Origin of the sequence: Nocardia sp. NPDC057455 (genome assembly GCF_042802775.1) — a bacterium.
GTDB lineage: Bacteria > Actinomycetota > Actinomycetes > Mycobacteriales > Mycobacteriaceae > Nocardia.
This window is the reverse complement of sequence record NZ_JBHVDM010000044.1, coordinates 1-47,247: the sequence shown is the minus strand read 5'-3', so window position 1 is coordinate 47,247 and position 47,247 is coordinate 1. Positions and strand designations below refer to the sequence as shown.

Here is a 47,247-nt window from a genome sequence, read left to right as displayed (position 1 = left end):
GTACCAGCGATCGGCGTGCGCCGACGCATCCACGCGCTTCAAGCAATCGGGTGGACGCACATCCGAATCGGTGCGGAACTTGGTGTCAGCGCAAGCGCCGTGTCGGCCTACAGCCGCTACGGGAAAGTTCACTACGAGGTGTGGGAAGCAGTCGCCGCCGTGTACGAGCGACTGTCAGGCACACAGGGGGACTCCGCACTGACTATTCACCGGGCGAAAGAGCGGGGCTTCGCCCCGCCGCTCGCATGGGAAGGGCTGGATATCGACCACCCCGACCATCAACCGGACATGGGGGAGGAGATCGGCGCCAAAGCGGTCGACGACGTCCTGTTAGCCCGGATCCTGCGCTGCGAACACAAAGGCGACATCCCGAAAGCCGAACGAACCGCCGCTCTCGATCACGCCGTCGCGAACAACTGGAACCGAACCCAAGTCGCCAAAGCACTCAACCTCAGCATCGACGCCGCAGACCAAGCCCTCGTCCGCCACCGGCGCAAGCTCCGCAAGGAAGCAGCATGACCCGCACGCCCAAAGCGAAGAAGCTCTACGACCTTCGAGTAGGTCGAGGACAAGCAACCACCGTCCCTATCGACCGCGTTCGCAAACGACTCGACGAACTCCACGCACTCGGACTCACCAACCATATGATCGCCCGAGCCGCAGGCGTCACCCCCACATGCCTCAATTTCATCGAACAGCGCAACACTGTCCATACCCGATTCGATGTAGCCGCGCGCATCTTCACCGTCGACCACCGCCCACACCCCAACCAAGGGACCGTGCTCACAATCGGCGCACGTCGCAGAGTGAGAGCGCTCAACGCCATCGGCTGGCCGACCAACGATCTGGCTCACCGCCTCGGGCAACGGGACCGCTGCGTGCTCAACCTTGCCATCGGCAAACCGACAATGACCTACGGGCTGTGGGCGCGGATCCAGGACCTTTACAACGAGCTGTCCGGCACGCCAGGACCCAGCTCCCGCAGCATCCTCGTCGCCAAAAGAAGCGGCCACGTCCCACCCCTCGCCTGGGACGGAATCGACATCGACGACCCCCGCGCACAACCGGACTGGGCCGCAGCAGGCATCAAACTCACCGAGCGACCCGTCTGCGTCAACAACCACCCGTACACGCCGGCGAACACCTTCCGCGACAACCGCGGCAACAGGCAATGCCGCACCTGCCATCGCGCAGCAACCGAGCGGCAGCGGGTCAAACGCGGCAGCCGGAGCAAGAGCGCCGCATGATGTAGCGTTAAGTAGACGCGATAGCGTAAAGTGAACGCTACAGCGATCTTGACCTAGAACGCAGTTCGGGCACCCGCTGCCAGAGGGTGCCCGAACAAAGTCTCACGCATTGCAGTGCGTGACGCCGACAAGCAAAGCGCTTGCGGCATACGGCCCGTTGGAGGGGCCATACACCATGAGTCTATCACGACGACTGCGGTTCGAGATACTTCGCCGAGACGGGAATACGTGCCGCTACTGCGGTGCCAGCGCCCCGGACGTCGAAATCACCGTCGACCACGTTGTGCCCGTCGCACTCGGCGGGAGCGACGAACCATCGAACCTCGTTGCGGCGTGTGCCGATTGTAATGGCGGCAAGAGTTCCATCGCGCCCGATAGCGCACTCGTTGCCGAGGTATCGACAGATGCGCTGCGCTGGAAAGACGCAATGCGACAGGCCGCAGAGGAACGCGAAGCGGAGTACATCAGCCAGAAGGCCACGCTGAACCAGTTCCGAAAGCTCTGGGAATCCCACGACTTCGGCGGTCGCCCCCTCGGCCTCCCTGCTGGCTTCGGCAACTCGGTGAACAACTTCCTTGCGGCTGGGTTGACCTTTTCCGACTTTGACGAACTCATCGATGTCGCTATGGGGATGCAAGTTGTCCGCGGTGCCGAAGCGAAGTGGAAGTACTTCTGCAAGTGCTGCTGGAATCGGATCCGGCAAGCGCAGGAGCGGGCTCGCGAGCTTGCGGGAGAAGCCGAGCAGGCATGCCGCGAAGTTCGGATCGAGGTTCACCAGGATTCCACTGCTTGGAACCGCGGCGACATCCTCGAAGTGCTTGGCGTGGCAGCCCAGTATGGGGTTATCGAGGTCAACGAAGGCGCCATCTCCGAATGGCTCACAGCGGCGCACGAAGGACAGTGGGTGAGGCAGGACGGAGTGCCCGCAGTGAAACTGGTGCGCAGCTTAGTCGAAGCTCGCTGCGTCGACACGAGCGGTACTCGCGCCCCCCTGTCCTCGGAAGCAATCACGGAAACCTTCAACAGGGTGCGTGCACAGGCACGCCTCAGGCGAGAGTTCGCCCAACATCTATCGGCGAACTCCCCGGTTTCTGAAGAGTCGGTGATCCTCGTCCTTCAGATCGTTAGTTTTGGTGATCTCGGCGGCGATATGTACTTCGGCGACGGATCTGATGACGACTTCGTCGCCAACATGACCCGAGCGATACAGACATCGGGCCTCGACTTCAGGGCGTCATTCCATTTCATCTACAGCTGGCTCCACGAGCAGATGCCCGAGATTGTCACAGTCAGCTCTCTCCCAAAGTTCGCGCGTGAGTACCTCGAATGCGCCGAACAGATCGAGGCAGGCCAATAATGCGCATCCGCAGTATCAAACCCGAGTTTTGGCGGTCCGATGACATCGACGCGCTGGACTGGCATCACAGGCTTGTGTTCATCGGGCTGTGGTCCTACGTCGATGACAACGGTGTCGGGCTCGACAAGCTCGCCGCAATCTGCGCAGACCTGTTCGCCGCAGACCTGGAGCGGGACCCTCGCGAGACATTCGCGAGGGTTTCCGAAGCCATCCAGACGTTCTCCGAAACCGGCCTGATTCAGCGCTACACGGTGGACGGCAAGGCGTACTTTTACGTCACCGGCTGGCCGAAGCATCAGCGCGTTGACAAGCCGAACAAGGCCAGATACCCGCTGCCTACCAGTGAAAATGCAGTCATTCGCGAGTCTGTCGCGACACCCTCGCGAGACTCTTACGTGACCCCCGCGCCTGGAACAGGGGAACAGGGGAACAGGGGAACAGAAGGAGAGAGCGAGACGCGCGCGCGCGACGCCGCCGTCCGCGACGACCACCCGATCCCTGAAGACTGGCATCCCAACGACGTCCACCGGGCGAAGGCAATCAGAGGAACCCTCGACCTCGACTTCGAAGCCGACCAGTTCCGCAACCACGCCCTCTCCCACGGGCGCACCGCAGTCAACTGGGATGCCGCGTTCCACACCTGGCTGGGTAAAGCGAAGCCGCGCAACGTCACCGCCATCACCAGCAGTCAGCCCGCCCCTCGTGAAGCCGCGTCCGACCGCAAACGGCGTGAACAGCACGCCGTCTTCGAACAGCTCCGCGCCGAGGCGGCCGCCAAGCAACGCGCCACCCTCCAGCCGCCCCTGGTGCAAATCATCGACGCCGACCCCGAATGGAGCGCCACGGCATGACCACCCCGACCACCTACTACCTCGAAGCCGCCGGCGCCGTCCTCGACAACCTCCAAGCCCACGACTTGTGGTTCCCGAAGGCAGGTCCGGCTGCCGCAGCAGCATGGGCTGCCCACTTCGAGGCGTCCGGCCTGTCCGCGGAAGACCTCGTCGCCGGCGTGAATCACGCCCGCGCCCACCACATCAAGGTCGCTCAGGCGCGTGCCGAAGCGCGGTCCGAACCGGTTGAGCAGTTCCGGCCGACCCCGGACGCGATCGTCAGCCACGCTCACGCCGCGCGCCGCGACGTGCTGGCGAGCCTGCCGAAAGAGCGTGTCACGGAGATGGAGATGGCGAACCACATTCTCCAGGAGATGGGTTTCACGCCGCAGAAAGCGCACCGCCTGTCGCGCGACATCGCGCTGGCGGTCGCGTTGAAGCGACCCGCCCAGCACGACTTGACAGCTGCGGAGTTGGAGGAGTTCAAGGGTCGGGTTGCCGCAGCGAAGCAGGCTGCGATCAGTCACGTCGACCGGCGCCGCGAGATTGCCGCAACCATCAAGCTCTCCAACCTGTTCGGGATCGAGTCGAAGCGAGCCGCATCGTGAACCGCGCCGACACCACCCAGGTCCTCGAACTCGTCGCCGGATACGACTGCCGGGAAATCACCGCCGACCTCATCAGCGAATGGCACACCGTGATCGGACATCTCGATCGCGCCGTCGCCGAGGAAGCCGTCCACATCCACCACAAGACCGCTGGGTTCCGCGTCACGCCCGCAGCTGTCCTCGATGTCGCCGCGCAGATCCACGAGCGCAAGCCCGGTCGTCAGCAGCCGATGCGGCGGGCACGGATGGGCGCCTACAACGCGACAGGCGCACTGAACTACGCGTGCGAACGCTGCGGTGCGCAGGCGGGTGAGACGTGCACGAACAAGGACGGGCAAGAGACCGCGGCGCCGTGCATCACGCGGTTGCTCGGTCGGTCTGTGCGTGAAGTCAGTGCACGCGACAGGCGGGCGGCGGCATGAAACGCAAAGGTGTGGGCGGTCCACCACCCAACGACGCCAAGACCATCACCGGTGTCGTCGAAGCGTATGCGCGGCACTGGCCGCACCTGAAACCGCCGATGTTTCGTGCCGCGGACGTGTTGCCGATGTTGCAGGGCGATGACCGAGCGTATGCGGCGGCTTGCGTGCTTCTCGACGCTGGTCGGGTGCATTACGAGGAAGGGGAGGGGCCGTGAGCGATGTGGTTCTAAAACAAAACTGCGTACACCGGACGCAGTTTCCGCCGACCGTCCCTGTAAGCCTAACCCCTTTGCGTTCACCCCCGGATGCTCGTTCCTGCCGTCTAGATCGAACGCAGAGCTGCGAACACCGGAACTTGGACACAACGTACGAGCCCCGCCCAAAAATGGGCGTGGAGAAGGAAATCGAGTTGAGCATGTACCCCTGCCCGGATGGTTGCGGCAAGACGATTACCAAGTGGACTCAAGCGTGCCATCCGGTGGCGCCGTGGGACACCCGCGGGCTTCCTCCGCGAACGATGGTCGAACGTTGCTCGAACACGCGACACAGGCATCTGTGTGCCTATCGCGACGACGATCCGAATCGGTGCCCGACTTGCCACACCGGTCGCCGCTGCGACTGCGCGGCTGCGGACGTGCGTCGCTGGATGCGCTCGGGGGTGGACTGGTGACTTTGACCGTGACGGATTTGTTCGCCGGCGGTGGCGGCTCCTCGGAGGGGTTGCGGCAGGCCGGTTTCGACATCCGAATCAGCACGAACCATTGGCCGGTTTCGGTGGCGACCCATCAGCTCAACCATCCCGAGACGGAGCATCGGACCGCGGATTTGACGAATACGAACTTCGGCAGTTATCCGCGGACGGACATTCTGTGGGCGTCGCCGTCGTGCGTGAAGCATTCCTCGGCGTCGAAGTCGAAGCAGGGCAGTGCCGAAGATGAGCTGAAGCGTGACACACCGGACAAGGTTGATCGTGCGACGGCGTTCGCTGTCCTTGCTGCTACGGAAATCCACGCCTACGAAGCCGTGATCATGGAAAACGTGCCGCAGTTTCTGCGGTGGGTGCTGTTCCCGGTGCTGTTGCAGGGCATGCGGCTGCTCGGGTTGAAGGAACAGATCGTCGTCCTCGATGCCGCGGATGTGGGTCCGGTCCCGGTTGCGCAGGAGCGGAAGCGGGTGTTCATCGTGTTCACCCGCGGTGGTGACGTGGATTTGTCGTTGCCGCCTGTGTCGCGGACGCCGGCGAGCGCGATTTTGGATCCCGGTGAGGGGTTGGGGGAGTTGGTGTCGCGGCGCTTGTATGTGTCCCCGCAGATCGACACCATCCGTGACCTGAACATTCCGCATTTGGTGACGTACCGGAAGAACGCTAAAGCTCGTCGAGCTGACCGGTCGCAGTTGCAGACGATCACCGCGGGCGGCCGGCATCACGCGGTTGCGACGGTGACTGGGGAGGGTGTTCGGCATCGCTGGTTGACGACACGTGAATTGGCGCGGGCGCAGGGCTTTCCGGACGGCTACGGGTTCATCGGATCCGATGCGGATGTTCGTCGGCAGATCGGGAACGCCGTCCCGGTGAATGCGGCCCGGTTCCTGGGGGAGCGGGTCGCGCAGGCGTTGGGCGAGTCGGCGCCGGATTTGGCGGTGGCGGCGTGACTCCCGTGCAGAGCGCTTTGTTGTGTTTGTTGCTGCCTGCGGCGTTCGTCGTGTTGGCGTGCGTGGTTCGGCATCCGGACGTGAAGTTCGTACTGCTGGTGATGTCGGCGGGTGCGCTGGTGGCGTGCCTCTTGAACTTGATCGAGGTGGCGGTGTGAGTCGGGTTTGGGAGCGGTGGGTGCGCATGCTGCGTGCCGGAGTCGTGGCACTCATAGCGGTGACGTTGCCGATCATGACGTTCGTGGCTGTGCCTTGGGCGGTGGTGCGAGTCGTTGCCGATGTAGGCCCGTGGTCGCTGGTGGTGACCGTGCCGCTGGTTCTGTTGCTGTGGACCGTCGCGGTTGAGGCGGTCCGTTCATGTCTCTGACTGTTGTGCAGGTATCCGACTATGCGCATCCGGTGATGGATGCGAGAAGGGGTGAACGGTGAACGCAGAAGAGATCCGCACCGAGGCGATCGGGCGGATAGCGGCTGCAATTCGCGCCGAGCATTGGTGCACCGACTTGGCCGATGCGTTCGGAGGCTATGAGTGCTGTTGCGGCGAATCCTGGGGCTATCCCACGTTCGATGGTTGCCAGACTCGCCATAACGCGGCACGAACGGCTGAGCGCTATGTCGACGCGCTCGGCGACATGTTACCGACCGAGGAACGCTGGAAGGCGTTCGGTGCGTTCGGTGATGCGCCGGGCTGGTGGCCGGATCGGGACTCGGCGTCGGCGTCGTGGGATCGGCTGCAAGTGAGGGCCGCCGACAGGTGTGGTGCCAGTGGAGAGCCGTGGGTTTACGAGAAGCCCGTATTGAAGCGGCAGTACGTGACCGATTGGAAGGAACCCAAGAAATGACCGTGCAGACGGTGTCGACGTTCGACGAATGGGCGAACTATGCGGCACAAACAGACGAGCCGCGGGCGCAAGCGGTCGGGGAACTAGCCGACCAGATCCGGGGCAGGTTCGGCGCGAACAAGCATGTGCCTGTGTGGCTGTCGGAAGAGGTCGAATCGTATTCGCGTGGCTGCGACTGCTGTAGCGACGAGATCGACGCGTACACGGTGATCGAGTGCGGTGAAGATGAGGCGCGCATCCGATGTGGTTGGGATGACGGAGAACAGAACTTCGTGGACTGGCTGGAGGAACCGCGTCGCCAAGCCGAGCGGGAAGCCGCGAAGCGCGCGAAAGCCGAGCAGCAGAAGGTGAACGCTGCCGCGTTCCAAACGCATGTGGTGCAGCCGATCACCGACGCCATGCAGCAGGCCGAAGCCGACGGCTACGCGAGCGCCGGTGAATGGCACGACAACGTGATGGACCGGCTCGGGATAGGAGGCGTCAGGTATGGGCGGGAATGAAGCGGTGAACACCAAACAGTTCCACATCGGCGACATCCTGAGCGTCACTACTGGCGTCCTGGTGTCCCCGCGTCACATCGGCGGCGTGTACGACATTCTCCAGTGGATGACCGGCGACGTGCTGTGGACCCACCAGTTGCCGCGCGCCTGCGAGGAGTGCGCACCCGCACTGGGGGAGCAGTTCCCCGAGCTGGCCGCCGTCGAGGTGCCCGAGGGCTTGAACTCCGAGGATGAGGTGCTGGACTGGCTGGCTGGGCTCGCGCAGCAGCACGGCGAGACGCGGCAGGTCGCGCCGCTGCCGAAGGAGGATCACACCTCGATCGACCCGATTACGGAGTTGAGAATGATGCGGCCCGACATGCAGATCGTGCCAGTCATTGCGGACGACGCGGGTGATGCGGCGTGACCAAGGAAGCGTTGAAGGCGAAGCTGTGGGCCGCGATCGACGAACTGGATGACGACGACGGGTTCGTGCTCGTCGCTACGTCGGATGAAATCCAGTTCACGCGGTTGAAGGCGGACGCAGGCTACGACCATGAGGGCCTGCTTTACCTGGATCCCCTGGTGGAGGCGGAGACACGGAAGGAAGTGCAGCGGTTGGGACGTCTTCGTGACGAGCTGTTCAAGACGTGCACAAGGCTGGATCAGGAGATCACAACCAAGCAGGCGCGGCTGGATGACATCAACGCGGCACTCACACGGGCACTCGGGAGGGAAGCGTGAGCGCGAATGACGCGTTGGCTCGTCTCCGGGCTGGACTCGCCGAGGACGAGCGGATAGCGCGCGCGGCAGCAGGCGTGACCTGGGTGGTCGACGTTCCGCCAGCGATACACGTCTCGTCCCACGAGATCGCGGAGGACAGGCACGCGCTCGGTCGCCTCGGCTATGTGGGGACCATCGAGCGAGACGCCGATCGGGAACATGCCGCCCGCCAATCCCCGAAGGCCACCCTGGACCGGGTGGAGGCGATACGGAAGGTGATCGCCGAGCACGCGGACGACGAAGGCTACTGCACGCGATGCTGGGACGGCGACACGGTCGCGCCTGCCGCGATGCCGTGGCCGTGTCCGACGGTCCGCGCCCTGGCCTCCATCTACGCCGGGGGCGGGTGCGAACATCCCGCCTTCGCCCTGGACGACCGCTCACCCATCGGCGACTTCGAGGCGTTCACCTACCGGTGCACATTCTGCGAGGGCATGGCCATCATCAACCGGGTTGCTGGGGATGAGCCGACGGAAGATGAGGTCCGGCGGGCGTTTCGCGCCGAGCCCACCGAGACAGGAGAACCGCAGTGAGGGTTCGCCTGCGCCGTATCTGTCCGTGGACGAACGAGCCGTACCCGCGGGAACTCGACACCCGCGAGCTGCGGCCGATATGGGATCGACGCATGACACCGATAACGGAACTGCTGTCGGATGTGTTAGAAGACGCGGACCTGACGATCACAGTTCGGCCGTACGTGCTGTGAACGCGGTACCGACTCAATGCTGGTGCGGACGACCCATCCACAACGACCTGTTGGACGGCTGCGTGGGAGACGGGTTCCTGCGCGCCATGTTCGGGCCGCCGTCGCTGAACGCGCTCGTCTTCTCGGCCGTCCTGATGTACGGCGATCTATTCGCCGCAGCGACGGATGGTGACGAGCAGGCGTTGGCCTTCATCGCCGAGCACCCTGTCCCCGGCCCGGACATCGAGACGGACAAGGCGATGCTGCGAATGGCCGGTATGGACGTCACCGACGACGATATCCGGTCGCTGCGTGACTGGTATTGGCCCGACCGAGAACGCTGGCCGCTCGGCGCCGACTGAAATTCTCTGTTTGACTCGCGCGAGACAATAGACGTATGAGCGCGAATCGCAATTCATGCGCGACGAACAGTAGCCACACTCCCGCCGAATTCGGCTGGCTCGCGTGCACAACCCTCACCGGAATGCCATGCACGATCGCCCGGTGCCGCGACTGCAAGGAATGGCTTTGGTCGGACCGGTTGACGATCGCGCTCGAAGAGGACTTCCGGCATGTCGTGCGCTGGTACAACCTTCGTCTCCGCCGGGTTATCCGAAAGGAAACCCGATGACTGACGACGAAATCGACAACGAGATAGAAGCATGGCACAACGGTGCCGGTTACGGGTTGCCGCTCTATGAGTACCTCGGATGGACGTGGAACGAGTACAAGGCGTGGGTCGAAAACCCTAACGCGGTCCCCGAACGAACGAGAGCGAAGAATGCCTGACCGCCGCCTGACCAACGACCGCCTGCAATACATCCTCTACGACGAGTACACCGCATTCGACCAGGTGCACCGACAGTTGGCCGACGAACTCGTTCAACTACGACGACTCGTCGCCGATTTCGTCGATCCCGATGACTGCTGGTTCGACCATCACGGCGGCTGCCAAGCCCACGGCTACCTCTCGCTCGAACCCGGCGAGATATGCCCGCATGAGGAAGCAAAACAGTATCTCGCGGAAGTGAACGCCGATGCCTGACCGCGACATTGTTGCTGAAATCGCCCAGCTCGTAGACACGCAACTCGCGAACTACGGCAACCGGTCCGGCTACGACTTCAACGTCAACCAAGATCGCTGCCGACACTGCCACGGCGAATGGCACGGCCTGAAAATCACCCAACGCATGCGAGACATGCGCCGCCGTGGCGTGTACGACGAGGAATACCGGTACGCCGACGATGATTCGACCGTCCTGTGCCCAGGGTCGGCGTACGAAGGGGAATTCGAGCGGCCAGCGTCGCCGGTCCAGCTCGCAGCGTTAGCGGGCATCCCCTCACAGGCTTGGCACAGCGGCGGCAGAATCTCCAGCAGTCGGGGCGGAGGTGGGCCTGCACCGTCCCCGATCGTCGACATGGAGACGGTCGACCGGCTGCGGAACATGCGCCTCACCGCCACCGTTGCGCGCGAACTTGTGGGCAGGCCGGCTGTTGAGAGCGAACTGTTCCACCGCTTCGAACACGCAGCATCCCAGCACTTCCCTGGTGTGCGCATCCACCACACCGACCTGATGCTAGATCAGCAGCCGGACTCGCCGACCTACATGATGCTGGTGGACGTGATGTGGCGGCCCCGGTCGAACGAGGTCGAGTTCCTGGGCGGGCCACGGCACGGCGAAACGCAGACTGGCGTGGACGTGGAGCGGTGCCGTGAGATGCATGCTTTCGCACCGGTCACGGTGACGCGATACCGAGATTTCGATCCCGCCGCGCCGATCCAAGACAACATCGTCCGCTACAGGCGATTCGGCTGGAACACCGCAACCCGACGTTGGGTGTACAGCACCGACAGTAACTGGCGCCCAGAATGCCGGTACTGCCGATATGAGCGTGTGCACGACCTGTCCGACAAGTACTGCCAAGGCTGCATGCGGGACCTGATCATCGCCGACGACCAGCGCGACGGCGAGCACTACGCGCGCACGCACGGGATCCGACGGCCGATCGTTGCCACCGACGACAGCTACCTCCGCGGCATGGACCTGGAGATGTTCCGAGTGCATGTCGTCAACTGGCCGCGCGACGCCACTCAACTACTTCTCCGGCAGATGGCCGAACGCGCTGGCCGCCCCCTCGAATCGTTCTACGCCAACATGGAGCAAGCAGCATGACCAGGACTGTTTCGACCATCCCCGAATGGGACGCGTTCATCCACGACGCTGACGCACACGGTGTCACCGCCGTAGCGGGCGGCCCAATCGCGGACCTGCTGCGCTACTGGCTGTGCGTCGACGACGCAGCGACCATCGAACTCGTCGCAGCACCGAACGTCAGGGACTCGGACGCCGGCGTGTACTCGCTCGACGTGAAAACCGGTGAGCGGCATGTCAACTTGAGCGGTCTCGCCCCGTACACGTGGGCCGAGCTGATGGGCGCCGGTTTGTTCGCCGGACAGCACCCGTACCAGCACGACATGCCGGACGAGGTGCGGGAGAGAAGCCGCGAACTGCTGTACGCCGTCGCTGATACATGGGAGCGGGCCGCGTGAGCCGTTGGTCCGTGCATTTCTGCCCCCTCGATCCGCACTGCCGCAAGTTCGATGCACCAGCCCTGCTGACTATCGGCACACCGTGGGGATCGCTCTGCATCGCCCTCACATGGGGCGCGCGTACACAACTGTGGCTGCCGTGGAAGACACGCGGCCCGCTCGGCGAACTGTCCAACTACACGCGCTGGTGGACGCCGATCGCATGGCATCCCAGGAGGAGAACGAAATGAGCACCGATGACGACCTGGGCGCCCTGCTCGACGCCCACCAGAAGAAGCAAGCCGAAGCCGTCGACGCCGAGTTCACGCCCATTGCATGGGTGTGCCACAACTGCGCGGCGCTCGTGATGAACCGCGAACACCATCACGGGTTCCATCAGGTGCTGGAACAGCTCGCGACCACGACCGCCGACGCAATCGGGAAACTGGCGAAAGCGATATGAGCGCTGCAACGGAAGCGTTCGACGAGCACGTCGACCAGCACGGCTGCGGAGATGCCGACAGACCGAACTTCAACGGCGGAATCGTGTACTGCGACGAAGCGATGCGGTTGTTCCGAGCGATCCCGTTTGATGATCCCGACTTCCCGGTGGTGTTCGCGTGACCGCCACCTGCTCGACGTGCGGTAAGCCCGTGTTTCCGCACCCATACCGGCACCCCATCACAATCGTCGGAGAGGCGCCCGCGGAGCCCGCACCGAACGTTGTCCGAGAGATCGAAGCCGTGCTCGCCGATCTGCTCGACACATACGCCGAACTGCGGTCGAGGTACATCCGCGGCGACGCCAATGACTACCACTCCCTGAAGGGGCTCGACGTGAACCTCGCCGATGAGTGCGCCGGCATCCGGCAAGCCGCGTACCTGATCCGCAACCACCGCGACGGAACCTCCGGTATGGGCCTGCCTGTCTATCTGTGGGATGAATGGGCGGAACGGGAACGCGCTGCGTCCGAGCGGCTGGACCAACCTGGTTCAGGAAACCCTGCCATTCCGCGCTGCACGGAAACCCGCAGTAACCCGAACACGGAGACGACGTGAGCGACTTCCCGTTGATTCGCCGGCCACTCGACTCGGACGGGCATGGCTGGCGAGACTCGTTCGCTCCGTCATTGATCACCCACTCCCAATGGGGGCTGCTGCCACCCGCTCAGGATCTGCGCCCACTGATCAACTGGTCGTACACGTCGGTGCAGGTAGTCGACGCAGACGACACAACCTATGTGGATGATGCGGGGTTCCTGCCAGGAGATCGAGTGTGGATCGAGCAGGACGACAACGGATGGTTCGTGCGAGTCGAGCGGGATGGCGCCGAATTCGTGCGTCGGATGAACATCAAAACGGAGGCCACTGATGGCGAGTAAGAAGAAGCTGCGGAAACTGGCGAAATGGTGGCGCCGCGACTACATGAAGATGCGCAACAGCTACCTCAAAACCAGGGACGAACTCGAAAAGCTGCGCGCCGTGACCCGTGACCTTCTTGCAGAGTGCGCGAAGCTCGATCCCGAACTGGAGCGGACGATCACCGCCAAAGCTGATGCTGTCCGCGACCTGATACCGGGCGAACCGTGGACGTTGGCGCGAATCGGCAGGCTCCGGAACAGGCTCCTCGATGAGCGCACCAGCGACTGGACCGATGAGCTGCCCGACGAGGCGCCGAAACTTGCCCAGGCTGTGTCGACCGTGAAGAAGGCGCAGTTCGGCGAACCTGGCACCATCCTGCACAACGAAGCCCTGCTCGACGACGATCCCCGATACCGGCGGTCCGCATGAGCAGTGGACAGTTGCCGCGGTGGCCGGAGTTCTTCCCGCGCATGAAGTACCGGGCACGGAAACGGCACGGCCGGAAGATGCGCATCATCTACTGGGACAAGGACCTCAACCCGGTGTGGCCGCAACCGGACTTCGGCGGGCTCAATGTGGTCGTCTACGACGAAGCGATGCAGTGGAGCGGAGTGGAGGACGAGGCGGCGTGATCTTCCGTCTCCTCGGCACAGGGTCCCGCCGGCTCACCGACTGGTGGGCTATCGGGCGCGTCCTCGGCGAAAGACTGACCTGTCTGCCAGCAGGCTCGACGCTCATCGCGGTCCACGGCGCCCATTGCGAAGGCTTCGACAAGATCATGCACTCCTGGGCGACGTCACCAACGATCGCCGCCCGATACCCCGACTACACGATCATCGCCGAACCACATCCCGCGGATTGGTGGCGTGACTGCGATCAGAACTGCCGCCACCGACCGCGGCGACCAGGCGGACGATGCGCTGCGGCTGGCCCCCTGCGTAATCAACACATGGTTGATCTCGGCGCCGACGAATGCGTTGCCTGGCCCATTGGCGACGGTTGGTCTGGAACAAGGGATTGCATGCGACGCGCGGAGAAGGCGGGGATCCGGATCGTCTTGTTCGGCGACTAGCCCCGCTGCTGCCGTTCCTCGTACAGGATGTCCTCCGACCGGGCCGCGAGATCAGGTTCCGCCTGCATCAACCCCGCGAACGATAAACGCCGACGACGGGCAGACTCATCCTGCTTGTCGGGCTTCTCGTCACGGTCGTCCGGGGTCATGGCTTCATCGTAGCCCTACGCTTCGCCGCGCAGTTCTCGCGCGTACGCCAGCAATCGGTGCTTCTCCTCATCCATCAACCGCTCAATCTCGGCAGGATCCAACGCATCCTTCAACCCGTCGAGAAGGAATGCCCGAGCCTGGTCCGCGACCGACACACCCCGGAGACGGGCGTACCGGGTTAGGTTGGCGAAGTCCTCCGGCCGGAACCGCACACTGAACGTACAGTTCGCGTCCTTCGCGACGTCCTCCGGTGCTTGCTTCATCCCACGCGGCATAGCCTCGAACGCTCCTATTCCTGCTGGTTGATGCCATAAACGGTAGCAGCCGCGAGCAATCTCGAACATGTCAGACGTTGCGCCTAGGATGCGGTCAAGCCTGCGCGCAACTTCTATATGGAGGTTTAGCAATGACCGACATCACGACCATGGAGCAACTGCGCGAGTTCACCCACTCGGGTGCCCTAAGCGGGACTATCACCGGCGAACTCGGGGAACTGTTCGCTAAAGGCGTCAGCGCATCCCCGCCGCTCCCCATCACCTACCAGCGTCATACGCAGCAACGCGAATGGAACGGCGAAGCGATACCGTCATCGCCCGGCGACTACCTCGTCCACTTCGGCAACACCCGGATCCCGCTCGGGAACATCCTGTGGAAGCTGGGCATCGAGTAGCTAGTCGTCACTGGAGTGTGCCGCCCCAATGCTCGCGGTTGAACGCCTCGATCCGGGCGCGGCACACTCCACACAGAAGGCCACCAGGACCAGCCGGGCGCTCGGTACAGATGCTGCATAGCTTCGGTTCGTCGCTCACGGCGTGATCGTAGCTACCCGCGGTGACAGGACCCGACAGCCACAGGCTACAGTCAACCCGTCACAGACCAACACGTGCGGTCGCGACGATTACCCCAAAGAGCCCCGAACCACATTGGTTCGGGGCTCTGTCGTCGTTTGGAACGAGTAGTCAGTTGACGCCCGTGAGCTGATCCGGGCAATACGCCGACGCCGCAGCATGAATGAAATTCGCGGCCTCACCAAGCTTGTCACCACTCGCATGAACACTCCCATCGGGCTGCACCTCCCCATCCGCCAGCATCGCGATCAACGCCATCTTCTGACCCGCACGCATCTGCTTGCATGCGCTATCGCCAGCCTCGAACAACTGTCCGCGGTCGATGCCCGTCTTCCAATGATCGTCAAGCAGCGACAGGAACACTCGGTCGGCGTCAGTTATGCTGCCACGCCGCAAACTCGTGGTCGGCGCCGCAACCGGCTGCGCCGGCGCTGCCGTGGTTGTCGACACGGGTTGGGAGCCCCCGCTCTCAGTGCATGCCGCGAGGGCGACTGCTGCCGCGGCAGCAATGAGGATAGGGACGATCCGGGACCGGAACATGGTTTCTCCTGGACGGATTGGAAGAATTCGGCAGTGGAGCGCGCGGTGCTGCTCACTCATCGCTGCCGCACGGCGGGATGTTTCGCTCCTGTACATGCTGTGCGGCGGCGATCAACGCGGCAGCAAGCGACAATGCCTGCTCCACTGCGCGTGCAGGGTTAGGAACGCTCAGAATCGAGATCCGGCCGTCGTCCTCGATCTGAACCCGAGGGCGCCCCTCCGAATCGCCGCCGACAAGCCACGACTTCATGCCCCACTCATCGACCACCATCTCCGGCAGCTTCACCAACGCGAACTCACTCAGAACTGCGTCGGCAGCGTCACGCGCCAATGACAGCAGGACCGCTCTACCTACCTCGCTGTCGCCAACATGCTCGGCCAGAAGCTGCGTCAGTTCGTCGCGCAACCCGTTGCTATCCATCTCTCTTGTCCTGTTCCTGTGAGTGTTTCGGCGGTCTATCGGCGATTTCGCCGAGCATGGCCAGCAGTAGACGCCGACCATGCCCCGGAAGCGTCGGATCCGCCCGAATCGCCGCCTCGCTGTCAGCGTCAGGCTCGGCCAGGACAATCCCCATATCGGCAAGAACAGCCCTCGCAACCGTCGCGGGCGTCACCCCCAAGCCAGCTGCCAAACCGAAAATCGTGGCCCGGCTCAAACTCGGATTAGCACCCGTCGCAACGCGACTGATGTTGCTTTTGCCCAGCTTCTCTCCGCGCGCCTTCGCCCTGGCGACAACATCAGCGTCAGACAGATCGTCGAGGCGTTTACGTTGCTCGATCAACGCCCCAAGCTTCGAGCTCTCACGTTCTATGCCCATCGCGCCTCTCCCGTTCCTGCTCATGCTTCGGCTTCCGCTCATACTGCTTCCCAGACGGCACCGGTTGCGCCGCATTCGAGGAACGCTGGGCTTGCCGGCGACGCCACGCAACCAAATCCGGGCGCTCAGGCTCAGGCGGCGCAGTCATCGCGGGGCGTTTGGGTTAATCCGCGCTGTCTCATCGACAGCGCCCAACTCATCGAGGATCGCGATCACCTCCCGCAACGTGCTCGGCTTGGCCTTGGCCATGGTCTCGAAGAACTCTGGCATCTGAGTGAACGCCTTGTATGCATCGGCGAAGATGAGCACCCTGGTTGTCCAGCATCCGAGATGCTGTTCCTCGATAGAGAATTCCCAATCGACACCGCCACCGCTAGACGAAGCCATGACGGAGAGAGTGGGGTGCTCGTCGATCAGCACGTCCCGGTACCAGGCTTCTGACTTGATGATGAAAGCGAGACGGCAATCAGTTTCGAGATGCATGGCTATTCGGTCTCCTCGGTGAGTGGCAGAGCTTCCGCCCAGTCACGGACAACGATCGGCGCGTACCCGACAGAATCGTCATAACCCCGCTCCGCAAGCATCGCCTGCAACACGCGAATCGTGGTGCGGATCTGCTCGCGGCCCTTCTCCCCCGGTACGCGATCGATCAACTCCCGCAGGTGATCCGGCGACCACCATTCGACAGCGTCATAGCCGAGCATGCTGTTGATGCCCGCGAGGACCTTCGACGCGAGTAAGGCTTCGTCGCGGGTGACGGTTGGGGTTGGGGTGTCGGTCATGCTGTGGTTCCTTACATGTGTGACTTGGGGGGTGAGATGCTGGCGAATCAGGCGGCATACCGCTGGTAGAAGCAGTCCTCGCCCGTGATCAGCTGGAGCGCGGCCTTTGCGGTCACGCGGGTCCAGTCGTGCCAGTACCCGCACGCGATGCCCGAGAAAAACCGATACGTGCCCGTACCGCGCGTGTGCCAAGACATTTCGACTTTCGTCTGCACATCGCAGCCTTCCGGAAGCCAAACCGCTTTGAACTGAACGAACGGACAGTCACCCGTGTCGACACCATGCACGATCGAGAACGCCCGCTTATGCGCAATAGCGGCATCGATGAGTTGAGTGAGCGCCTTCGGGGGAACGAACGGCGTTGCGGTGTCCATCAGTCTGTCCTGTCTAGTGACGAAACGGGTTGGTGGGTCGTGTAGGGATCGAACCTGCGTCCGCGGGGTGATCGCCTGTTCCCGCGCGCTCTACCGTTGAGCTAACGACCCGGCGGGTTACGCCTTGATGATGGTTACTTTGGAATCCCACGACTCCAGATCCATCGTCTTGCCGCCGACCAGCCTCACTTCGACCCACTCGCCCTCCTGGTTGCACTTCCACTCGGGTGCGGCTTCGACGATCTCGCCTTCGAAATACTCGCCGCTCTCGGTGATCTTGTCGCCGGGCTGAACCTTGCTGACGGCGATCGTGCGCTTCTTACTGCTCATGTCAAAGTTCCGATCTGTGAGAAGTGGTCGGGGAGTGTGGTGGCTGGTTCGCGGGAGACGCCGTTGTCTCCCTCTGCACGACGTTGTGCAGGACCAGCCACCACCATTCGGGAAGTTGGGCGCGCCGGGCGCGACGCAAACGACTAGGCGTTGAAGCCCCGGAGCATCCCGGCGAAGTTCCACGAATTCAGAGCAGCCTCCACGTTCCTGTGCGTGGTCGTCGCGTGCCTAGGCATCGAGAGCAGCACGTTGCCGCTGGAGGTGATCCGCACAGCCGCTCCGCACGCGAGACCGTCGAGAAGGATGTCCTGCCAGCCGCACTGATCGACGGTGCCGATGCTGACATCGGTGCCGCGGTCGGTGCGCGGGGCGTACTCGCCGGTCCGGGCGTCGATCACGCGGAAGGCCCGACCGGCGTAATGCGCAGTGCACCAGTCCGCAGACCGCCTCGCCGCATCGATGTCGGTGAAGCGACCGGGCCAGATATCGCTGCCCTGCGCGAGGGCGAAGGTGGTGACGTTCATCTCGGGCTCCTTTGGTGTGCTTCCGGCTACATCTAGAACCATACATGTTGTGTACGCCACACGCAATAGTGTGCACGACACGCTACATTGCGAACCGGTTACGACCCCTCTTGCTCATCCTGCCGCGCCAACGCCGTCAACACATTCCCCAGCAGGACGCTCAACGCCGGATCGTGAACACTCCGACCCGAACGGATGTCGCGGATCATGAACTCCACACCCCGCCGATGCGCACCCACCAACACCGCGAACGCCTTCATCGCCGTGTTGTAGAGGTCCGCCTTCGTCATCCCCGTAGCAGCCGACAACTCCAGCACATACTGATGCGTATACGGGTCTTGCGTGAACGTGAGCCGGCGGTCGGCGCCATTGCGATTCGACTCGGTCACGACGGCACCCACAGCACGATCACCGCGCCATAGTTGTGCAGCAGCGTCTTAGCGGTCAGCGCTGAACTGCCATTACCCCAGAGGCTTTCCAGCTCGGCCAGGTTCTGCCAGACCGTGCGGGACCGGACGGCGAGCACCACGGAGTCGATCGGCAAGGCGTCCAGCTCCTGGACGGTTTCGATGCGTCGCGGGGGTGGACGCCAGCCCTCGGCGATGAGGCGTTTGGCGATCGGCAGCCAGTATCGGTCGCGGTAGAACCCGATCGACGATTCGCGGTCGCCCTCCCGCTTGAGCGCGTCGGCGAGCTGGTCTTGGGCGCTTTTGCTCATGGTCGTGTCCTGCTCGGTCAGTAGTTGAAGACGGCGGCGAGTTCCGCGGTCGCGCGCAGCTTCAGTGCTGCGATCGGCATCCCTTCGGCGCGCGCCTGGAGGTACGGCGGCGGGGGAGTGGCAGGCCATTCGGTGGCGAGCGGGTCGGGTCCGGTGAGGGCGTAGGCGCCGATGTCGTCGGGCCGGCGGATGTCGTCGTGGTGGCGCGGGTGTGTCCAGTGGTGTGCGCGGTGCATGAGGTCCCGCAGCGGGTGGTGATGCGTTGTGGATGTAGTCATAGGGCTGACGGTACGCGTAGTATGTAGTGCACGCAATAGTGTTTCGCGTATGCAAGATCGTTATCAGACGGCTTTTGCGCACCACCTTGTGTAGCGCACACCACACCATGTAGCGTTAATTCAACACAACAACCGGCTGCCACCGGATCAACGAAAGGCCCGACATGAGCGACCGATTCGAGTGGATCCCCGTCATCCACGAAGCCTGCAACGGACAGGGCTGCACCGAATGCGGCCACACCGGAGAGCTGTCGGTCCGCGTCAACGTGCAGGAGTACGTGGCATGACTAACTGGACCGGAACCGGCGCGCACCGCACCCGCACGATCGAGTGGCAAGAAGGCGAGCGGTACAAGACCAAGTCGAACGGGTCGTGCGGGCGCTACGTCGCCGTGATGGCCGCGAAGGCCGAATGCACGTGCGGCTGGAGCAAGCGCGGCGAAGATCGCGCCGATGCGCGCTGGCGGGCACGGGCGCATCGCGCCACCATCGCCGTCGCCACAAAGGATCTCGCCGCGCTTGTGATGCTGATGAGCGAACACGCGATCCCATTCAGCCTGTTCCCTGCGCTGCGGAACCTCGATGACGTTGCCCGCGCCGCAGGCGACGATGCCACTGTCCAGCCGCACCTTGCTGACCTGCGGCCGATCCTGCAGCAAGCGAACCGGCCGTGGCTGTACATCGAGCACCCATACATTCCGCGGCTGATCGCCGCCGTCGAGCAGGCTGATCGGTGGGAACCCGTCGGGATGATCGACTCCGCAAAGGGCTGGTGTGAGCGCTTAGCTTCCGCCCATGGGGTTGAGTTCGACCAGTGGCTGCGGAAGGTCACGCCCGAGGTCGATGCCGCATGAACATCACCCAGCAGGTGCGCAGCCTGTTCCGCAACCACGACACCCGCGTACACGGGCGCATCGGCAACGACTCGCTGTTCACCGACCGGTGCGACGACTGCGGAGACCAGGCCACCGTCCTCACCGAAACCGTCACCGAACACGGGCGCGGCGCCGAACGGGAGGGCGGCATCTACTGCCTGTACTGCGCCATCGGAGCCGTCGACTGGCTGACCTGCGGCGACGCCGACCAGATCACGGTCACCGTCCCCGCCTCCCTCATCACCCTCGACCAGCCCGCCGCAGCCTAGGAAGGACCCGGACATGGGTTACTACATCTACGACTACGTCAACATCGACCGTGTTCGCGCCGACCTCAAGCTCCCGGAAGACGACGACCGCATCGACCTCGACATCGACTGGGACGCGAGCGAATTCGCCGATACCTGGTGCGACGTCCACCGCCACCTTCCCGCCGCCGTCCACGTCACCTACTGGCGGCGCGGCAGCGACGAGGCGGAGCAGACCCCGTCATTCAGTTGGGGCGTCGCCGCAGAGGAGATCGCCGAAATACTCGCCGACGCCCGCGTTGACGATGACGCCGGTATCGACATCAAGGTCAACGCCTGGTTCCTCGTGTACGCACTCCAGCCCCAGGTCGCGGCATGATCCACACCATTCGCCTCGCGTCCATCAGCGATGTTCTCGGCAATACGAGGGCCATCACGCCCGTCTACTACGGGACAGCCAAGCCCGTCGGAATCGCGCCCGGAACCAACATGCTGATCATGTACAACACTGAGCGCGGCACCGCGTTCCTGTATGGCCAGCCGTACGGCCACCACTCAGGCGACATCGCGTGCCGCATTCTCCACGGTGACGTGCTCGCCATCGGTGACAACCAGTTCCAGGTCCACTGCCCCGAGGACTGGCCGAAACGCCCACCCGAACTGCATCGCATTGATGGCGAGAGCGGCGGTGCGGCATGAGCGACGACCTGATCACCGCTACCTGCACAGTCTGCGGCACCGGCATCCACTGGATCGAGTGCCCGACGGGCGGCTGGTGGGCGCACGAAGTGCACCCCGCCGACCACCACGATGCCGCCACCCTCGTCGAGGTCGAAGAGGACATGACCAATGACGGCTGGTGGATCACGGTCGGCATCAAAGGCGGTGCAGCATGACCGCGCCGGCGAACCGCGAGTCCCGCTCGTTCTGGTGGGCGTTCGCCGCCCTCGTGTTCTTCGTCTCCCTCATCCCTCTCTGGTTCGCGCTGATGGTCGCCATCGCCGGAACCATCACCGCCTAACCCGAAAGAACCCACTAATGAGCCACGGAGAAACCAGCTACTGGGAACAACCATTCGCGTCCTGCGACGGCTGCGGGCGACGCCTCTGGGCCTACGAAGACGAAGTGGTGCTCACGTACGTCCTCAACGAACGGGCCGAACCGGTCCTCGATAACCCACGCCACTACCACCCGAGGTGCCTGGCAACCGCCGCCAGCGCGCGCGACCAGGAGAATTGAAGTGACCGAGAACACGAACGAAGCCATCTGGTACGCGATCCGGCTGCCCGGCGGGAAACTCGCCAACGACCTTCCCGACGTGCGCTGCGGCTACCCGAAGATGACGGAACTCCCGGGCGGCACACACGTCTACCTGTGGGACAACGACACCGACCCCGTCCGGACGATCAGGGCGATACAGGTAGCGGTCAAGACCTGGGGACTGGCGGACCTGTTCGAGGCGAACGCTGAGGTCGTGCAAGTGCGGCTCAGCTACCAGATCCTCGACGGCAACGAGCCCGCGCCGCTGCCCGAGTATCACGCACTCCCTGATGGTGCCGAAAAGCGGATCCGCAGCCTCATCAGCGTCCTCGAAGAGGCGCAGCAGCGAGACCCGGACTGGCCGGTCAATGTGCCTGCGCTGATTAGGCAATTGCGGCTCACGCTCCCTGATCCGTCGACCGTGGAGGACGAGCCAGCTGGTGAGTCTGAGCCGCGCACGTGGAAGTCGGCGGCGGAGGTGCCCAACGGCGCGTCATTCCGTGCCGTGAACGATGGCGACTCAGGTCGCACGTGGCGACGCGAGCAGGCGTTTCGCGCGCTTTGGCCTCACGGCGAAGGCGAACTCTACGACCTCAGCGAGATCGACCACATCGGCCGCGTAGGCGGATTTGTGGAGGTGCCGTGGTGACTGACCCGAACCCCGGCGACCTGCGCGTCTGGTACGTGCCCTGCCCGCCACGCTGCTCCTACACGCAATCGGTCGCCAACCTGGCCGAAGCGCTCGCTGTCCTCGACTTCGTTCGCCTCGTCCAAGCCGGCGTCCCCACCCAAATGGGTGTCGTCCGTTGGCAGCCCGACGAGGACGGCGATTACGAGTGGTGCGACGTGGAAGACGACGAACTCGCTGATGTAGCAGCCGTTATAGCCACCCAATAGACCTTCGAGGTTGACCGCGGCGACCCACGATTTGCGCGCTGACGGCAATTGAGGAGGAGGAGCGCGGCGCCCGAGACCGGGAACACCTTTCGGGCGCCGCCCCTACCAAGACCCGCAAACAGGAGAAACCCCAATGATCGAGAACACCAGCAAGCGCGATCCGCTCATCCACCTGCTCGGCGCGATGAGCGACGGCAGCGATCGGTACATCACCGACATGGAAGCCGCCGGACAGCAGCAGATCGTCAACGGCACGGAGATGCCCGTCAAAGGCCCGTGGGAAGAACTCGAAGCCCTCGGGTTCGTGCGCGGCGAACAGGTCGATGAGCTGTTCGTGCGGGCCATCCTGCCCGACGGTTGGCGCAAGGAAGCGACCGAGCATTCCATGCACTCGAAGATCGTGGATGAGCGCGGTGTCGAACGAGTCGGCGTGTTCTACAAGGCCGCGTACTACGACCGCCGCGCCGACTTCCACATCGTCAATCCCGGTCCAGCGTTGGCGCGCAAGGCGGCCTGGGGTGATGACCCGATCGGCCTGCCGGACCCCTGGGGTGTGCTGACGGACGCCGAGAAGCGGGACTTCGCCACGGCGCTGGACCGGGAACTCGGCGATCGGCTCGACCACCTCCAGTACTACAGCGGCGACGGGCTGGCGCGAGAACAGGCGCGCATCGAACGCATCCGCGCACTCATCGCGTTACTTCCGGCCACCGACGCGTGACCACCACGACCCGATCAACCCCAGGAAACCCCATGTCCCACAACATTCCGCTGATGCGCCGCGTGTACGAACAGGTCACGCAAAACCCCGACCGACACGACCAATCCAAATGGCGTTACTGCCTCGCCGGCTGGACCATCGAGCTGCACGGTGAATACGGGTTCCTGCGTGATCCCGGTGTCCGTGACTGCTTCCAGGTGCTCGACTTCCGCACCGGCAAAAACGAGGACATCGAGGTCGTCGCGGCCCGCCTGCTCGGTTTGATGGATGAGGAAGCCGCCGGCCTGTTCGCCTCCAACAACCGGGACGCGGTCGCCTGGCTGGAAGACATCCTCGTCGCGCACGACATGCACGAATTCGACCTGATCACCGCTGGTTTCACCGAGGACGACTGGCCGATTGGTGAGGTGACGGCATGAGAGGCGACTCCTACGGCGGGTACGCGTCACGCAACTACGAGCACCTGGAAGTGCTCGCCGAAAACCTTGATTACGCGCCGAAGGATCAGCAAGAGGCCGCGTTGAAACGCTACCTCGACGCCCTGCACGCGAACGCGAAACAACGCGCGGACCAGGCCACACCCGCGGAACGCATCGACGAACTGACGCAGCAACGCGACCAGTTGGAGAAAGCCCGCAAGCGCCGTGCAGAGAAGGCGCGGCTCAAGAACCCCGACACGAACACTTGGAGAATCGCATGAACCTGGCCCTGCTCGCTGCCGAGGCTGCCGAAGCCAACACCAACCCGTGGGCCGAAGTACTCGCTATGGCAATCGTCTTCGGGTTCCTGGCGTTCTTCATCTGGCGCATCACGCGCTGACAACGACGAGCGGACGATAGGAGAGCTGCGTGATCAAGACGGCTACGAACTCGACGGTCGAGTTGCGCGTGGAGCCGCAGGCGAGTCCGGACAGTGAGCGTTTCGCGTCGCTGGTGGTTGAGCATCCCGGTAGGCGGGTCGCGGTGGCGCTCGACGAGAACGAGCTGCGCGAGTTGATCGGTGACGCAGTGGAGGCGTGGTGCGCGCTGAAGCAAACCGTCAAAGATCAGCAGTCACCGGTTAGTTAACCCTCATTGGTGCTGGTGGGGCGGGCTTTCGAGCCCGCCCCTTCGTCGTGTACAGCCCTGTTGCAATCAAGTAGTGTGCACGATACGCTATAGCGTGTAAACAACAACCCGGTTGGTCTCGCAACCCTTGATCCAACGGAGGACCAATGCCGACATCCGACCGGCGACCTCTGCTTCACCTGCTCGGCTTCATCGCCGCCCCCTTCATCGTCCTCGCCGGCGCCATCGCCGCCCCCTTCATTGCGGTGATGTCTCGTTGACCCGCCGCCCCGATCCGTTCGCGGGCGCGAAATGCCGCAGCGACGAACATGACCAATGGATGCGTGAACATCGTGGCTCCCAATGGGACTACCGCGTCGACAACGAATCCGTGACCGAGCGGGCTGCGCGACATCGGCGGTCGATAGGACTGTGCGCCGCATGCCCGGAAACGGCCCGGAAAGCATGCCGGGACCTGCACGACGAACTCACCAACCACTACAACGACCGCGTCCCAGGGATTTGGGCTGGTGTCGTCTACGTCGACCGCGACCCCGACAAAGAACCCGCCACCAAACTGCTTGCCCTGTACACGCGGCAGGAGCTGGCGGCATGACTCACTCCGATCGAGAGGCAATTCCAATGACAGTGCGGCGATTCCGCAAGAAGCCCGTCGAGATCGAGGCGATCCAAGTAACGCCGCACAACTGCGCTGCGGTAGCGGACTGGGTCAATGGCAGGCCCGGCGCCTACAAAGCGGGCTACGCAGGAAAGGCTTACCCCGACATCGGAGGTGTCGAGATCCCCACCCTGGAAGGCGTGATGCGGGCGGCTTGGGGCGACTGGGTCATCAAGGGCGTCCAGGGCGAGTTCTACCCATGCAAGCCGGACATCTTCGCCAAGACGTATAACGAGGTCAGCGTTAGCGAGACGACGAAGTGACGGACAACCCGTACGAAACCCCGATGGCGCAGGGCATCCTGCACGGTTTGCAGCGTATGCGGCACATGTACGAGGGCACTGTCCCGGAGCATGTGAAAGCCAAACGGCGCGCCAAGAACAAGGTCGCACGGAAGTCGCGGAGGAACAACCGTGGCTGAGCACCTGCACACCGTCGCCATCACGGGTGACGAGGATGATCCCAAGATCCAGTTCACCTGCCACGGCGACCGCGACGCCGAGTGCCACAGCTACCCGGACTGCAAGTGCGAGTCCTGGATCCCCGGTGATCACGAGCACCCGTTCGTCCCGCACGACGAGTGCTGGATGAAGTCGTGGTTCGACAACGCCGACCAAGGCGGCGTCGAACCCATGCCGGAATTCCTGGCCGACTGCGACATCACGCCCGGCATGTCCGGGCCGATCAAGACGCAGTTTTGCTACGCCTACGTCGAGTGGGAGTTCATCAATGGCTGACGCAGTGTTCCACCCGTCGCACTATTCGACAGGTCGTTTCACCATCGAGTGCATCGCGATCACACGGCACATGTCCTGCTGCGCATCGAACGCGTTTAAGTACACGTTTCGTCACCGCGAGAAGAACGGCTTGGAAGACCTCCGTAAAGCCGCCGTCTACCTGCGGTGGGCGATCGAAGACGCGCATCCCGCCGTCCTGCCTGGACGTGAACAGCATGTGCGGGAGCTGGTCGCGGAACACATCTTGCCCTACTCGATCGGGCACTACGAAGCCTTGATCGACATTGCGTCCTCCAACTATGCGGAGGCGCTGAATCGAGTCGAGTCGGCGATCCGCGACTACGAGCGGGGTGCGGCATGAGCATGCGCGACCAGCTCGCCGCCCTGCTAGCTGAGCACCTGTACGACAGAGGCGATTACGTCCCGGACTGGCCCGAGGACGAGCGGGACTTGCACCGCGACCCGGACGCGTGGAACAGCTTCGACGAACGCCGCGAGAAGGTGCAGCGGCTCCGGTTCGAGAAAGCAGCGGACGCGATCCTTGTCGAGTTCACGGTGGTCCCCCGCTTCGAGATGGTCGAGGGCGGCGTCTACCGCAACGAGCACGGTGGCGAACTGCACGCGATCGAGCAGACGGTGTACCTGCACCCTGGCCGACGCTGGAGGGTGCCTGCGTACGTTTTCGGTGAGGTCTGGCTCATGGAGTCCCGCAGCGACGAGTACGGCACGATCCCTTACCTCGTCACACGCGAAGGTCTGTGGGAAAACGGGTTCGTTCTCGTGGACTCCGCGGACGAGGACGGTGCGGAGTGAGCATGCAGTGGGTTCGCGACAACTACGGCGTGCCAGCGAAACGCGGCGGCCGGATCCGGTACACGGGCGACGAGACGCCGCAGCTCGGCACCATCACGGGCGCCCGCCGCGGCGGACTCCGTATCCGCCTCGACGGCGACAAGCACCCGATGCCCTTCCATCCGACATGGGAACTCGAATACCTGGACGGTGCCGCATGAGCGTGAAGTGCCTCGGCTTTCAATGGATCGGCCAGCCGTTCACATCCTGTGATAGCTGCGGCAAACCGTACTGGGAGCACACCCACGACGAGCGGATGCGTAACGGCCGACTGTTTCGCAAACTCATCAGCGCCGAGGAGAGGGCAGCCGTCCGCCGCAAATGGGAGGGCTACCGGTGACCACCGCCGTCCCGCCCGATTTCGTGTACATCCAGCGCGCCGAAAAGCTGATCCACGCGTTGCCCACGGGCACCGAGTTCGTCAACGCCGACATTTACGCACAGATGAAAAAGGCCGGTTGGCCTGACATGAGCGAGCCGCGCCAGTTCGGGCCGATGCTGATGCGGCTCCGACGCGAAGGCGTCATCGAAAAGGCGGGCGTGCGGGCTACTACTGCCCGATCGCATGGGGGAGTGGCGTCCGTGTGGCGGCGCACCCAGATGGTCAAGGAGACATCGTGACCGACCGTGACCTGATCGCCGAAGGGCGGGCGAAATTGGACGCCTTCCACGCGTGTCCGTCGTCAGGTCGGGCATTCGAACTCGCCGAATGGGCCGGGATAAACCTGCCCGCCTTGCTCGACAAGATCGGGTGGTTGCGCGTCTGGAAGGCTGGCGCTGAACTGACACTCGCCGAGGACAAGCGCTACATCGACGAGGCCAACTCGGGCGAATTGGTGCGACGGCTTGCCGCCGAACGTGACGAGGCCCGCCAGGCAATCGAAGTGATGCAGACCGCGCACGAATCGCAGCTGACCCGCATGGCGAAGGAGCGGGCGCGACTCCAGCGCAAGGTCGACCGACTGGAGGCGGCGCAGCGTCCCCCACTCGGGTACGAGGACTTCGCCGCCACGATCAACCAGCAGGCCGACCGTATCGCGAAGCTAGAGCGTGAGCGGGACGCAGCGAACCTGACCCTCGATCGTGTGGCCGATGAGTTGGGATGCAGTCGGGACCAACTCGACCTGTGGTCCGCGCGGCGGATCGTGGTTGAACGAGACAATGCCCGCGACCGCGTCGCTGAGCTGACGACCGCCCTGGCCGAGGCGAACGATGCGCGCATGCGACATCTTGACGTGAACGAGCGGCTGCGCGCCCGTATCGCTGAGTTGGAGGCGGGGCAACGTCCCCCGCTCGGGTACGTGGTCGCGCGCGAGCGAGGGAACGAGACCAGCTTCCATCGGGGCTTCTACGGCAGCATCGCTGCCGCGCTCGACGCGGTGGGCGCTCACCCTGCCCCGCGCGGTGTCCGGAACTTCGTCGCCGAGATCCGAGAGGTGCAGCCGTGACCGCCGATCCATTCACAGCGGCAGACGCTATGGACGACATCCGGCAGACGCTGGCCGACAACGGCTTCGACATCGTCCTCACTTGGGGTCAGGGTCTGATCTACCGGATGCCGAACGGTGACCGGTTTGAACTGCGAGTGGCCAAGAAGAGGGGCAAATGATGAGCACCTTGACTGAACACCGCGCGGACAGCATCGAACACCTCGACCACGAGCCTGAATGCGACGGATGCAGCGCCACGGCAGTGTTCGGACTGCGCAGCCACGGATGCATGGAAGCACTCGGCTGCGTGGACTGCACCAAAACCACCTGCGACCACATTGACGCCGGCATCAGCAAGTACGGAAGCATCCTCTGCCGCTTCTGCCACAAGGCTTTCCAGCGCCGCACGAACTTCACGGAGGTCGTGCCGCTGTGACGAGCAAGCAGAAGCGCAGAGGCGACGACCATGAGCGCGCGCAACGCGACTACTACCGCGCCGAAGGCTTCCCGCACGCCGAACGCACCAAGGCGGGCTATGAGCGCGACGGCGGGGACGTGCACTTGGATCCAGTGATCGGCATCGCGCCCGGTGTCATCAGTCAATGCAAGAACGTGCAGTCGCCGCGCTGGTCGGAATGGATCAGCGAGTTGCGGGAACAAACCGCGAATGCCCGCGCCGAGGTCGGATTCCTCGCCGTGAAACGCCGTGGTGTTGGCGCGGCGGGGGAGCAGTTGGCGGTGATGCCGATACGTGAATACCTGGTGCTGTTGCGGCGTGCCGGGTACGGGGAACCAATCGAAGCAGGAGAACACTGAGCATGGGGCTCGACACCACCCACGGTTGCTGGCATGGCGCTTACGGGGCGTTCAACCGTTGGCGGAACAAACTCGCCGAAGTCGCGGGCTACGAACTCGACATAATCGGCAGCGAAACCTACCGCTCCGAAACTCCCGTCATCGACTGGGGGCTGGTCACCGCGGCGAACATCATGGGCGAGTGGGATGCGATTCCCTGCCGCCTGGATGGAAGCCCCGACCCACTGATGCTGCTGATCGCGCACGCCGACTGTGAAGGCATCATCCCAACGCGATTCTGCGACCCGCTCGCCGACCGCTTGACGGAGTTGCTTCCAGCACTTCCCGCCGAAGCCGACAGGGGGCACATCGGCGACTGGCGGCAGAAGACGCAGACGTTCATTGATGGGCTCCGCGAGGCGAGTGAGGCGGGCGAAGATGTCGAGTTCCACTGAATCAGAGAGCCGCATGAGCATGCGTGAACCACTCATCCCCGACCGCGGGGAACCGCCCCGAACCGAGAAGCAGTACCGGATCACGTACCGAGACGAGTACGGCGCCGAGTTCGTGGTGTTGACCGACGAAATCAGCTACCTCGCTATCCGCCGCCAGTTGGTGACAGCGGGCTACGACGTGGCGATGCAACGCCGCCGTGTCGACATCTCAGCGTGGGAGATGGTGGCATGAGCGAGCGCATGAGTGACGAACTGTTCACAGAGATCGCCCGCGCGATCCCATACAGCTACGAGGCCGGCGACTACCCCGACGATCTGAGCGACGAGGCGCGCGAATTCCTCGGCCCGGACGGCGGAACCCTCGCCCTGATGAACGAGTTGAAAGCCGAGCGGGAACGGGTGCGGCTCGCGATCAACATTGCAGACACCGAACAGTTGTACCGCCACGATCCGGGCGCCCCTATCCCCGCCTGTTGGATCACGTACGCGCTCCGACCGGACGTGTACGACCAGCCTGACGAATGGGAAGCAGTGTTGAACGAGGTTGCGCAGTGGGGGTCGTGGTGAGCGCGGGCTACTGCGGCGTGGCTGTATGGCATCCCAAGCATGAGGTCAACATCGGCACCCTGTGGCGGAGCGCGCACACGTACGGGGCGGCGTTCCTCGCCACCGTCGGCCGCCGCTACACACAACAGGCATCTGACACCTGCAAAGCACCGAACGCGATCCCTCTGCACCACTACGGCGACATCGACGACCTGATCGCGCATCTGCCGAGCAGTTGCCCACTAGTCGGGGTAGAACTCGACGACCGCGCTGAAACGCTCACCACATTCCAGCATCCCGACCGAGCGCTGTACCTGCTCGGCGCCGAAGACCACGGCATCCCGCCCGCGGTGTTGGATCGCTGCCACTACGTGATTCAGATTCCGTCACCTGCTGCGTGGTCGTTGAATGTCAGCGTCGCGGGAAGCCTAATTCTTCATGATCGCTACTCCAAACGGGAATTAGCTAAGCGGCAAGAGGTGGCTGCTGATGGAACTCCAGGTAGTCCGCAGCGCGCCGAAGAATCGCGGGGTCGTCTCTGAAGTGGCCTATGGAAACATTGCACGAGTTGCAGAGAAGGCCGCGAATCTTCCCCGTGGTGTGGCAGTGGTCGACATGAAGACCACCCCGACCATTGGGCGGACCACCGCATATTTCGCACAACCCGTTGCTGTTGCGGAATATGGCACGTACCTCGTCGTGAGTGATATTGAACTTCTTCGAGAGGTAGGTGAGGCGTTCACGCTCTCGATACCTCTCAATATTATTCTGCCTGATCGCCTTACTGGCCTTGCTGGCGCAGGGTCGGCAGTGGGGGTAGTAGCCATCTCGGCGGCGAGGCTCTGGGCGGAACTCAGTTCGTGGCTTCACGGAATCGCAGAGCGTGCAGTACTTCTGATCTGTGCCATCGAGCGGCTGTGCCCAACGGTTGCTCTTACCGGGATGTCCGTTGGCTCGCCAACGCGCGTAATGCTTGGGGCACATTCCGCGCGCCAGGAAGCGATTCTGACACCGCCCTTCCCCTGGAAGATCGACTGTGCATTGCTGTGCAGTATACTTCACACTATGAAGTATAGTGCACTATGCAACTGGTTTGGCGATCGCTTCCTGAAGCGCCGGCGAGCGGACGTGGCATGAGCATCGACCCCCACGACCCGGAGTACCGGGAGTACGCGCTGATCTGGAATGCCATCGCGAACGCGCTTATCGACGACGCGGCAGCGAACGGGCGCGAACGGCCCTGCCTCGTCACTCGCGACCGGATCGCCAACCGTGCCTGGCGAAACCTTCACCCCGACAGCCCATACGGAGCAACCAAATGACTAGCAGCAAGACCACCACGGCGGCGTCGACCGGCAGCAGCGGCATCGGATTCGGGGGCGCCCTGTTCCTCGTGCTCCTCGTCCTCAAACTCACCGGGTACATCGACTGGTCGTGGCTGTGGATCACCGCCCCCTTGTGGATTCCTTTCGCGTTCGTCGGCGGGATCCTGATCATCGCGGGAGTCCTGTACGGAATTGCCGGAATCCTTGACTTCTTCGAGCGCCGTGGCGAGGAACAGCAGCGGTGAACCTGCTCTTGGAGGGCGTCGTCGGGTCCACGGCCTACGGTTTGAACACACCGGAGAGCGACATCGACTACACAGGCATCTACGTCGAGCCGACCGCCAGGTTCCTCGGTTTGCATCCGCTGTCGCGGGAGAAGGCAACGAAGACCGGCAAGGACGGCGCTGACGCGACCTATCACGAGGTCGGTAAGGCGCTGTACCTGATGTCGACCTGCAACCCGACGGCATCTGAAATCCTATGGCTGGACGACTATCTGCACATGACGGAGTTCGGTGAGGAACTGGTTTCTCTGCGGTCGAATTTCCTCGCGGCGCAGCGTGTACGGAACGCGTTCTTCGGCTACGCGGTGTCGCAGTTTCATCGGCTCGTGGAGCGCGGCGGGTTCAAGGGTTCGTTGGATAAGCGGCGCGAGAAGCATTCCCGGCACACCATGCGCGTTCTGTGGCAGGGGTTCGAGCTGTACACGACTGGCATGCTGCCGATCCGCGTGCCCGATCCGGCCCCATTCTTCGAGTTCGGTCAGCGGATCGTGTCCGAGCCGGATGCGGCGTCGGCGAAAGCGTTGATCGCCGAGTATGAAGCCAAGTTCGATTCGGCGAAGACGGTGCTGCTTTCTGAGCCAAATGAGGCGCCAATCGAGGATTTCTTGCAGCGGGTCCGCCGCGCGCACCTCGACTAGACGAATCCGCGTTTGACTTCGCCGATACGGTTAAGTAACAGCCTGCAAAGGGGAGAATGGAATGGGCTCTAGCCCAAGCGCTGACGTGTACTTCGGGTACGACCTCGGCGACATGACGGACCATGACACATGGGATTCACTGTGGCCTGAATGGTGGGATGGCGACGAAAAGTGGGAAGACGTTCTCGCTCAGCGTCTCGGCTGGGAGGAAGTGCCGCTCTCAGACGACTACCCGAGACACTGCGAGTCGATTTGGATGCTAGATGGCGCCGAACTCCGGGCCGCTTTGGAAGCGCGCCAGAAGGCAATCGAGGATTACGAGTCTTCATCGGCCGCATATCAAGCGTATGCGGCGAGCCGGGACCGCAAGAGAGAGTTGCTGGCGCAAATTCCGGTGGAACTCGATACGTACGGGTGGTCCGAGGGGGATTCGGTGTGGGCGTTGCGGGTGAAGCCGTCGGTGCAGCATGTGGATGACTGGGGTTCGGTCCCGTTGAAGCCGCTGGACGTCGATCCCGCGTGGGCTGGGCAGATCGCGCGGTTCGTGGAACTGCTGGAATTGACTGTGCCTGAGGGTGGCCCCGGCTGGCACCTGAACTGCTCGTACGGGTAGGTCGACGTGAATCATTTTCTGCTGACTTGGTTCGTGCGTGCGGGGTTCGCGGTTCAACTCGTCGCGGCGTTGCAGGCTGCCTATGCAGTGGGCAAGGTCGACGGCTGGCAGTTCGCTATCGGCGCGTGCGCGGTCGCGTCGATGCTGTTCGGAGCCTATGTGGTGGCGCGGCTCGCGTGGAAGAACATGGTGCTGATCTGATGACGATTGTCGAGTTCATTGAAGCGCGGCTGGCTGACTGGGAGAATCTTGCCAAGTCTGCGACCGAGCTTCCCCAAGTGACGGTGAAGTATCCGGAGAAGCGTCCGCCGTGGGAGCCGGAACGGTGGGCGGTCGATCACTTCTGGGATGTTGTCACCGTGAACGGTGCCGCCGACCCGATCCAGTTCGATCCAGGTGGCGGCGGTGTGCGAAGCGGGCACGTGTCGGCACTGATGGCGGAATTCGATCCTGCGATGGTGCTGACAATTGCTTCTGGGCTGCGAGGTATGGTCGATGACGCGATCTGGAACATCAGCAACCTCGACGGCGAGTTCGGCGACGGATGCGGGGAAGGCGACATCAGGGCGGGGAAATGTAAGTACCCATCCTCGCATCCGGACCAGTCACCCAGTTTGCGGGCACTGGCAACATTCTGGGCGGCGCATACAGACTACCAGCCGGAATGGGCCGCATGACTGTCGCGGAGTTGATTGCGCGGCTGTCGGAGTTCCCGCCTGAGTTGAGTGTCCAGATTGAGTATGAAATCCCGGTCGAAGGTGGCGGGTGCATACTCGAAACCCAGTTCGCGACTGGCGTGAAACTGGAGTCACCGAAGTTCCCGTGGCGGGAACCGGCCGTGATCGTGTTCTGATTTCAATCGCCGTTTGACTTGATCGATAAGCTTGCATTAGCACAAAAGGAGTTGCTGATGGGGCCGATTGAATGGGATGACGATCCGTTTCTTCCGGACAACCTGCGGGACCATTACGAATCCCAGGAGGATGAGCCGGATGAACCGGATTGCGATTAGTGTTTTGGCGGCGTTTCTGGTGGTGGCTGCGTGGTTCGCTTGCCTTCCTTCTGTTTTGGGTCGCCTGGTCTACGCGGCCGAAGGAATCAACGATGCATAGCCGAACCGACACGCACCGTTTCTGGTGCGTCTCCCACGGCTGCCTCATGTACGAAGGCCGCTGGATCAGCGACGAAGAACGCCTACAGGTGCGTCGACTCCACACCATCATGCACCGCCACTTCACGGTGAAATCCTTCCTCGACGACCTGGAGAACACAGAGTGAAAAGAATCGGCGCGTGGTTCGCCCCTCGTCTCGACAACTTCGATGGCGGCGATTTCGCAGCCCTGGTCGTCTTCGCAATCTCGGCGGGGGCAGGTATCGCGCTCGATGACCCTGCCCTGTTTTTCGGCTGCGTCTGGGGGTTCCTGCTGTCGATCAACGTCGCTGGCTGGAAGTCGGAAGCCCGGAAGTGGCGCAGCAGGTTCGAAGACGCGCAGCAGAACCAGCCAGTGATCCACGTCCACGGCGATCCCGTAAAGGCAGCAGAACGCGTCAAGGAACTCGCCAGGATCCACGATCTGCGGTACGGCCCACGTGGCTGACCGGGACGAAGCCGGCGACGAGTTCGACTGGCTAGACGAGTCCGATGCGTGCGTGACCTGTGGCCTGTACTGGGAGGACTGCACGTGCTGAACCGGTGGCGCAGGAACCGTGAACACCGCACAAAGCCCGCCCGGCCTGTCGTCTGCGACTGCGGAACCCGCTTCGAGCATGAGTATTCCGAGTTCGTTGCCGAAGCGATCCGAGTGCTCGGCGCACACGGCGTGAATGGCCCCTACGCAACCCTCTGGCACGCACCCGACTGCCTCAAAAACGGAGACCAGTAGTGCACTACCACCACTTCGTCATCGATGAAGCCGCCCAACGCCCCTCCGCCAACGTGTTCCACCACAAGCGGCGGTTCTGGTCATGGCGGCGAGACGAAACCAGCGACGGCAGAGAATTTGGCGCCCACATCGAAACGATTGTCAAGAAGCCTGAACCGACCTTCTCCGCCCGCTTCCACGTCGGCACGGCCGGATCAGAAACCCCGTTCGACGGACACCTCACCATCCTCGGCAGCGGCATCTACTGGGGAATCGAAGCAGGCTGGAAGCTCGCCGACTGGATCACCCGCGAGAAGCGCCACCAGTACGAGGGCCGCGACCTCAAAGTGTCCATCCACGACGGGCGTCTCTGGCTCAACATCTGGACACACCCAGGGAGCTGGGAGCGCGGCGAATTCGCTGCCTGGCGTGAGCGCAGCTTCAAACTGAACCCGCTCGACATCCTGTACGGCGAGCGACGCTTCTCGTTCGAGGACATCGAAACCGCGGCGATCGCTGTGCGCATGCCCGAAGCGACCTACCCAGTGATAGCGAAGCTCCAGAAGCAGTCGCTTGGACGACCGAAGGCGAAGAAGCGCATCGAGAGTTGGGTGGTGGACGTCGACGCGCCGAAAGGTATCCCGTACCGCCTCGACCTGTCCGGATGGAAGGGCGACCGGGTATACGGGTTCGGCGTGCCCTTGCGGGAACGTCGCACCGACTGGGAAACCGACGCCCGCCACGCGATCGAAGCATGGGTGCTGCAACACCGCGGCGACACCGGATTCCGCACACCAGACCCCGTGGAATCCGCAGATGCCTGACCGCAACTACGACAACGGCGGGTTCATCAGCGAAACCCGGTACCTCGCCGTCTTGCACCCCGACGAATGCGTCTTCGACCGGCAATACCGCTGCGTCCGATCAGAACACCAGCATGACGGAGACAACTCTAATGTTTGACCCCGACGACCAGTTGCGGCAGGCGCTCTCGGCACACATCGCAGCCGACCAGCTCGCAGCGCTCGACATCATCGCCGGAATGCTGGGAAAGCATGGCGCCGCACTGCGCGAACCGCTCGATGCCCTGCGGCGCGACATTGCCGCTCGTGCAGAGCAGGACAAAGCCATCGGGCAAGCGTTCAACGACATGCGTCCCCGTGAACACCGTTTGCCGCCCGAACTTGCTGGGGCGCTCATCCGGATAGCGATCCAAGCATCCGGCTTCGACATCACCGCAATAGGGGAGGGGGCTGATGAGCGAGAACACGACTGAGCTAGTCGCGGGCGCACGAGCGGCATTCACCGACGCCGTGCACCAGCTGATCGGATTGCGCCCCGACAGCATCGAACGCGACGACTTCGGCACGCAACCCATCGTCCGCGACTCGCTGTACGTCGAGCTGATGGAAGCCAGGTACGGGGAATGCGTGGGGGAGACCGTGCGCCGGCAAGGCACTGGTTCCCGCACACCTGGTTGGACGGACGCTATTTCGCTGCTGGACCGGATCGACCGCACTGTGGCGCGATGGTGGCCGAACATCAACGGCCTCGCTGACGACTACCCTGATCGGCCGATCACCGTGCAGAGGCTTTACATCCTCGTGGACTGGCCGTGGTCGCCGCACGAACTCGCGGAGCTGAAGCGGTACACGCGGCAGGTTGAGGTGTGGGTGGAACGGGCGAACATACTCCTGCCTACCGCGGTCACGCACACGTACGAGCTGCGCGCCGCCTGTCCTGCCTGCGGGGAAACCACGACGACAGTGGATGACGGCAGCGGGGAGTTGGTGCGGCAGTACGTGCTGCAAGCCGATCAGTCGTCGGCACGGTGCGTGGCGTGCGAAACCAGTTGGGCGCCGGAGTGTTACCGGGTTCTCGCGGCGATGATCGGCTCGGAGATGCCGCCTGGCGTTTTGGAGTAGCCAATGAAACGAAACCTGAAAGTGGGCGACAGGGTGATGGCGCTCGTCGGGCGGCAGCCCGAAGAAGGCGTTGTCACCTATGTGTCCTCCAGCGGCTACGAAGTCGCCTTCTCCGTCGAAGGCTGCGACGAACCCTTTACCCGTCTCTACCGGTTCAATGAAGTCGAAGAGGGCAATGGATGACACTTCGTACGGGAGTCTCCGAGCGCTGGTATTGGTTCCATCAACGGGGCGTGTTCATGCACTGCGCGGGTGTGTTCTGGCCGTGCGTTCTCGACAACATCACCCACGAGGTGTACAAGCATCGGTTGATGTTGCGGAGACGCGCCGGGTGGCGTTGGGTCTGCCCGACAGTGCCTCACCCGACCCCACTGTCCTGGGTTTGCCGCTGGCACGACGACGCTGCGCGACGCGGCCACTACCGGAAATACGAACCCGCCGTCACTGCCCGCGCACGCCGAATCCGCAAACTGGGGTGGGGGCGGCGGTGAAGCTGTTCGTCGACGATGAGCGGCCCGCGCCCGACGGCTGGATGCTAGCGAAAACGAGCCTCGACGCCATCGCGTGGCTGCACCTGTCGCGGGCGCGCGCCGAACGACTCGAAGCCCTTTCTCTCGATCATGATCTCGGCGGCGACGACACCACGCGCCCGGTCATGTTGTGGATGTGCGAGAACGAGTATTGGCCGCAATGGATGAAGGTGCACTCGATGAATCCAGTCGGATGCGACTGGTTGAAGGGCATGGCCGACCGATACGGGCCAGGCGACATGGTGAGGACGTGGGCGTGACGCCGAAACGAATCCAACGCAAGCGCGAGCGCGGCTGGAGAATGCCGGAAGGCGCTGTCGCCGTCAGTCGCCCAGGCTATTGGGGCAACCCGTTCCGCGTCGGCGACAGCGTCGGATCGGTCTTCGCGACCGACCCGACCCTGTGGGATTGGGGTGGGCTCCGCGAGCTGCCCGACGAACATGTCCTCACCGCGCAAGAGTGCGTGGACGCATACGAGAAGTTGATCCATCGCAAGGTCGGCGAATCCGGTTGGACGATGGCGTACGAAGCTTCCGTCTGGCTGCGTGGCAAAGACCTCGCTTGCTGGTGCAAACTGGCGGACCCGTGCCACGTAGACCCGTTGATGCGGGCGGCGAACTCATGAGCGAACTCGACGCCTGGGAATCCCTCAACCCGATCAAAGTCGTGGGAGCGGGGGATTGGCACGGCAACGGAAATTTCGCTGTTCGGGCGGTTCGCTACGCCGCCGATCAAGGCGCTGACGTCATCTTGCACGTTGGCGACTTCGCTTTCGACTTCGCGCCGAAGTACATGGCCGCGCTGCAACGCGCGCTCGAAGACACCGGACTCACGCTTGGGTTCGTCAGTGGGAATCACGACTCCTACGACTACCTCGACAAGCGGGAAGCCGAACACGGCTGCACCGCGATCCCGTTGCGCCCGAACATCTACTACCTGCCGCGCTGCTACCGCTGGAGTTGGAACGGCATCCGATTCCTCGCCATGGGTGGCGCAGTCTCCGTCGACCGACAGTGGCGCATACCAGGCCGCGAATGGTGGGACCGCGAAACCATCACCTTCCGCGAAGCCCAGAAAGCCACCGACGACGGGCTTGTCGACGTGATGATCTGTCACGACGTTCCGGCCGGCGTCCACATTCCCGGAATCGCAGGCAACCCGCACGGCTTCCCGCAACGCGAGATCGACGCATCCGAACAGCATCGGTATCTGTTGCGGCAGATCGTCGACCAAGTGCAACCCAAGCTGGTGTTCTCCGGGCACTACCACTGCCGTCACACCGGGATCCTGCACGGCGACGGCTACACCAGCGAAGTGCACATCCTGGACTGTGACGGTGCGGAGTTCGACGACAACATGACCGTGGTCGACCTGGGCTTGCTCGCAAATGGCGTGTAGACAACGCTGTAGCGTGCACTATAAGCTATAGCGATGAAGCTTGCGCCACCCGCAAACCCGAATTACGCCGCCATCGTCGCGCGAATCCCCACCCTGAACAGCCTCGAAGGCTGCGACAACATCGTTGGCGCACCACTCCTCGGATTCCAGGCAATCGTCAGCAAGGACACTCAGCCCGGCACGGTCGGCATCGTCTTCACCGCCGAAACTCAGCTGTCGGAAGAGTTCGCGCGGATCAACAACCTGCACCGCGAAAGTGGGCTGAACGCTGATCCGGACGCCAACGGCTACCTCGAAGCCAACCGTCGCGTCCGCGCGATCAAACTGCGCAAGCATCGCTCCGACGCACTGTTCATGCCGCTGTCGTCGCTCACCTACACCGGGATTGACCCTGCGGATCTGAACGTCGGTGACACCTTCGACCAGCTCAATGGCCACGAAATCTGCCGCAAGTACGAGCGACCGGTAGCCCAGGGCAACCGCCGCGATCCGATGGCGAAGGCGACGAAAGAGTTCGAGCGCGTCGACGCCAAGTTCCTGCCCGAGCACTACGACACGTCGCGGTACTGGGGCAACGAAGACAAGATCCCCCAGTCCGCGCGCATCATCGTCACACAGAAGCTGCACGGCACCTCCATCCGCATCGGCAACACCGTGGTCCGCCGTCAGCCGACATGGCGCGACAAGATCGCGCAGCGGTGGCTGAAAGTGCCCGTCACCCAGTACGGCTACGACAACGTGTACGGGTCGCGGAAAGTCATCAAAGACGTCAACAACCCCAACCAGAACCACCATTACGGCACCGACATTTGGACCCACTGCGGCAAGCAGCTTGACGGGCTGATCCCCGAAGGGTTCGTCGTGTATGGCGAACTGATCGGGTGGACGCCGGACGGGGCGCCGATCCAGAAGGACTACACCTACAACGTCCCGCAGGGCGAGGCGCACCTGTACGTGTACCGCGTCGCGCACGTAAACCCCCAGGGGCTTGTGACCGATCTGGCGTGGCCGCAGGTTGAGGAATTCTGCGTGCAGCGCGGCCTGAAGACCGTGCCCGTGTTCGCGGAGATGCTGCACGCGGACTTCGACCCCGCCGAATGGATCGACCGCCGCTACTTCGAGCAGTACCGGCATGCGGTCCCGCTCTCGGGGTCCAAGAAGCTCGTCGATGAAGGTGTGTGCGTTCGCTGGGATGGGCTGATCCCGACCATCCTCAAGGCCAAAGCGCCGATCTTCCTTCAGCACGAAACCAAGACCCTCGACGATGCCAGTGCAGTTGACGTCGAAGCCGAAGGCGCTGTAGCGGCATGAGCGAGATTTGGCGTGCGACAACAACGCATGGCGTGATCGACATCGAAGTGGTGCGGGGCGGAAGCAACAAGCGTGCCCGCTTGACGATCACTCCCGAACGACTGGACGTGAAGCTCGGCCAGGAAACCGACGTGTCGTTCGTGGTCGCGGTGGCCACACACGTCGCGGAGCAGCTGAAAGACGAGCCATGCTCGTTCCGCGGCGACTTCTACCGCGTCGGTGACCGTGTGGACGCGAAGATGCGATCCACCAACCGCGAGCACACGCACAGGTTCGAATACGAGCGCGGCGACATACTAGCGCGAACGATCGTGGAAAAGCTGCCTGAACCCGTCGTTGACCCTGTGACGAGCCCGAAGATCGTGATCCCGCGCGGATGGCCGCGCTCAGGGAAAACCGAACTGTACGCGAAGCTCCGCGCCGAAAACCCCATGCTGGCGCGCGTCTCCCGTGACGACACCCGCGCAACCCTGTTCGCCGAACACGGCGTCCTGGAGTACGAGCAGGAACAGCTCATCAGCCGTGTCGAGCGCACCCAGGCGGAGGAGCTGTTGAAGAACGGCTACGACGTCTACGTGGATGCGCTGAATCTGCGGAAGAAGTGGGCGGAAGGCTGGGCCGACTTCGCGGTCCAGCACGGCGTCAACTACGAGGTGATCGACCTCGACACGGACGTAGAGGAGTGCGTGCGCCGCGACAAATCCTCCGGTGAAGCAGGCGGACGCACCGTGGGTGAGGCCGCTATCCGGGAGATCGCGAAACGGTTCCCGCGCAAAACATGGCCGACCATCACGCCCAGTTCGGGGAGCGGCCCCGAGCTGGTGCCGTACGTGCCGGACGAGTCGCTGCCGCCGGCGTGGATCTGCGACATCGACGGGACGCTCGCGCGGAAAGCACCCGACCGCGATATCTACGACCTGACGCGCGTGCATGAGGACATTCCGATTGCGCACATGGTGGAGATCATCCGGAAGCTTGCCGCCGATTCGGCGATTGTGCTGCTGTCCGGGCGTGACGACTCGTCTCGTGCAGTGACCGAACAGTGGTTGCGGGCGAACGGTATCCCGTTCACGGAGTTGCACATGCGCCGCGCGGGCGATCTGCGGCGTGACGACACGGTGAAGCTGGAGCTTTTCAACGCGCACCTGCGCGACCGCTTCCAAATCTTGGGCGCTTTCGACGATCGGCTGCAAGTTTGCCGCCTGTGGGCAGCTCTCAATGTGCCGCTTCTTCGCCTGGGCATCCCCGACCACGACGACTTCTGAGGTGATCGTGAACAACCCACTCTTCTGGATTTGGGTCACAGGCGCTGCCATGACCATCATCCACAACTACCTCACATTCGATACGCAGATCGCGGGCGTGAAAGAAGCCGGACGTGGACTGCCCGCCGCCGTCATCGCTTTCATCTTCATGCTCGCCCTCGTCGGGGTCGTCATCCTGTGGCCCATCCCGAGCCTGTGGAAGCTCGCCACCCATGACCCCAAGAAGGGGGAGAAGGCATGAATTTGTTCGATGCGGTCGCGGCCTTCAACCGTGCCTGCGATGTCCGCTTGTTGAATCAACCAGGCTGGGTGTCCGATGACGAACTGTCGTTGGCGCTGCGGTTGATCGACGAGGAAACCAGCGAACTCGTCGACGCCCTCACCGCCCGCGACCTGATCGAGGTTGCCGACGCGATAGCCGACATCATGTACGTAACGGCAGGACTGGTGTTGCGTATCGGCGGACGCTCCAAGATGGGCAACGGCGAATACCTGTTCGACATCACCCACCGCACGCCCGGATGGCCCGTGTACGACCTTGATTGGGCGGACGTGTGGCCGGACAAGGCGCGCACGGAAGCACGCCTGCTGCGGTCGGCGGTAGAGCAGCGAGAGCACGGGCTCACATGCGCGTACGCGCGGATCGTTCTGTCTTCGTGTGCACTGCTCGGTGGGGTACTCGCGCTACCCATGCGATCAATTTTCGAAACCGTTCAAGCGAGCAACATGAGCAAGCTCGTCGACGGCAAGGTGCTGCGCCGCGAAGACGGGAAAATACTGAAAGGCCCCGACTTCCAGCCGCCCGACATCGCTGGCGTCCTCGCACGCCACGGATGGACGGAGGCCGCGTGAGTCCATCACCGTACTACCGGGACGAAATGGTGACGCTCTACCACGGGAACTGCCTGGAGATAGCCGCCTGGCTGGCTGCGGACGTGCTCGTCACCGACCCGCCGTACGGCATGGACTACAACTCCGGGTGGGTGAAGGGCAGGGAGGACCGGCCCATATCCGGGGACAAGACGACACAGGCTCGGGATACTGCGCTGGAGCGATGGGGGACACGGCCCGCGATCGTGTTCGGGACCTGGCGCGTCCCTAAACCGAGTGGGGTCCGGCAAACTGGGATCTGGGACAAGGGCGACGACCCAGGTATGGGTGACCTTTCCATTCCGTGGGGCTCGTCGTTCGAAGAGTTCTACATTCTAGGCTCCGGATTCGTCGGCAAACGCGGCGGAGCCGTTATTCGCATGAACAAACCCCCGGTATCCAACCGCCCCGACCATCCGACTCCTAAACCCGTCGGGTTGATGGAACGTTTGATCGTGAAGACCGTGGGGACGGTGGCCGACCCGTTCGCGGGCTCCGGCTCTACCCTCCTCGCCGCCCGCAACCTTGGCCGCAAGGCGATAGGTGTCGAGCTGGAGGAGCGGTACTGCGAGCTGATCGCAAGCCGTCTCGCGCAGGGTGCCTTCGACTTCGGGGAGGCGGCGTGATCGCGAAATTCGTCTTCGTGCAGATGCGGAGGCACCCAGTGCTCACCTGTTGGTGCGTGTACTGCGACAGCGAGTGGCGCAGAGTGGTCACGGAGCTGGACCCGGACGCGCGAGAGCTGCAGAGATTCCACATGATCGTGTGCCCCGTTTGCGGCAACAAGCGCTGCCCACGCGCCACCTACCACGAACACGACTGCACCAGAAGCAACGAGTCCGGCCAAGAAGGCTCGGTGTACGGCGGCTTCATCTGGGAGGGGCGGACGTGACGGACATGGATGCGCCGACGATCGGTTTCTGCCATCACTGCCAGAAGCAGGCGTACAGGAGCCGGAAGGACGCACGCACCGCGGGCCGGCGTCGTTTCCCCGGCGACAAGATCCAGGGCTACAGGTGCTCGCATATCGACGGTGCCTGGCATATCGGGCACGTTGCCGCGGAGGTGAAGTCGGGGGAGATCCCGAAGCACCTGTTTTATGGGCCGCGCGGGGTTGGTCGGGTGCGGGAGAAGCAGGGGACACGGATCGTGAGGAGTAAGGCGTCGTGACTATGCGCATCGTGAAGGCCGTCCACACCTGCTACGCGTTGCCGTCAGCGTGGGATGTGTGGACGGAGCAGGGCGAGTATCTGCATTTGAAGTACCGGCGTGGTTTGGCGTCGGTGTGGGTTGGGCCGGAGGATGAGGGTCCGCTGGAGTTGGAGAGCGCGCTCCGTATCGGCCACCGGTTGGACGGGCTTGCGACGCTCGAAGAGTTCTGTGAGGCGATGGGGTTGGAGTTGGCGTTAGAGGAACCGTATGTGCCGCTGCCGGATCCGAATGCAGGCTACGACGAGGCGGACGATGATCCGCCGTGGGCGTTTGACGGCCGAAATAGAATTGAATAGTTGGTCCAGTTATCAGTTCTGGGGGTTGGCATTTCTACCGAATCTGCGATGCCGGGCTATAAGGTCGTCCGTGGACGTCAAATGGGTGCTGAGCGATCGTATGAGCGGGTTATCTGCGGGCAGCCCGACTGCGAGGTTGAAGCAGCGGACGCCTTCGCATCTGACGTTCGGCTGTGTGTGTTTCATTGGCAGAAGGCGATCCGGGACTTCAATGTCGCTACCGAGACGCTGCGTGCTGTCGAGTTCGAACGCGATCGGAAGGTAAACGAGGTCGTACCAGCGGACGCGGAGCGTCTGAAATGGTCATGCCCAGCGTGTGGGGAACGCGGCACACTCTGGGTTGATGGCCTTGTGGAAGTGACGCGATGCGCTCTCTGTGCCTATGAGCGGGATGAGCAGGAGTACCGCCGACGGATGACACAATCGCACCTGTTCCGCGCTTTCGGAAAGAGTGTCGTCTACTATGTCAGATTCGGTGCCTACGTGAAGATCGGGTACACAGGCAATCTGGGCCGACGGCTGTCCGATCTGGCGCATGACGAAGTTCCTGCTATCGAGTTCGGGGCGCGCAAGTTGGAGAAGAGGCGGCATGGCCAGTTCCGAGCATCACGCCATACTAGGGAGTGGTTTCGAATGACCCCCGAACTGGTTGACCACATTGAGGAACTGATGTCGCCTGAGGCTCTCCAGTCGGCAGCATGACGTAATGTGACCGAAATAACTTTCTTTGATGTTTTCCCAGGTTGGCGCGCTTCCATGCTGCAAAATCGCAGTCAGTCCGACCGGAAAATGACAACTTTGGTTGACAAAACGGTGTCCCTGTGAGAAATTGACGTCGGGTATCTGCGCCCAAAATCCAGTCGGCTCCGGCTGAGGGCCGCGGGGAACCAGATGCGGACGCTCTTCCTAGGACGTGAGGGTCTAGCTGCAAAACTTCATAACGGATTCCTCGATAGCTCAGTGGTAGAGCGCCCGATAGAAAGGGACGGTCCCGCGTTCGATTCGCGGTCGGGGAACAAAGCGCGGCCTAGCTAGCTGCGCTGGTGGTGACAGAGTGAGCGGCTGATGCGTGATCGGGCCGCGAATGTGTGCGATGTCGGGATCCTGACGGCCGAGTGGCTGGTAGGGGATGGCTTAGCGGCCGGAAACCGATGCCTCAGCGGGTAAGTCGCAGCACCGGGACTACATAGCCTTACGGTCCATGCCCCGGTCGGAGCCTAGGAAACTCCCCACCCTTAGCTTGCCGCCCCTTCGCGGAGGGGTTGGAAGTGGGCCACGGGATTACTCGCCGGATCGGCGAGGCCCGTGGCCCGCAATCTTTCATGCTCCGGATGGATGTTCCGGTCCCGACTACAGGAGCATCCTTTGAAGAACATCAACGTCGAACGCTATGACCACCCGTCGATCACTGGCGCCTGGTCCGGGCTTATCGAAGGCTCCCGCGACGACGGATCGACCTGGATCCTGTATCTCGATGCGAACGGCTCGCCAGCCCTTTACTGGGCGGAGCGTGACGAGGACGGCGGCGTCATCGGTAATCCTGTAGTTCTTTGCGATGTATTCGGATATTCCGAATAGTTGCCACGCTGACCTGCGGATTCCTTTTTCAGAAGTAAACGGCACGAGGGTGTGACGATGTTCAATCAGCCGAACTACCGAGTGATGGCCGCGCCCTACCCGGATGGCGGGTGGCGGGTGTTCCATCCCGGCACGAAGACGCTCGCGGATATTGCTGAGCGCGACGACATCAAGTTCTTCATGGCGAAGTGGATCTGCCGAAAGACGGGCGATCCTATCGAGAACGTGCATGTGCTGCTGGACGTTGTGAGCGCCAGCGAGATCGTGGCGGCCGAGAACGTCTGACTCCAGATTCCGCCGACGAGGCGGCCTGAACTTAACCACGCGTACATGCGTGGTGCGACCTCCAACAACGAGGTAACGCAGTGGTAGTGGCGGTGCTGCCCAGAGAACACCTACCGCATCCTTTTCGCCACCACCCTCGTGCCCCATTCCGACCGGGGCCGCCAGCGCCGATCTCACGCCGCAGCTGGCTGTAGGGAATCTAGGTGGCGAGCCGCTGGCAGCCCACGGCGCCGCGGCTGGCCCGCCGACCGGTTTTCGCTACCTGGGAGTCGGCGGGCCTCAACGTCTCCCGAGCGTGTTTGCGCGCGCCCATAGAATTAGTGTTAACGCTATCGCATAGCGTGCACGCAACATTGAAAGCCTCCAGGAGGCTCCCATGACCCGATCGGGCCGCATCACCGCACTCTGCACCTGCGCCATCGCAGGCGTCACCTTCCTCGGCCCGTTGGGTTTCGCTGCCCCCGCCGCGAGCGCCGCACCAGACTGCCGCGACATCGTCATCGGTGTCGGAGGCAACGGACAGCGAGCACTGGAACAGGCTGGGGGGCCGACGCTGATGGCCGACCAGCTCGCACACTATGCGGCAGAAGGCTATCGGGTCGAATCGCTGGACTACCCGTCCTCGATCTGGCCCACCGGTCCGTACACGAAGGACCAGTCCGTCACCGAGGGCACCGCGAAACTTCGGGAGCGCGTCGACGCCTACCGCGCCGAATGCCCCGGCGGACACGTGACCGTCGTCGGACATTCGCTCGGCTCCGAATTCGCTGACCAGGCGAACGCTGACCGCGTCATCACCTACGGCGACCCACGCCAACCCGGCGGCGTCTACGACTCCCTGCCCGGCATCTACCCCGGCACCAGCAACCCCGGCACGAATCCGGCAGCACCCAACCAGGTCCGCGTCTGCCACGAATTCGACGCCATCTGCGATTCGCCCGCGCCGTGGTCCGACCCCGCGAAATTCGTGCAGGGTTGGGCTGGTTACGCGATGGGCTGGCACGGGTACGCGCCTGGCGAAGCCGACGACCTGCCGCCCGGTGACTACTTCATCGAGGAACCCGCACCGCTGCCGTGGCTGCCCGAATCGACACCGACCGGGATCCCGGAAGCACCGCACGCTTCGTTGCCGGCGTGGGAGCCTGGCCCGCTGCCGTCGTTGCAGGACTTCGATCCGCTCGTCGACGCCGTGACCCCGGAGCCGTACCGCCCGACGCCGCTGAGTGACTACGTGCCGGACGAGATCGAGCCGTACATCCCTGCCGAAGCGCTCGCCTACGTTCCCCCGCCGCTGCCGGAGATCGCGCTCCCGCCGCTGCCCGACCTGGGGGTTCGACTGCCGTGACCTCGATCGAGAAGCTAGAGGAGCGCGTCAAAGACGATTTGCTCCGGGTTCAGCGCCTGAACTACGAACTTGCGTGCGCGCAAAGCGAATACGCCGCAGCACTCGACGCGCTGAAGAGGGGGCTCGATGGCTGAAATCACCCTCTACAGCCAGCCGGGATGTGAACCATGCAAGGCAGTCGCCCGGAAGCTTGATCAGCTCGGCGCCCCGTATCGCAAGGTCGATGTCACTCAGGATGATGCAGCGCTTGCCCATGTTCGCGGCCTCGGCTACAACACCACGCCTGTGACGGTTGTCGGCGAACACCACAAGCACGGTTACGCACCGGACTGGCTAAAATGGGCGGCAGAGCATGCCTCGAACCCCTGAACAGAAAGCCGCCGACGAAGCCCTCACCGCAGCGATCGAACAAGCCATGCGCGCACACTTCCCCGACGATGACGACCCCGGCCTACTGATGGACTACACCGTCATCGCGGCACGTGGCGGCATCGACGACGAAGGCGAACGATGGGCATCCACAGTCTCGCTCACGCGAGACAACAATGTGCCCAGCTACGTCCAGATCGGGCTATTGGACACTCGCCTCACATGGTTGCGCGCTGCGATCCAACGCGCTGACGAAGACGACGAAGAGTAACGGCGACCGTGGGTGCAGAAAGCAAGAGACCCCGGTCGATTACGGCACCATCTTGGTGGTTGCTGCCGTGATCGCCGGGGCGCTCATGCTGGTCCGCCG

The 47,247-nt window shown here is 63.2% G+C and carries 103 protein-coding genes and 2 tRNA genes (1 of these 105 only partly in view); 90 read left to right on the top strand and 15 right to left on the bottom strand.

What is annotated here, in order from left to right:
• The 26 genes from ACFU5M_RS19510 to ACFU5M_RS19385 all read left to right on the top strand — a co-directional run.
• Positions 1–519: the 3' portion of a hypothetical protein gene (locus ACFU5M_RS19510; protein ID WP_379050988.1), read on the top strand. The gene continues 357 nt to the left of window position 1, outside the view; 519 of the gene's 876 nt are visible here — the last part of the coding sequence; its start codon lies off the left edge, out of view; the stop codon is at positions 517–519.
• Positions 516–1,247, top strand: coding sequence for a hypothetical protein (locus ACFU5M_RS19505; protein WP_379050987.1), 732 nt, complete (start codon positions 516–518; stop codon positions 1,245–1,247). Before ACFU5M_RS19510 ends, ACFU5M_RS19505 begins: the two co-directional genes overlap by 4 nt.
• Positions 1,248–1,422: 175 nt before the next feature.
• A complete protein-coding gene (locus ACFU5M_RS19500; protein ID WP_379050985.1) occupies positions 1,423–2,604 on the top strand; it encodes an HNH endonuclease in 1,182 nt (393 codons plus the stop codon).
• On the top strand, positions 2,604–3,455 hold the full coding sequence (locus ACFU5M_RS19495; protein WP_379050982.1) for a hypothetical protein: 852 nt from the start codon (positions 2,604–2,606) through the stop codon (positions 3,453–3,455). Before ACFU5M_RS19500 ends, ACFU5M_RS19495 begins: the two co-directional genes overlap by 1 nt.
• On the top strand, positions 3,452–4,042 hold the full coding sequence (locus tag ACFU5M_RS19490; protein ID WP_379050979.1) for a hypothetical protein: 591 nt from the start codon (positions 3,452–3,454) through the stop codon (positions 4,040–4,042). The genes ACFU5M_RS19495 and ACFU5M_RS19490 overlap by 4 nt, the downstream gene beginning before the upstream one ends.
• Positions 4,039–4,464 (top strand): hypothetical protein, encoded by a 426-nt coding sequence (locus tag ACFU5M_RS19485; RefSeq protein WP_379050975.1) that lies wholly within the window; start codon positions 4,039–4,041, stop codon positions 4,462–4,464. The genes ACFU5M_RS19490 and ACFU5M_RS19485 overlap by 4 nt, the downstream gene beginning before the upstream one ends.
• Positions 4,461–4,679, top strand: coding sequence for a hypothetical protein (locus ACFU5M_RS19480; RefSeq protein ID WP_379050973.1), 219 nt, complete (start codon positions 4,461–4,463; stop codon positions 4,677–4,679). Before ACFU5M_RS19485 ends, ACFU5M_RS19480 begins: the two co-directional genes overlap by 4 nt.
• Positions 4,680–4,992: 313 nt before the next feature.
• Positions 4,993–6,117: a DNA cytosine methyltransferase gene (locus tag ACFU5M_RS19475; protein ID WP_379050971.1), complete on the top strand. Its 1,125-nt coding sequence runs from the start codon at positions 4,993–4,995 to the stop codon at positions 6,115–6,117.
• Positions 6,114–6,275, top strand: coding sequence for a hypothetical protein (locus ACFU5M_RS19470; RefSeq protein WP_379050969.1), 162 nt, complete (start codon positions 6,114–6,116; stop codon positions 6,273–6,275). The genes ACFU5M_RS19475 and ACFU5M_RS19470 overlap by 4 nt, the downstream gene beginning before the upstream one ends.
• Before the next feature lie 20 nt (positions 6,276–6,295).
• The gene (locus ACFU5M_RS19465; protein ID WP_379050967.1) at positions 6,296–6,484 is read left to right on the top strand and encodes a hypothetical protein; all 189 of its coding nucleotides are present in this window, start codon (positions 6,296–6,298) and stop codon (positions 6,482–6,484) included.
• A 58-nt stretch (positions 6,485–6,542) separates the two neighbouring features.
• A complete protein-coding gene (locus tag ACFU5M_RS19460) occupies positions 6,543–6,959 on the top strand; it encodes a hypothetical protein (protein ID WP_379050965.1) in 417 nt (138 codons plus the stop codon).
• Positions 6,893–7,459 (top strand): hypothetical protein, encoded by a 567-nt coding sequence (locus tag ACFU5M_RS19455; protein ID WP_379050962.1) that lies wholly within the window; start codon positions 6,893–6,895, stop codon positions 7,457–7,459. Before ACFU5M_RS19460 ends, ACFU5M_RS19455 begins: the two co-directional genes overlap by 67 nt.
• A gap of 4 nt (positions 7,460–7,463) precedes the next feature.
• Positions 7,464–7,865, top strand: coding sequence for a hypothetical protein (locus ACFU5M_RS19450; protein WP_379050960.1), 402 nt, complete (start codon positions 7,464–7,466; stop codon positions 7,863–7,865).
• The gene (locus ACFU5M_RS19445) at positions 7,862–8,182 is read left to right on the top strand and encodes a hypothetical protein (RefSeq protein ID WP_379050958.1); all 321 of its coding nucleotides are present in this window, start codon (positions 7,862–7,864) and stop codon (positions 8,180–8,182) included. Before ACFU5M_RS19450 ends, ACFU5M_RS19445 begins: the two co-directional genes overlap by 4 nt.
• Positions 8,179–8,754 carry a DUF6221 family protein gene (locus ACFU5M_RS19440; protein ID WP_379050956.1) on the top strand — a complete coding sequence of 192 codons (576 nt, stop codon included), beginning with the start codon at positions 8,179–8,181 and terminating at the stop codon, positions 8,752–8,754. Before ACFU5M_RS19445 ends, ACFU5M_RS19440 begins: the two co-directional genes overlap by 4 nt.
• A 235-nt stretch (positions 8,755–8,989) precedes the next feature.
• Positions 8,990–9,268: a hypothetical protein gene (locus ACFU5M_RS19435; RefSeq protein ID WP_379050954.1), complete on the top strand. Its 279-nt coding sequence runs from the start codon at positions 8,990–8,992 to the stop codon at positions 9,266–9,268.
• Positions 9,269–9,533: 265 nt separating this feature from the next.
• Complete coding sequence (locus ACFU5M_RS19430) at positions 9,534–9,695, top strand: hypothetical protein (RefSeq protein ID WP_379050952.1); 162 nt, start codon at positions 9,534–9,536, stop codon at positions 9,693–9,695.
• Entirely contained in the window at positions 9,688–9,951 is a 264-nt protein-coding gene (locus ACFU5M_RS19425) for a hypothetical protein (RefSeq protein WP_379050950.1), read from the top strand. The genes ACFU5M_RS19430 and ACFU5M_RS19425 overlap by 8 nt, the downstream gene beginning before the upstream one ends.
• Positions 9,944–11,080, top strand: a complete 1,137-nt coding sequence (locus ACFU5M_RS19420; protein ID WP_379050948.1) for a hypothetical protein — start codon at positions 9,944–9,946, stop codon at positions 11,078–11,080. The genes ACFU5M_RS19425 and ACFU5M_RS19420 overlap by 8 nt, the downstream gene beginning before the upstream one ends.
• Entirely contained in the window at positions 11,077–11,457 is a 381-nt protein-coding gene (locus tag ACFU5M_RS19415; protein WP_379050946.1) for a hypothetical protein, read from the top strand. The genes ACFU5M_RS19420 and ACFU5M_RS19415 overlap by 4 nt, the downstream gene beginning before the upstream one ends.
• 226 nt (positions 11,458–11,683) lie before the next feature.
• Positions 11,684–11,899, top strand: a complete 216-nt coding sequence (locus ACFU5M_RS19410; RefSeq protein ID WP_379050944.1) for a hypothetical protein — start codon at positions 11,684–11,686, stop codon at positions 11,897–11,899.
• Positions 11,896–12,060 (top strand): hypothetical protein, encoded by a 165-nt coding sequence (locus ACFU5M_RS19405; protein ID WP_379050942.1) that lies wholly within the window; start codon positions 11,896–11,898, stop codon positions 12,058–12,060. The genes ACFU5M_RS19410 and ACFU5M_RS19405 overlap by 4 nt, the downstream gene beginning before the upstream one ends.
• Positions 12,057–12,494 (top strand): hypothetical protein, encoded by a 438-nt coding sequence (locus ACFU5M_RS19400; protein ID WP_379050940.1) that lies wholly within the window; start codon positions 12,057–12,059, stop codon positions 12,492–12,494. The genes ACFU5M_RS19405 and ACFU5M_RS19400 overlap by 4 nt, the downstream gene beginning before the upstream one ends.
• Positions 12,491–12,817, top strand: coding sequence for a hypothetical protein (locus ACFU5M_RS19395; RefSeq protein ID WP_379050938.1), 327 nt, complete (start codon positions 12,491–12,493; stop codon positions 12,815–12,817). The genes ACFU5M_RS19400 and ACFU5M_RS19395 overlap by 4 nt, the downstream gene beginning before the upstream one ends.
• 43 nt (positions 12,818–12,860) lie before the next feature.
• Positions 12,861–13,226 (top strand): hypothetical protein, encoded by a 366-nt coding sequence (locus tag ACFU5M_RS19390; RefSeq protein ID WP_379050935.1) that lies wholly within the window; start codon positions 12,861–12,863, stop codon positions 13,224–13,226.
• On the top strand, positions 13,223–13,429 hold the full coding sequence (locus ACFU5M_RS19385) for a hypothetical protein (RefSeq protein WP_379050933.1): 207 nt from the start codon (positions 13,223–13,225) through the stop codon (positions 13,427–13,429). Before ACFU5M_RS19390 ends, ACFU5M_RS19385 begins: the two co-directional genes overlap by 4 nt.
• A gap of 436 nt (positions 13,430–13,865) precedes the next feature.
• Here ACFU5M_RS19385 and ACFU5M_RS19380 read toward each other — a convergent pair whose 3' ends face one another.
• Complete coding sequence (locus ACFU5M_RS19380; RefSeq protein WP_379050932.1) at positions 13,866–14,018, bottom strand: hypothetical protein; 153 nt, start codon at positions 14,016–14,018, stop codon at positions 13,866–13,868.
• A 15-nt stretch (positions 14,019–14,033) separates the two neighbouring features.
• Positions 14,034–14,282, bottom strand: coding sequence for a hypothetical protein (locus ACFU5M_RS19375; RefSeq protein WP_379050929.1), 249 nt, complete (start codon positions 14,280–14,282; stop codon positions 14,034–14,036).
• Between the two features lie 143 nt (positions 14,283–14,425).
• On the opposite strand from ACFU5M_RS19375, the gene ACFU5M_RS19370 reads away from it, so the two are divergent.
• Positions 14,426–14,689, top strand: a complete 264-nt coding sequence (locus ACFU5M_RS19370; protein ID WP_379050927.1) for a hypothetical protein — start codon at positions 14,426–14,428, stop codon at positions 14,687–14,689.
• A 289-nt stretch (positions 14,690–14,978) separates the two neighbouring features.
• Here the strand turns inward: ACFU5M_RS19370 and ACFU5M_RS19365 are convergent, their stop codons facing one another.
• From ACFU5M_RS19365 to ACFU5M_RS19310, 12 genes are all read right to left on the bottom strand, one after another.
• On the bottom strand, positions 14,979–15,230 hold the full coding sequence (locus ACFU5M_RS19365; RefSeq protein ID WP_379050925.1) for a DUF732 domain-containing protein: 252 nt from the start codon (positions 15,228–15,230) through the stop codon (positions 14,979–14,981).
• Positions 15,231–15,459: 229 nt separating this feature from the next.
• Positions 15,460–15,828, bottom strand: a complete 369-nt coding sequence (locus tag ACFU5M_RS19360; protein ID WP_379050922.1) for a hypothetical protein — start codon at positions 15,826–15,828, stop codon at positions 15,460–15,462.
• Positions 15,821–16,225, bottom strand: a complete 405-nt coding sequence (locus ACFU5M_RS19355) for a hypothetical protein (RefSeq protein WP_379050919.1) — start codon at positions 16,223–16,225, stop codon at positions 15,821–15,823. Before ACFU5M_RS19355 ends, ACFU5M_RS19360 begins: the two co-directional genes overlap by 8 nt.
• 144 nt (positions 16,226–16,369) lie before the next feature.
• Complete coding sequence (locus tag ACFU5M_RS19350) at positions 16,370–16,708, bottom strand: hypothetical protein (RefSeq protein WP_379050917.1); 339 nt, start codon at positions 16,706–16,708, stop codon at positions 16,370–16,372.
• 2 nt (positions 16,709–16,710) lie between these two features.
• A complete protein-coding gene (locus ACFU5M_RS19345; RefSeq protein WP_379050914.1) occupies positions 16,711–17,007 on the bottom strand; it encodes a hypothetical protein in 297 nt (98 codons plus the stop codon).
• Between the two features lie 47 nt (positions 17,008–17,054).
• On the bottom strand, positions 17,055–17,381 hold the full coding sequence (locus tag ACFU5M_RS19340) for a hypothetical protein (RefSeq protein WP_379050912.1): 327 nt from the start codon (positions 17,379–17,381) through the stop codon (positions 17,055–17,057).
• A 30-nt stretch (positions 17,382–17,411) separates the two neighbouring features.
• Positions 17,412–17,492 (bottom strand) — tRNA-Asp (locus ACFU5M_RS19335).
• A gap of 6 nt (positions 17,493–17,498) precedes the next feature.
• Complete coding sequence (locus ACFU5M_RS19330) at positions 17,499–17,711, bottom strand: hypothetical protein (RefSeq protein ID WP_379050910.1); 213 nt, start codon at positions 17,709–17,711, stop codon at positions 17,499–17,501.
• Between the two features lie 143 nt (positions 17,712–17,854).
• On the bottom strand, positions 17,855–18,235 hold the full coding sequence (locus tag ACFU5M_RS19325) for a hypothetical protein (protein WP_379050907.1): 381 nt from the start codon (positions 18,233–18,235) through the stop codon (positions 17,855–17,857).
• 98 nt (positions 18,236–18,333) lie between these two features.
• Positions 18,334–18,624 carry a hypothetical protein gene (locus ACFU5M_RS19320; RefSeq protein ID WP_379050905.1) on the bottom strand — a complete coding sequence of 97 codons (291 nt, stop codon included), beginning with the start codon at positions 18,622–18,624 and terminating at the stop codon, positions 18,334–18,336.
• The gene (locus ACFU5M_RS19315) at positions 18,621–18,953 is read right to left on the bottom strand and encodes a hypothetical protein (RefSeq protein WP_379050902.1); all 333 of its coding nucleotides are present in this window, start codon (positions 18,951–18,953) and stop codon (positions 18,621–18,623) included. Before ACFU5M_RS19315 ends, ACFU5M_RS19320 begins: the two co-directional genes overlap by 4 nt.
• Before the next feature lie 17 nt (positions 18,954–18,970).
• Complete coding sequence (locus ACFU5M_RS19310) at positions 18,971–19,231, bottom strand: hypothetical protein (RefSeq protein WP_379050900.1); 261 nt, start codon at positions 19,229–19,231, stop codon at positions 18,971–18,973.
• A gap of 164 nt (positions 19,232–19,395) precedes the next feature.
• On the opposite strand from ACFU5M_RS19310, the gene ACFU5M_RS19305 reads away from it, so the two are divergent.
• The 31 genes from ACFU5M_RS19305 to ACFU5M_RS19155 all read left to right on the top strand — a co-directional run bounded on the left by ACFU5M_RS19305 (position 19,396) and on the right by ACFU5M_RS19155 (position 30,313).
• Entirely contained in the window at positions 19,396–19,518 is a 123-nt protein-coding gene (locus ACFU5M_RS19305) for a hypothetical protein (RefSeq protein ID WP_379050897.1), read from the top strand.
• Positions 19,515–20,084 carry a hypothetical protein gene (locus tag ACFU5M_RS19300; RefSeq protein WP_379050895.1) on the top strand — a complete coding sequence of 190 codons (570 nt, stop codon included), beginning with the start codon at positions 19,515–19,517 and terminating at the stop codon, positions 20,082–20,084. Before ACFU5M_RS19305 ends, ACFU5M_RS19300 begins: the two co-directional genes overlap by 4 nt.
• Positions 20,081–20,374 carry a hypothetical protein gene (locus tag ACFU5M_RS19295; RefSeq protein ID WP_379050893.1) on the top strand — a complete coding sequence of 98 codons (294 nt, stop codon included), beginning with the start codon at positions 20,081–20,083 and terminating at the stop codon, positions 20,372–20,374. The genes ACFU5M_RS19300 and ACFU5M_RS19295 overlap by 4 nt, the downstream gene beginning before the upstream one ends.
• A gap of 13 nt (positions 20,375–20,387) precedes the next feature.
• Complete coding sequence (locus ACFU5M_RS19290; RefSeq protein ID WP_379050891.1) at positions 20,388–20,732, top strand: hypothetical protein; 345 nt, start codon at positions 20,388–20,390, stop codon at positions 20,730–20,732.
• Positions 20,729–21,052 carry a hypothetical protein gene (locus tag ACFU5M_RS19285; RefSeq protein WP_379050889.1) on the top strand — a complete coding sequence of 108 codons (324 nt, stop codon included), beginning with the start codon at positions 20,729–20,731 and terminating at the stop codon, positions 21,050–21,052. The genes ACFU5M_RS19290 and ACFU5M_RS19285 overlap by 4 nt, the downstream gene beginning before the upstream one ends.
• Entirely contained in the window at positions 21,049–21,249 is a 201-nt protein-coding gene (locus tag ACFU5M_RS19280; RefSeq protein ID WP_379050886.1) for a hypothetical protein, read from the top strand. The genes ACFU5M_RS19285 and ACFU5M_RS19280 overlap by 4 nt, the downstream gene beginning before the upstream one ends.
• The gene (locus ACFU5M_RS19275; protein ID WP_379050883.1) at positions 21,246–21,374 is read left to right on the top strand and encodes a hypothetical protein; all 129 of its coding nucleotides are present in this window, start codon (positions 21,246–21,248) and stop codon (positions 21,372–21,374) included. Before ACFU5M_RS19280 ends, ACFU5M_RS19275 begins: the two co-directional genes overlap by 4 nt.
• 219 nt (positions 21,375–21,593) lie before the next feature.
• Positions 21,594–22,262, top strand: a complete 669-nt coding sequence (locus tag ACFU5M_RS19270) for a hypothetical protein (RefSeq protein WP_379050880.1) — start codon at positions 21,594–21,596, stop codon at positions 22,260–22,262.
• Positions 22,259–22,510, top strand: a complete 252-nt coding sequence (locus tag ACFU5M_RS19265) for a hypothetical protein (RefSeq protein WP_379050878.1) — start codon at positions 22,259–22,261, stop codon at positions 22,508–22,510. The genes ACFU5M_RS19270 and ACFU5M_RS19265 overlap by 4 nt, the downstream gene beginning before the upstream one ends.
• A 133-nt stretch (positions 22,511–22,643) precedes the next feature.
• Positions 22,644–23,231 (top strand): hypothetical protein, encoded by a 588-nt coding sequence (locus ACFU5M_RS19260; protein ID WP_379050876.1) that lies wholly within the window; start codon positions 22,644–22,646, stop codon positions 23,229–23,231.
• A complete protein-coding gene (locus tag ACFU5M_RS19255) occupies positions 23,228–23,650 on the top strand; it encodes a hypothetical protein (protein WP_379050873.1) in 423 nt (140 codons plus the stop codon). Before ACFU5M_RS19260 ends, ACFU5M_RS19255 begins: the two co-directional genes overlap by 4 nt.
• Complete coding sequence (locus ACFU5M_RS19250; RefSeq protein ID WP_379050870.1) at positions 23,647–23,931, top strand: hypothetical protein; 285 nt, start codon at positions 23,647–23,649, stop codon at positions 23,929–23,931. The genes ACFU5M_RS19255 and ACFU5M_RS19250 overlap by 4 nt, the downstream gene beginning before the upstream one ends.
• On the top strand, positions 23,928–24,050 hold the full coding sequence (locus ACFU5M_RS19245; RefSeq protein WP_379050869.1) for a hypothetical protein: 123 nt from the start codon (positions 23,928–23,930) through the stop codon (positions 24,048–24,050). Before ACFU5M_RS19250 ends, ACFU5M_RS19245 begins: the two co-directional genes overlap by 4 nt.
• Before the next feature lie 29 nt (positions 24,051–24,079).
• The gene (locus ACFU5M_RS19240; protein WP_379050866.1) at positions 24,080–24,298 is read left to right on the top strand and encodes a hypothetical protein; all 219 of its coding nucleotides are present in this window, start codon (positions 24,080–24,082) and stop codon (positions 24,296–24,298) included.
• 319 nt (positions 24,299–24,617) lie between these two features.
• A complete protein-coding gene (locus ACFU5M_RS19235) occupies positions 24,618–24,893 on the top strand; it encodes a hypothetical protein (protein ID WP_379050864.1) in 276 nt (91 codons plus the stop codon).
• Positions 24,890–25,219 carry a hypothetical protein gene (locus ACFU5M_RS19230; RefSeq protein ID WP_379050861.1) on the top strand — a complete coding sequence of 110 codons (330 nt, stop codon included), beginning with the start codon at positions 24,890–24,892 and terminating at the stop codon, positions 25,217–25,219. Before ACFU5M_RS19235 ends, ACFU5M_RS19230 begins: the two co-directional genes overlap by 4 nt.
• Positions 25,216–25,377 carry a hypothetical protein gene (locus ACFU5M_RS19225; protein ID WP_379050859.1) on the top strand — a complete coding sequence of 54 codons (162 nt, stop codon included), beginning with the start codon at positions 25,216–25,218 and terminating at the stop codon, positions 25,375–25,377. Before ACFU5M_RS19230 ends, ACFU5M_RS19225 begins: the two co-directional genes overlap by 4 nt.
• Entirely contained in the window at positions 25,370–25,693 is a 324-nt protein-coding gene (locus ACFU5M_RS19220; RefSeq protein WP_379050857.1) for a hypothetical protein, read from the top strand. Before ACFU5M_RS19225 ends, ACFU5M_RS19220 begins: the two co-directional genes overlap by 8 nt.
• Entirely contained in the window at positions 25,686–26,054 is a 369-nt protein-coding gene (locus tag ACFU5M_RS19215; protein WP_379050855.1) for a DUF3310 domain-containing protein, read from the top strand. Before ACFU5M_RS19220 ends, ACFU5M_RS19215 begins: the two co-directional genes overlap by 8 nt.
• The gene (locus ACFU5M_RS19210; protein ID WP_379050853.1) at positions 26,051–26,506 is read left to right on the top strand and encodes a hypothetical protein; all 456 of its coding nucleotides are present in this window, start codon (positions 26,051–26,053) and stop codon (positions 26,504–26,506) included. The genes ACFU5M_RS19215 and ACFU5M_RS19210 overlap by 4 nt, the downstream gene beginning before the upstream one ends.
• A 2-nt stretch (positions 26,507–26,508) precedes the next feature.
• Entirely contained in the window at positions 26,509–26,706 is a 198-nt protein-coding gene (locus ACFU5M_RS19205) for a hypothetical protein (RefSeq protein ID WP_379050850.1), read from the top strand.
• Positions 26,703–26,885, top strand: coding sequence for a hypothetical protein (locus tag ACFU5M_RS19200; RefSeq protein WP_379050847.1), 183 nt, complete (start codon positions 26,703–26,705; stop codon positions 26,883–26,885). The genes ACFU5M_RS19205 and ACFU5M_RS19200 overlap by 4 nt, the downstream gene beginning before the upstream one ends.
• Positions 26,882–27,166 (top strand): hypothetical protein, encoded by a 285-nt coding sequence (locus ACFU5M_RS19195; protein ID WP_379050844.1) that lies wholly within the window; start codon positions 26,882–26,884, stop codon positions 27,164–27,166. Before ACFU5M_RS19200 ends, ACFU5M_RS19195 begins: the two co-directional genes overlap by 4 nt.
• Positions 27,163–27,993, top strand: coding sequence for a hypothetical protein (locus ACFU5M_RS19190; protein ID WP_379050841.1), 831 nt, complete (start codon positions 27,163–27,165; stop codon positions 27,991–27,993). Before ACFU5M_RS19195 ends, ACFU5M_RS19190 begins: the two co-directional genes overlap by 4 nt.
• A complete protein-coding gene (locus ACFU5M_RS19185) occupies positions 27,990–28,154 on the top strand; it encodes a hypothetical protein (protein WP_379050838.1) in 165 nt (54 codons plus the stop codon). The genes ACFU5M_RS19190 and ACFU5M_RS19185 overlap by 4 nt, the downstream gene beginning before the upstream one ends.
• Positions 28,151–28,411, top strand: a complete 261-nt coding sequence (locus ACFU5M_RS19180) for a hypothetical protein (RefSeq protein ID WP_379050836.1) — start codon at positions 28,151–28,153, stop codon at positions 28,409–28,411. Before ACFU5M_RS19185 ends, ACFU5M_RS19180 begins: the two co-directional genes overlap by 4 nt.
• Positions 28,408–28,791 (top strand): hypothetical protein, encoded by a 384-nt coding sequence (locus ACFU5M_RS19175; RefSeq protein WP_379050834.1) that lies wholly within the window; start codon positions 28,408–28,410, stop codon positions 28,789–28,791. The genes ACFU5M_RS19180 and ACFU5M_RS19175 overlap by 4 nt, the downstream gene beginning before the upstream one ends.
• Positions 28,792–28,793: 2 nt before the next feature.
• Positions 28,794–29,225 (top strand): hypothetical protein, encoded by a 432-nt coding sequence (locus ACFU5M_RS19170; RefSeq protein ID WP_379050831.1) that lies wholly within the window; start codon positions 28,794–28,796, stop codon positions 29,223–29,225.
• A 13-nt stretch (positions 29,226–29,238) separates the two neighbouring features.
• On the top strand, positions 29,239–29,457 hold the full coding sequence (locus tag ACFU5M_RS19165) for a hypothetical protein (RefSeq protein WP_379050829.1): 219 nt from the start codon (positions 29,239–29,241) through the stop codon (positions 29,455–29,457).
• Positions 29,454–29,792: a hypothetical protein gene (locus tag ACFU5M_RS19160; protein ID WP_379050827.1), complete on the top strand. Its 339-nt coding sequence runs from the start codon at positions 29,454–29,456 to the stop codon at positions 29,790–29,792. The genes ACFU5M_RS19165 and ACFU5M_RS19160 overlap by 4 nt, the downstream gene beginning before the upstream one ends.
• Positions 29,777–30,313: an RNA methyltransferase gene (locus ACFU5M_RS19155; protein WP_379050824.1), complete on the top strand. Its 537-nt coding sequence runs from the start codon at positions 29,777–29,779 to the stop codon at positions 30,311–30,313. The genes ACFU5M_RS19160 and ACFU5M_RS19155 overlap by 16 nt, the downstream gene beginning before the upstream one ends.
• Here the strand turns inward: ACFU5M_RS19155 and ACFU5M_RS19150 are convergent.
• A complete protein-coding gene (locus ACFU5M_RS19150) occupies positions 30,237–30,755 on the bottom strand; it encodes an endonuclease VII domain-containing protein (RefSeq protein WP_379051009.1) in 519 nt (172 codons plus the stop codon). The two genes, ACFU5M_RS19155 and ACFU5M_RS19150, sit on opposite strands and share 77 nt — an antisense overlap.
• A gap of 149 nt (positions 30,756–30,904) precedes the next feature.
• On the opposite strand from ACFU5M_RS19150, the gene ACFU5M_RS19145 reads away from it, so the two are divergent.
• The 32 genes from ACFU5M_RS19145 to ACFU5M_RS18990 all read left to right on the top strand — a co-directional run bounded on the left by ACFU5M_RS19145 (position 30,905) and on the right by ACFU5M_RS18990 (position 47,148).
• Positions 30,905–31,093: a hypothetical protein gene (locus ACFU5M_RS19145; protein ID WP_379050821.1), complete on the top strand. Its 189-nt coding sequence runs from the start codon at positions 30,905–30,907 to the stop codon at positions 31,091–31,093.
• Positions 31,090–31,341, top strand: coding sequence for a hypothetical protein (locus tag ACFU5M_RS19140; RefSeq protein ID WP_379050818.1), 252 nt, complete (start codon positions 31,090–31,092; stop codon positions 31,339–31,341). Before ACFU5M_RS19145 ends, ACFU5M_RS19140 begins: the two co-directional genes overlap by 4 nt.
• Positions 31,338–32,018 (top strand): DNA polymerase beta superfamily protein, encoded by a 681-nt coding sequence (locus tag ACFU5M_RS19135; protein ID WP_379050815.1) that lies wholly within the window; start codon positions 31,338–31,340, stop codon positions 32,016–32,018. The genes ACFU5M_RS19140 and ACFU5M_RS19135 overlap by 4 nt, the downstream gene beginning before the upstream one ends.
• A 112-nt stretch (positions 32,019–32,130) precedes the next feature.
• Positions 32,131–32,631: a hypothetical protein gene (locus tag ACFU5M_RS19130; protein ID WP_379050812.1), complete on the top strand. Its 501-nt coding sequence runs from the start codon at positions 32,131–32,133 to the stop codon at positions 32,629–32,631.
• A 33-nt stretch (positions 32,632–32,664) separates the two neighbouring features.
• On the top strand, positions 32,665–32,832 hold the full coding sequence (locus ACFU5M_RS19125; protein WP_379050809.1) for a hypothetical protein: 168 nt from the start codon (positions 32,665–32,667) through the stop codon (positions 32,830–32,832).
• A complete protein-coding gene (locus tag ACFU5M_RS19120; protein ID WP_379050806.1) occupies positions 32,832–33,308 on the top strand; it encodes a DUF6221 family protein in 477 nt (158 codons plus the stop codon). The genes ACFU5M_RS19125 and ACFU5M_RS19120 overlap by 1 nt, the downstream gene beginning before the upstream one ends.
• Complete coding sequence (locus tag ACFU5M_RS19115) at positions 33,305–33,484, top strand: hypothetical protein (RefSeq protein ID WP_379050803.1); 180 nt, start codon at positions 33,305–33,307, stop codon at positions 33,482–33,484. The genes ACFU5M_RS19120 and ACFU5M_RS19115 overlap by 4 nt, the downstream gene beginning before the upstream one ends.
• A gap of 251 nt (positions 33,485–33,735) precedes the next feature.
• Positions 33,736–33,909 (top strand): hypothetical protein, encoded by a 174-nt coding sequence (locus ACFU5M_RS19110; protein WP_379050800.1) that lies wholly within the window; start codon positions 33,736–33,738, stop codon positions 33,907–33,909.
• Positions 33,906–34,229: a hypothetical protein gene (locus ACFU5M_RS19105; protein WP_379050797.1), complete on the top strand. Its 324-nt coding sequence runs from the start codon at positions 33,906–33,908 to the stop codon at positions 34,227–34,229. Before ACFU5M_RS19110 ends, ACFU5M_RS19105 begins: the two co-directional genes overlap by 4 nt.
• 284 nt (positions 34,230–34,513) lie before the next feature.
• Positions 34,514–35,317, top strand: coding sequence for a hypothetical protein (locus ACFU5M_RS19100; protein WP_379050794.1), 804 nt, complete (start codon positions 34,514–34,516; stop codon positions 35,315–35,317).
• A gap of 131 nt (positions 35,318–35,448) precedes the next feature.
• A complete protein-coding gene (locus ACFU5M_RS19095; RefSeq protein ID WP_379050793.1) occupies positions 35,449–35,769 on the top strand; it encodes a hypothetical protein in 321 nt (106 codons plus the stop codon).
• Complete coding sequence (locus ACFU5M_RS19090) at positions 35,750–36,418, top strand: hypothetical protein (protein WP_379050791.1); 669 nt, start codon at positions 35,750–35,752, stop codon at positions 36,416–36,418. The genes ACFU5M_RS19095 and ACFU5M_RS19090 overlap by 20 nt, the downstream gene beginning before the upstream one ends.
• A gap of 3 nt (positions 36,419–36,421) precedes the next feature.
• Positions 36,422–36,601, top strand: coding sequence for a hypothetical protein (locus ACFU5M_RS19085; protein WP_379050788.1), 180 nt, complete (start codon positions 36,422–36,424; stop codon positions 36,599–36,601).
• 304 nt (positions 36,602–36,905) lie between these two features.
• A complete protein-coding gene (locus tag ACFU5M_RS19080; RefSeq protein WP_379050786.1) occupies positions 36,906–37,208 on the top strand; it encodes a cyclic-phosphate processing receiver domain-containing protein in 303 nt (100 codons plus the stop codon).
• A complete protein-coding gene (locus tag ACFU5M_RS19075) occupies positions 37,205–37,573 on the top strand; it encodes a DUF4326 domain-containing protein (protein ID WP_379050783.1) in 369 nt (122 codons plus the stop codon). Before ACFU5M_RS19080 ends, ACFU5M_RS19075 begins: the two co-directional genes overlap by 4 nt.
• Positions 37,570–38,346 carry a metallophosphoesterase gene (locus tag ACFU5M_RS19070; RefSeq protein WP_379050780.1) on the top strand — a complete coding sequence of 259 codons (777 nt, stop codon included), beginning with the start codon at positions 37,570–37,572 and terminating at the stop codon, positions 38,344–38,346. Before ACFU5M_RS19075 ends, ACFU5M_RS19070 begins: the two co-directional genes overlap by 4 nt.
• A 33-nt stretch (positions 38,347–38,379) precedes the next feature.
• On the top strand, positions 38,380–39,657 hold the full coding sequence (locus tag ACFU5M_RS19065) for an RNA ligase family protein (protein ID WP_379050778.1): 1,278 nt from the start codon (positions 38,380–38,382) through the stop codon (positions 39,655–39,657).
• Entirely contained in the window at positions 39,654–40,922 is a 1,269-nt protein-coding gene (locus ACFU5M_RS19060) for an AAA family ATPase (RefSeq protein ID WP_379050775.1), read from the top strand. Before ACFU5M_RS19065 ends, ACFU5M_RS19060 begins: the two co-directional genes overlap by 4 nt.
• A 49-nt stretch (positions 40,923–40,971) precedes the next feature.
• Entirely contained in the window at positions 40,972–41,163 is a 192-nt protein-coding gene (locus ACFU5M_RS19055) for a hypothetical protein (RefSeq protein WP_379050773.1), read from the top strand.
• Complete coding sequence (locus ACFU5M_RS19050; RefSeq protein WP_379050771.1) at positions 41,160–41,774, top strand: hypothetical protein; 615 nt, start codon at positions 41,160–41,162, stop codon at positions 41,772–41,774. The genes ACFU5M_RS19055 and ACFU5M_RS19050 overlap by 4 nt, the downstream gene beginning before the upstream one ends.
• Positions 41,771–42,418, top strand: a complete 648-nt coding sequence (locus ACFU5M_RS19045; RefSeq protein ID WP_379050769.1) for a DNA-methyltransferase — start codon at positions 41,771–41,773, stop codon at positions 42,416–42,418. The genes ACFU5M_RS19050 and ACFU5M_RS19045 overlap by 4 nt, the downstream gene beginning before the upstream one ends.
• Complete coding sequence (locus ACFU5M_RS19040; RefSeq protein WP_379050766.1) at positions 42,415–42,684, top strand: hypothetical protein; 270 nt, start codon at positions 42,415–42,417, stop codon at positions 42,682–42,684. Before ACFU5M_RS19045 ends, ACFU5M_RS19040 begins: the two co-directional genes overlap by 4 nt.
• A complete protein-coding gene (locus ACFU5M_RS19035) occupies positions 42,681–42,962 on the top strand; it encodes a hypothetical protein (RefSeq protein WP_379050763.1) in 282 nt (93 codons plus the stop codon). The genes ACFU5M_RS19040 and ACFU5M_RS19035 overlap by 4 nt, the downstream gene beginning before the upstream one ends.
• On the top strand, positions 42,959–43,300 hold the full coding sequence (locus tag ACFU5M_RS19030; RefSeq protein ID WP_379050761.1) for a hypothetical protein: 342 nt from the start codon (positions 42,959–42,961) through the stop codon (positions 43,298–43,300). The genes ACFU5M_RS19035 and ACFU5M_RS19030 overlap by 4 nt, the downstream gene beginning before the upstream one ends.
• Positions 43,301–44,002: a GIY-YIG nuclease family protein gene (locus ACFU5M_RS19025; RefSeq protein ID WP_379050757.1), complete on the top strand. Its 702-nt coding sequence runs from the start codon at positions 43,301–43,303 to the stop codon at positions 44,000–44,002. It begins immediately after the preceding gene.
• A gap of 244 nt (positions 44,003–44,246) precedes the next feature.
• Positions 44,247–44,316, top strand: a tRNA-OTHER gene (locus tag ACFU5M_RS19020).
• A 349-nt stretch (positions 44,317–44,665) separates the two neighbouring features.
• Entirely contained in the window at positions 44,666–44,878 is a 213-nt protein-coding gene (locus ACFU5M_RS19015; protein WP_379050754.1) for a hypothetical protein, read from the top strand.
• Positions 44,879–44,935: 57 nt separating this feature from the next.
• Entirely contained in the window at positions 44,936–45,163 is a 228-nt protein-coding gene (locus ACFU5M_RS19010; RefSeq protein WP_379050752.1) for a hypothetical protein, read from the top strand.
• 376 nt (positions 45,164–45,539) lie between these two features.
• Positions 45,540–46,508 carry a lipase family alpha/beta hydrolase gene (locus ACFU5M_RS19005; protein WP_379050751.1) on the top strand — a complete coding sequence of 323 codons (969 nt, stop codon included), beginning with the start codon at positions 45,540–45,542 and terminating at the stop codon, positions 46,506–46,508.
• Positions 46,505–46,642: a hypothetical protein gene (locus ACFU5M_RS19000; protein WP_379050743.1), complete on the top strand. Its 138-nt coding sequence runs from the start codon at positions 46,505–46,507 to the stop codon at positions 46,640–46,642. Before ACFU5M_RS19005 ends, ACFU5M_RS19000 begins: the two co-directional genes overlap by 4 nt.
• Positions 46,635–46,877, top strand: a complete 243-nt coding sequence (locus ACFU5M_RS18995; RefSeq protein ID WP_379050740.1) for a glutaredoxin family protein — start codon at positions 46,635–46,637, stop codon at positions 46,875–46,877. Before ACFU5M_RS19000 ends, ACFU5M_RS18995 begins: the two co-directional genes overlap by 8 nt.
• Positions 46,861–47,148 carry a hypothetical protein gene (locus ACFU5M_RS18990; protein ID WP_379050737.1) on the top strand — a complete coding sequence of 96 codons (288 nt, stop codon included), beginning with the start codon at positions 46,861–46,863 and terminating at the stop codon, positions 47,146–47,148. The genes ACFU5M_RS18995 and ACFU5M_RS18990 overlap by 17 nt, the downstream gene beginning before the upstream one ends.
• Positions 47,149–47,247 lie beyond the last annotated feature (99 nt).

Bases quoted from the DNA above. Each gene is read 5' to 3' on its own strand.
- ACFU5M_RS19050 (WP_379050771.1), top strand. From the start codon at position 41,160: ATGAATTTGTTCGATGCGGTCGCGGCCTTCAACCGTGCCTGCGATGTC.
- ACFU5M_RS19165 (WP_379050829.1), top strand. From the start codon at position 29,239: ATGAGCATGCGTGAACCACTCATCCCCGACCGCGGGGAACCGCCCCGA.
- ACFU5M_RS19060 (WP_379050775.1), top strand. From the start codon at position 39,654: ATGAGCGAGATTTGGCGTGCGACAACAACGCATGGCGTGATCGACATC.
- ACFU5M_RS19405 (WP_379050942.1), top strand. From the start codon at position 11,896: ATGAGCGCTGCAACGGAAGCGTTCGACGAGCACGTCGACCAGCACGGC.
- ACFU5M_RS19200 (WP_379050847.1), top strand. From the start codon at position 26,703: ATGAGCGTGAAGTGCCTCGGCTTTCAATGGATCGGCCAGCCGTTCACA.
- ACFU5M_RS19140 (WP_379050818.1), top strand. From the start codon at position 31,090: ATGACTAGCAGCAAGACCACCACGGCGGCGTCGACCGGCAGCAGCGGC.
- ACFU5M_RS19370 (WP_379050927.1), top strand. From the start codon at position 14,426: ATGACCGACATCACGACCATGGAGCAACTGCGCGAGTTCACCCACTCG.
- ACFU5M_RS19310 (WP_379050900.1), bottom strand. From the start codon at position 19,231: ATGACTACATCCACAACGCATCACCACCCGCTGCGGGACCTCATGCAC.
- ACFU5M_RS19245 (WP_379050869.1), top strand. From the start codon at position 23,928: ATGAACCTGGCCCTGCTCGCTGCCGAGGCTGCCGAAGCCAACACCAAC.
- ACFU5M_RS19150 (WP_379051009.1), bottom strand. From the start codon at position 30,755: ATGTGCCCCAAGCATTACGCGCGTTGGCGAGCCAACGGACATCCCGGT.
- ACFU5M_RS19260 (WP_379050876.1), top strand. From the start codon at position 22,644: ATGATCGAGAACACCAGCAAGCGCGATCCGCTCATCCACCTGCTCGGC.
- ACFU5M_RS19065 (WP_379050778.1), top strand. From the start codon at position 38,380: ATGAAGCTTGCGCCACCCGCAAACCCGAATTACGCCGCCATCGTCGCG.
- ACFU5M_RS19390 (WP_379050935.1), top strand. From the start codon at position 12,861: ATGAAGATGCGCAACAGCTACCTCAAAACCAGGGACGAACTCGAAAAG.
- ACFU5M_RS19505 (WP_379050987.1), top strand. From the start codon at position 516: ATGACCCGCACGCCCAAAGCGAAGAAGCTCTACGACCTTCGAGTAGGT.
- ACFU5M_RS19420 (WP_379050948.1), top strand. From the start codon at position 9,944: ATGCCTGACCGCGACATTGTTGCTGAAATCGCCCAGCTCGTAGACACG.
- ACFU5M_RS19360 (WP_379050922.1), bottom strand. From the start codon at position 15,828: ATGGATAGCAACGGGTTGCGCGACGAACTGACGCAGCTTCTGGCCGAG.
- ACFU5M_RS19480 (WP_379050973.1), top strand. From the start codon at position 4,461: ATGAAACGCAAAGGTGTGGGCGGTCCACCACCCAACGACGCCAAGACC.
- ACFU5M_RS19235 (WP_379050864.1), top strand. From the start codon at position 24,618: ATGCGTGAACATCGTGGCTCCCAATGGGACTACCGCGTCGACAACGAA.
- ACFU5M_RS19295 (WP_379050893.1), top strand. From the start codon at position 20,081: ATGAACATCACCCAGCAGGTGCGCAGCCTGTTCCGCAACCACGACACC.
- ACFU5M_RS19315 (WP_379050902.1), bottom strand. From the start codon at position 18,953: ATGAGCAAAAGCGCCCAAGACCAGCTCGCCGACGCGCTCAAGCGGGAG.
- ACFU5M_RS19330 (WP_379050910.1), bottom strand. From the start codon at position 17,711: ATGAGCAGTAAGAAGCGCACGATCGCCGTCAGCAAGGTTCAGCCCGGC.
- ACFU5M_RS19005 (WP_379050751.1), top strand. From the start codon at position 45,540: ATGACCCGATCGGGCCGCATCACCGCACTCTGCACCTGCGCCATCGCA.
- ACFU5M_RS19070 (WP_379050780.1), top strand. From the start codon at position 37,570: ATGAGCGAACTCGACGCCTGGGAATCCCTCAACCCGATCAAAGTCGTG.
- ACFU5M_RS19180 (WP_379050836.1), top strand. From the start codon at position 28,151: ATGATGAGCACCTTGACTGAACACCGCGCGGACAGCATCGAACACCTC.
- ACFU5M_RS19375 (WP_379050929.1), bottom strand. From the start codon at position 14,282: ATGAAGCAAGCACCGGAGGACGTCGCGAAGGACGCGAACTGTACGTTC.
- ACFU5M_RS19355 (WP_379050919.1), bottom strand. From the start codon at position 16,225: ATGGGCATAGAACGTGAGAGCTCGAAGCTTGGGGCGTTGATCGAGCAA.
- ACFU5M_RS19210 (WP_379050853.1), top strand. From the start codon at position 26,051: ATGAGCATGCGCGACCAGCTCGCCGCCCTGCTAGCTGAGCACCTGTAC.
- ACFU5M_RS19170 (WP_379050831.1), top strand. From the start codon at position 28,794: ATGGGGCTCGACACCACCCACGGTTGCTGGCATGGCGCTTACGGGGCG.
- ACFU5M_RS19325 (WP_379050907.1), bottom strand. From the start codon at position 18,235: ATGAACGTCACCACCTTCGCCCTCGCGCAGGGCAGCGATATCTGGCCC.
- ACFU5M_RS19385 (WP_379050933.1), top strand. From the start codon at position 13,223: ATGAGCAGTGGACAGTTGCCGCGGTGGCCGGAGTTCTTCCCGCGCATG.
- ACFU5M_RS19410 (WP_379050944.1), top strand. From the start codon at position 11,684: ATGAGCACCGATGACGACCTGGGCGCCCTGCTCGACGCCCACCAGAAG.
- ACFU5M_RS18995 (WP_379050740.1), top strand. From the start codon at position 46,635: ATGGCTGAAATCACCCTCTACAGCCAGCCGGGATGTGAACCATGCAAG.
- ACFU5M_RS19205 (WP_379050850.1), top strand. From the start codon at position 26,509: ATGCAGTGGGTTCGCGACAACTACGGCGTGCCAGCGAAACGCGGCGGC.
- ACFU5M_RS19430 (WP_379050952.1), top strand. From the start codon at position 9,534: ATGACTGACGACGAAATCGACAACGAGATAGAAGCATGGCACAACGGT.
- ACFU5M_RS19110 (WP_379050800.1), top strand. From the start codon at position 33,736: ATGCATAGCCGAACCGACACGCACCGTTTCTGGTGCGTCTCCCACGGC.
- ACFU5M_RS19095 (WP_379050793.1), top strand. From the start codon at position 35,449: ATGTTTGACCCCGACGACCAGTTGCGGCAGGCGCTCTCGGCACACATC.
- ACFU5M_RS19425 (WP_379050950.1), top strand. From the start codon at position 9,688: ATGCCTGACCGCCGCCTGACCAACGACCGCCTGCAATACATCCTCTAC.
- ACFU5M_RS19415 (WP_379050946.1), top strand. From the start codon at position 11,077: ATGACCAGGACTGTTTCGACCATCCCCGAATGGGACGCGTTCATCCAC.
- ACFU5M_RS19340 (WP_379050912.1), bottom strand. From the start codon at position 17,381: ATGGACACCGCAACGCCGTTCGTTCCCCCGAAGGCGCTCACTCAACTC.
- ACFU5M_RS18990 (WP_379050737.1), top strand. From the start codon at position 46,861: ATGCCTCGAACCCCTGAACAGAAAGCCGCCGACGAAGCCCTCACCGCA.
- ACFU5M_RS19305 (WP_379050897.1), top strand. From the start codon at position 19,396: ATGAGCGACCGATTCGAGTGGATCCCCGTCATCCACGAAGCCTGCAAC.
- ACFU5M_RS19230 (WP_379050861.1), top strand. From the start codon at position 24,890: ATGACTCACTCCGATCGAGAGGCAATTCCAATGACAGTGCGGCGATTC.
- ACFU5M_RS19145 (WP_379050821.1), top strand. From the start codon at position 30,905: ATGAGCATCGACCCCCACGACCCGGAGTACCGGGAGTACGCGCTGATC.
- ACFU5M_RS19130 (WP_379050812.1), top strand. From the start codon at position 32,131: ATGACGGACCATGACACATGGGATTCACTGTGGCCTGAATGGTGGGAT.
- ACFU5M_RS19285 (WP_379050889.1), top strand. From the start codon at position 20,729: ATGATCCACACCATTCGCCTCGCGTCCATCAGCGATGTTCTCGGCAAT.
- ACFU5M_RS19380 (WP_379050932.1), bottom strand. From the start codon at position 14,018: ATGACCCCGGACGACCGTGACGAGAAGCCCGACAAGCAGGATGAGTCT.
- ACFU5M_RS19300 (WP_379050895.1), top strand. From the start codon at position 19,515: ATGACTAACTGGACCGGAACCGGCGCGCACCGCACCCGCACGATCGAG.
- ACFU5M_RS19290 (WP_379050891.1), top strand. From the start codon at position 20,388: ATGGGTTACTACATCTACGACTACGTCAACATCGACCGTGTTCGCGCC.
- ACFU5M_RS19350 (WP_379050917.1), bottom strand. From the start codon at position 16,708: ATGCATCTCGAAACTGATTGCCGTCTCGCTTTCATCATCAAGTCAGAA.
- ACFU5M_RS19490 (WP_379050979.1), top strand. From the start codon at position 3,452: ATGACCACCCCGACCACCTACTACCTCGAAGCCGCCGGCGCCGTCCTC.
- ACFU5M_RS19160 (WP_379050827.1), top strand. From the start codon at position 29,454: ATGAGCGAGCGCATGAGTGACGAACTGTTCACAGAGATCGCCCGCGCG.
- ACFU5M_RS19495 (WP_379050982.1), top strand. From the start codon at position 2,604: ATGCGCATCCGCAGTATCAAACCCGAGTTTTGGCGGTCCGATGACATC.
- ACFU5M_RS19055 (WP_379050773.1), top strand. From the start codon at position 40,972: ATGACCATCATCCACAACTACCTCACATTCGATACGCAGATCGCGGGC.
- ACFU5M_RS19345 (WP_379050914.1), bottom strand. From the start codon at position 17,007: ATGACCGACACCCCAACCCCAACCGTCACCCGCGACGAAGCCTTACTC.
- ACFU5M_RS19010 (WP_379050752.1), top strand. From the start codon at position 44,936: ATGTTCAATCAGCCGAACTACCGAGTGATGGCCGCGCCCTACCCGGAT.
- ACFU5M_RS19085 (WP_379050788.1), top strand. From the start codon at position 36,422: ATGAAACGAAACCTGAAAGTGGGCGACAGGGTGATGGCGCTCGTCGGG.
- ACFU5M_RS19215 (WP_379050855.1), top strand. From the start codon at position 25,686: ATGGCTGACGCAGTGTTCCACCCGTCGCACTATTCGACAGGTCGTTTC.
- ACFU5M_RS19115 (WP_379050803.1), top strand. From the start codon at position 33,305: ATGACTGTCGCGGAGTTGATTGCGCGGCTGTCGGAGTTCCCGCCTGAG.
- ACFU5M_RS19280 (WP_379050886.1), top strand. From the start codon at position 21,049: ATGAGCGACGACCTGATCACCGCTACCTGCACAGTCTGCGGCACCGGC.
- ACFU5M_RS19275 (WP_379050883.1), top strand. From the start codon at position 21,246: ATGACCGCGCCGGCGAACCGCGAGTCCCGCTCGTTCTGGTGGGCGTTC.
- ACFU5M_RS19500 (WP_379050985.1), top strand. From the start codon at position 1,423: ATGAGTCTATCACGACGACTGCGGTTCGAGATACTTCGCCGAGACGGG.
- ACFU5M_RS19090 (WP_379050791.1), top strand. From the start codon at position 35,750: ATGAGCGAGAACACGACTGAGCTAGTCGCGGGCGCACGAGCGGCATTC.
- ACFU5M_RS19120 (WP_379050806.1), top strand. From the start codon at position 32,832: ATGACGATTGTCGAGTTCATTGAAGCGCGGCTGGCTGACTGGGAGAAT.
- ACFU5M_RS19250 (WP_379050870.1), top strand. From the start codon at position 23,647: ATGAGAGGCGACTCCTACGGCGGGTACGCGTCACGCAACTACGAGCAC.